This is a genomic window from Ruegeria sp. SATB027, assembly GCF_059613825.1.
The window spans coordinates 1-46,674 of the sequence record NZ_JBXWTH010000079.1; the positions used below are offsets into that span (position 1 = coordinate 1).

General features: G+C 55.0%; 45 protein-coding genes and 1 pseudogene. 22 read left to right on the forward strand and 24 right to left on the reverse strand.

The annotated features are described in order from the left end of the window. Positions 1-77 precede the first annotated feature (77 nt). The 11 genes and pseudogenes from AC2FPW_RS19940 to AC2FPW_RS19990 all read right to left on the reverse strand — a co-directional run. Positions 78-680 (reverse strand): annotated as a pseudogene (locus tag AC2FPW_RS19940) (DUF4158 domain-containing protein); the annotation flags it as partial. Positions 681-827: 147 nt separating this feature from the next. After that, positions 828-2,207: a sensor histidine kinase gene (locus AC2FPW_RS19945; protein ID WP_496815089.1), complete on the reverse strand. Its 1,380-nt coding sequence runs from the start codon at positions 2,205-2,207 to the stop codon at positions 828-830. Between the two features lie 170 nt (positions 2,208-2,377). Continuing rightward, positions 2,378-2,761, reverse strand: coding sequence for a response regulator (locus AC2FPW_RS19950; RefSeq protein ID WP_496815090.1), 384 nt, complete (start codon positions 2,759-2,761; stop codon positions 2,378-2,380). A 16-nt stretch (positions 2,762-2,777) separates the two neighbouring features. Then, on the reverse strand, positions 2,778-4,841 hold the full coding sequence (locus AC2FPW_RS19955; RefSeq protein WP_496815091.1) for an ATP-binding protein: 2,064 nt from the start codon (positions 4,839-4,841) through the stop codon (positions 2,778-2,780). Positions 4,842-4,933: 92 nt separating this feature from the next. Next, a complete protein-coding gene (locus AC2FPW_RS19960; protein WP_496815092.1) occupies positions 4,934-5,233 on the reverse strand; it encodes an Hpt domain-containing protein in 300 nt (99 codons plus the stop codon). 66 nt (positions 5,234-5,299) lie between these two features. Next, a complete protein-coding gene (locus AC2FPW_RS19965; protein WP_496815093.1) occupies positions 5,300-6,247 on the reverse strand; it encodes a response regulator in 948 nt (315 codons plus the stop codon). A 330-nt stretch (positions 6,248-6,577) separates the two neighbouring features. Next, the gene (locus AC2FPW_RS19970) at positions 6,578-6,922 is read right to left on the reverse strand and encodes a type II toxin-antitoxin system RelE/ParE family toxin (RefSeq protein ID WP_496815094.1); all 345 of its coding nucleotides are present in this window, start codon (positions 6,920-6,922) and stop codon (positions 6,578-6,580) included. Next, entirely contained in the window at positions 6,912-7,169 is a 258-nt protein-coding gene (locus AC2FPW_RS19975; protein ID WP_496815095.1) for a ribbon-helix-helix domain-containing protein, read from the reverse strand. Before AC2FPW_RS19975 ends, AC2FPW_RS19970 begins: the two co-directional genes overlap by 11 nt. A 149-nt stretch (positions 7,170-7,318) precedes the next feature. Next, positions 7,319-8,434 carry an autoinducer binding domain-containing protein gene (locus AC2FPW_RS19980; RefSeq protein ID WP_496815096.1) on the reverse strand — a complete coding sequence of 372 codons (1,116 nt, stop codon included), beginning with the start codon at positions 8,432-8,434 and terminating at the stop codon, positions 7,319-7,321. A 28-nt stretch (positions 8,435-8,462) separates the two neighbouring features. Continuing rightward, entirely contained in the window at positions 8,463-9,770 is a 1,308-nt protein-coding gene (locus AC2FPW_RS19985; RefSeq protein ID WP_496815097.1) for a helix-turn-helix domain-containing protein, read from the reverse strand. A gap of 335 nt (positions 9,771-10,105) precedes the next feature. After that, on the reverse strand, positions 10,106-10,828 hold the full coding sequence (locus AC2FPW_RS19990) for a hypothetical protein (RefSeq protein ID WP_496815098.1): 723 nt from the start codon (positions 10,826-10,828) through the stop codon (positions 10,106-10,108). 155 nt (positions 10,829-10,983) lie between these two features. Here AC2FPW_RS19990 and AC2FPW_RS19995 point away from each other — a divergent pair, with 155 nt between their 5' ends. The 17 genes from AC2FPW_RS19995 (at position 10,984) to AC2FPW_RS20075 (ending at position 24,984) form a co-directional block, all read left to right on the forward strand. Beyond that, on the forward strand, positions 10,984-11,340 hold the full coding sequence (locus AC2FPW_RS19995; RefSeq protein ID WP_496815099.1) for a hypothetical protein: 357 nt from the start codon (positions 10,984-10,986) through the stop codon (positions 11,338-11,340). Between the two features lie 168 nt (positions 11,341-11,508). Then, positions 11,509-11,922, forward strand: a complete 414-nt coding sequence (locus tag AC2FPW_RS20000; RefSeq protein ID WP_480547143.1) for a thermonuclease family protein — start codon at positions 11,509-11,511, stop codon at positions 11,920-11,922. A 523-nt stretch (positions 11,923-12,445) separates the two neighbouring features. Further along, the gene (locus AC2FPW_RS20005; protein ID WP_496815100.1) at positions 12,446-12,706 is read left to right on the forward strand and encodes a YadA-like family protein; all 261 of its coding nucleotides are present in this window, start codon (positions 12,446-12,448) and stop codon (positions 12,704-12,706) included. 113 nt (positions 12,707-12,819) lie between these two features. Beyond that, positions 12,820-13,503 (forward strand): lytic transglycosylase domain-containing protein, encoded by a 684-nt coding sequence (locus tag AC2FPW_RS20010; RefSeq protein WP_496815101.1) that lies wholly within the window; start codon positions 12,820-12,822, stop codon positions 13,501-13,503. Continuing rightward, positions 13,500-13,781 carry an HAD family hydrolase gene (locus AC2FPW_RS20015; RefSeq protein ID WP_152460685.1) on the forward strand — a complete coding sequence of 94 codons (282 nt, stop codon included), beginning with the start codon at positions 13,500-13,502 and terminating at the stop codon, positions 13,779-13,781. The genes AC2FPW_RS20010 and AC2FPW_RS20015 overlap by 4 nt, the downstream gene beginning before the upstream one ends. A gap of 3 nt (positions 13,782-13,784) precedes the next feature. After that, on the forward strand, positions 13,785-14,063 hold the full coding sequence (locus AC2FPW_RS20020) for a VirB3 family type IV secretion system protein (protein WP_152460684.1): 279 nt from the start codon (positions 13,785-13,787) through the stop codon (positions 14,061-14,063). Continuing rightward, positions 14,056-16,422, forward strand: coding sequence for a VirB4 family type IV secretion/conjugal transfer ATPase (locus AC2FPW_RS20025; protein ID WP_496815102.1), 2,367 nt, complete (start codon positions 14,056-14,058; stop codon positions 16,420-16,422). The genes AC2FPW_RS20020 and AC2FPW_RS20025 overlap by 8 nt, the downstream gene beginning before the upstream one ends. Beyond that, positions 16,419-16,556 (forward strand): hypothetical protein, encoded by a 138-nt coding sequence (locus AC2FPW_RS20030; RefSeq protein WP_496815103.1) that lies wholly within the window; start codon positions 16,419-16,421, stop codon positions 16,554-16,556. The genes AC2FPW_RS20025 and AC2FPW_RS20030 overlap by 4 nt, the downstream gene beginning before the upstream one ends. Continuing rightward, positions 16,556-17,302 (forward strand): type IV secretion system protein, encoded by a 747-nt coding sequence (locus AC2FPW_RS20035; protein ID WP_496815104.1) that lies wholly within the window; start codon positions 16,556-16,558, stop codon positions 17,300-17,302. The genes AC2FPW_RS20030 and AC2FPW_RS20035 overlap by 1 nt, the downstream gene beginning before the upstream one ends. After that, entirely contained in the window at positions 17,299-17,799 is a 501-nt protein-coding gene (locus tag AC2FPW_RS20040) for a hypothetical protein (RefSeq protein WP_496815105.1), read from the forward strand. The genes AC2FPW_RS20035 and AC2FPW_RS20040 overlap by 4 nt, the downstream gene beginning before the upstream one ends. Beyond that, positions 17,796-18,851, forward strand: coding sequence for a TrbL/VirB6 family protein (locus tag AC2FPW_RS20045; protein ID WP_496815106.1), 1,056 nt, complete (start codon positions 17,796-17,798; stop codon positions 18,849-18,851). Before AC2FPW_RS20040 ends, AC2FPW_RS20045 begins: the two co-directional genes overlap by 4 nt. Before the next feature lie 17 nt (positions 18,852-18,868). After that, the gene (locus AC2FPW_RS20050; RefSeq protein WP_496815107.1) at positions 18,869-19,513 is read left to right on the forward strand and encodes a VirB8 family type IV secretion system protein; all 645 of its coding nucleotides are present in this window, start codon (positions 18,869-18,871) and stop codon (positions 19,511-19,513) included. Further along, positions 19,513-20,328 (forward strand): TrbG/VirB9 family P-type conjugative transfer protein, encoded by an 816-nt coding sequence (locus AC2FPW_RS20055; RefSeq protein ID WP_352996655.1) that lies wholly within the window; start codon positions 19,513-19,515, stop codon positions 20,326-20,328. Before AC2FPW_RS20050 ends, AC2FPW_RS20055 begins: the two co-directional genes overlap by 1 nt. After that, a complete protein-coding gene (locus AC2FPW_RS20060; RefSeq protein WP_496815108.1) occupies positions 20,328-21,011 on the forward strand; it encodes a hypothetical protein in 684 nt (227 codons plus the stop codon). The genes AC2FPW_RS20055 and AC2FPW_RS20060 overlap by 1 nt, the downstream gene beginning before the upstream one ends. Before the next feature lie 11 nt (positions 21,012-21,022). Next, complete coding sequence (locus tag AC2FPW_RS20065; RefSeq protein ID WP_496815109.1) at positions 21,023-21,856, forward strand: TraB/TrbI/VirB10 family type IV secretion system protein; 834 nt, start codon at positions 21,023-21,025, stop codon at positions 21,854-21,856. A gap of 184 nt (positions 21,857-22,040) precedes the next feature. Then, on the forward strand, positions 22,041-23,054 hold the full coding sequence (locus AC2FPW_RS20070) for an ATPase, T2SS/T4P/T4SS family (RefSeq protein WP_496815110.1): 1,014 nt from the start codon (positions 22,041-22,043) through the stop codon (positions 23,052-23,054). Positions 23,055-23,118: 64 nt separating this feature from the next. Beyond that, positions 23,119-24,984 carry a type IV secretory system conjugative DNA transfer family protein gene (locus AC2FPW_RS20075; protein WP_496815111.1) on the forward strand — a complete coding sequence of 622 codons (1,866 nt, stop codon included), beginning with the start codon at positions 23,119-23,121 and terminating at the stop codon, positions 24,982-24,984. 356 nt (positions 24,985-25,340) lie between these two features. On the opposite strand, the gene AC2FPW_RS20080 is transcribed toward AC2FPW_RS20075, so the two are convergent. From AC2FPW_RS20080 to AC2FPW_RS20100, 5 genes are all read right to left on the reverse strand, one after another. After that, positions 25,341-27,677, reverse strand: a complete 2,337-nt coding sequence (locus AC2FPW_RS20080; RefSeq protein WP_496815112.1) for an aldehyde dehydrogenase family protein — start codon at positions 27,675-27,677, stop codon at positions 25,341-25,343. Positions 27,678-27,686: 9 nt separating this feature from the next. Next, positions 27,687-28,667 carry a deoxyribose-phosphate aldolase gene (deoC, locus tag AC2FPW_RS20085; RefSeq protein WP_496815113.1) on the reverse strand — a complete coding sequence of 327 codons (981 nt, stop codon included), beginning with the start codon at positions 28,665-28,667 and terminating at the stop codon, positions 27,687-27,689. Further along, positions 28,664-29,875 carry a phosphopentomutase gene (locus AC2FPW_RS20090; RefSeq protein WP_496815114.1) on the reverse strand — a complete coding sequence of 404 codons (1,212 nt, stop codon included), beginning with the start codon at positions 29,873-29,875 and terminating at the stop codon, positions 28,664-28,666. The genes deoC and AC2FPW_RS20090 overlap by 4 nt, the downstream gene beginning before the upstream one ends. Beyond that, positions 29,875-32,085 (reverse strand): arylsulfatase, encoded by a 2,211-nt coding sequence (locus AC2FPW_RS20095; RefSeq protein WP_496815115.1) that lies wholly within the window; start codon positions 32,083-32,085, stop codon positions 29,875-29,877. The genes AC2FPW_RS20090 and AC2FPW_RS20095 overlap by 1 nt, the downstream gene beginning before the upstream one ends. Before the next feature lie 79 nt (positions 32,086-32,164). After that, positions 32,165-33,112, reverse strand: a complete 948-nt coding sequence (locus AC2FPW_RS20100; RefSeq protein ID WP_496815116.1) for a LysR family transcriptional regulator — start codon at positions 33,110-33,112, stop codon at positions 32,165-32,167. Positions 33,113-33,355: 243 nt separating this feature from the next. Here AC2FPW_RS20100 and AC2FPW_RS20105 point away from each other — a divergent pair, with 243 nt between their 5' ends. Genes AC2FPW_RS20105 through AC2FPW_RS20125 form a run of 5 tightly spaced genes read left to right on the forward strand, consistent with a single transcriptional unit; the run spans position 33,356 to position 38,038 of the window. Next, on the forward strand, positions 33,356-34,441 hold the full coding sequence (locus tag AC2FPW_RS20105; protein ID WP_496815117.1) for an ABC transporter substrate-binding protein: 1,086 nt from the start codon (positions 33,356-33,358) through the stop codon (positions 34,439-34,441). A gap of 8 nt (positions 34,442-34,449) precedes the next feature. Further along, positions 34,450-35,214, forward strand: a complete 765-nt coding sequence (locus tag AC2FPW_RS20110) for an ABC transporter ATP-binding protein (protein ID WP_496815118.1) — start codon at positions 34,450-34,452, stop codon at positions 35,212-35,214. Next, positions 35,214-35,957 (forward strand): ABC transporter permease, encoded by a 744-nt coding sequence (locus tag AC2FPW_RS20115; protein WP_496815119.1) that lies wholly within the window; start codon positions 35,214-35,216, stop codon positions 35,955-35,957. The genes AC2FPW_RS20110 and AC2FPW_RS20115 overlap by 1 nt, the downstream gene beginning before the upstream one ends. Continuing rightward, the gene (locus AC2FPW_RS20120; RefSeq protein WP_496815120.1) at positions 35,957-36,805 is read left to right on the forward strand and encodes a purine-nucleoside phosphorylase; all 849 of its coding nucleotides are present in this window, start codon (positions 35,957-35,959) and stop codon (positions 36,803-36,805) included. The genes AC2FPW_RS20115 and AC2FPW_RS20120 overlap by 1 nt, the downstream gene beginning before the upstream one ends. Before the next feature lie 42 nt (positions 36,806-36,847). Then, positions 36,848-38,038 carry an anaerobic sulfatase maturase gene (locus AC2FPW_RS20125; RefSeq protein ID WP_496815121.1) on the forward strand — a complete coding sequence of 397 codons (1,191 nt, stop codon included), beginning with the start codon at positions 36,848-36,850 and terminating at the stop codon, positions 38,036-38,038. A 603-nt stretch (positions 38,039-38,641) separates the two neighbouring features. Here AC2FPW_RS20125 and AC2FPW_RS20130 read toward each other — a convergent pair. The 8 genes from AC2FPW_RS20130 to AC2FPW_RS20165 form a co-directional block, all read right to left on the reverse strand. After that, positions 38,642-39,679, reverse strand: coding sequence for a hypothetical protein (locus tag AC2FPW_RS20130; protein ID WP_496815122.1), 1,038 nt, complete (start codon positions 39,677-39,679; stop codon positions 38,642-38,644). Positions 39,680-39,765: 86 nt separating this feature from the next. Next, positions 39,766-41,601 carry a relaxase/mobilization nuclease domain-containing protein gene (locus tag AC2FPW_RS20135; RefSeq protein WP_496815123.1) on the reverse strand — a complete coding sequence of 612 codons (1,836 nt, stop codon included), beginning with the start codon at positions 41,599-41,601 and terminating at the stop codon, positions 39,766-39,768. Beyond that, positions 41,598-42,023 (reverse strand): ribbon-helix-helix protein, CopG family, encoded by a 426-nt coding sequence (locus AC2FPW_RS20140; protein WP_496815124.1) that lies wholly within the window; start codon positions 42,021-42,023, stop codon positions 41,598-41,600. Before AC2FPW_RS20140 ends, AC2FPW_RS20135 begins: the two co-directional genes overlap by 4 nt. A gap of 487 nt (positions 42,024-42,510) precedes the next feature. After that, complete coding sequence (locus AC2FPW_RS20145; protein ID WP_170694234.1) at positions 42,511-42,711, reverse strand: hypothetical protein; 201 nt, start codon at positions 42,709-42,711, stop codon at positions 42,511-42,513. A 686-nt stretch (positions 42,712-43,397) separates the two neighbouring features. Then, positions 43,398-43,940 carry a hypothetical protein gene (locus AC2FPW_RS20150; protein WP_496815125.1) on the reverse strand — a complete coding sequence of 181 codons (543 nt, stop codon included), beginning with the start codon at positions 43,938-43,940 and terminating at the stop codon, positions 43,398-43,400. Further along, the gene (locus AC2FPW_RS20155; protein WP_496815126.1) at positions 43,937-44,329 is read right to left on the reverse strand and encodes a type II toxin-antitoxin system VapC family toxin; all 393 of its coding nucleotides are present in this window, start codon (positions 44,327-44,329) and stop codon (positions 43,937-43,939) included. Before AC2FPW_RS20155 ends, AC2FPW_RS20150 begins: the two co-directional genes overlap by 4 nt. Further along, on the reverse strand, positions 44,326-44,649 hold the full coding sequence (locus AC2FPW_RS20160) for an antitoxin (RefSeq protein WP_496815127.1): 324 nt from the start codon (positions 44,647-44,649) through the stop codon (positions 44,326-44,328). Before AC2FPW_RS20160 ends, AC2FPW_RS20155 begins: the two co-directional genes overlap by 4 nt. 73 nt (positions 44,650-44,722) lie before the next feature. Then, positions 44,723-46,588, reverse strand: coding sequence for a ParB/RepB/Spo0J family partition protein (locus tag AC2FPW_RS20165; protein ID WP_496815128.1), 1,866 nt, complete (start codon positions 46,586-46,588; stop codon positions 44,723-44,725). Positions 46,589-46,674 lie beyond the last annotated feature (86 nt).

Below are 46,674 nucleotides of genomic sequence, written 5' to 3' on the forward strand. Positions count from 1 at the left end.
CGATGTTGTCCCATTCGGTGCCCCTTTCATGGACAGGGGTAAAGTACCCCAGTGTCCGGAAACAGGGACGAAGTCCATACATTGTCCAGCGTGGCTGCGCCAACATCGTCTTTTAGGCTTTGAAAGCCATGATCGCCGCGTGGGTTGGCTAAGCTGGCTTCCAGTGCTGCAATGGTTTGCAATGACAACCGGCTGGATGCATGCTCCAGAAGTTCTTCCTGAAAACTATACTGCGCGGAACGCACCAATCGTTCCATGATCTTCCGGGATGGAATGAACACTGATTGGCCCAAGGCCCATTGATAGCCGAATTGAACGAGATCTTCCGTGGAGGGCCCCAAAGTCGAAACCTGCGATGCAAGTGCTTCGCGCAGTTTGGCTCGATCCCGGTCATTGGCGCGGCGAATGCCGAGGAAGCGTAGAATCTCCAACCGGTGGCGGCGCGCCGTGTCACTACCGATGTCATAGTTCGACACATGCGCGACATCCTCACCAAGCTGTTCAGCGAGATAATCCAATGATTCCGATGGAAGGTCCTTCAGTCGCTTTGGGAAATACCCGAAGCGCCGAAAGTGCGCTAACTGGGCAGCCAACCCAATCCGCATTGCGTGCCGATAGCTGTTTATAAACTCAAGATCAGCGTAAGACAGACTCCAGACAGCCAGAAATTCTCGTTCCAATACAATACCCTCCAAACGAAAGGGCAAATTGGGTAAGGATCAAGATCTCGTCAAGCCGGACGGCGTTCCGCTATTGTTCTTCATAACGCCCAAATATGCACGCTCGGTCCAGTTGGGCCTGGTGGGCTCCATGATCGCAATAGGCGCCTAACGAAGTCCTGAGCTGTTGAAGGCACGCTCCAGCTCTACGAGGAAAGTGGTTCCTGGGCCATCATTCTTTTTGTAACTGATGCTTCCGTCATGCGCACTCATGATTTGCCTGGAAATGTTCATGCCCAAGCCGGTGCCTCCGATTTTCCGAGTATCTGATGAATCCACCTGTGTGAAACGGTCAAACACCTTTTCGTGGTCCTGTTCGGACAAGCCTATTCCCTCGTCTCGAAACAGTACTTTCACCCTGGTATCTTCAATCTCCACAGAGATCAGAACTTCGCTTTTGGCAGGCGAAAACTTAATGGCATTTGACAAGATATTCTCGAAAACCTGCTGAAGCCTGTGTTTGTCGCCGCGCACAACTATCGCTTGATCCGGCAGGGTCGACTTAATGGACACAGCACGTTCGACAGCAAAGGATTTTGTGTCTTCAACTGCGTCGGAAACAACCTGACGTATGTCGAGCAACTCGTGCGCGTACTTCATGAGACCGGACTCAACGCTTTGAAGATCCAAAATTTCGTCTACAAGCTTTAGAAGCTTGATGCAGTTGCGGCTGGCGACATCCAGAACATCGGCTACTTTTTCCGGCAACTCACCCAGCTTGCCTGACTGTGCGAGACCAACTGCCCCCCGGATTGATGTCAGCGGTGTCCTGAGTTCATGGCTCATTGTTGAGATGAATTCAGATTTCGCCTTGTATGCCATTTTTGATTTTTCATGTTCGTCCTGAAGCAGGTCGAACTGTGCAGCACGCTGTCGGTAAATCCTGAGGTAACCCAACGAACTGTCGACGATAAATGTAAGAACAAAGATGCTTGTGAATAGATGCGCCCAGAGCTCCGATTGAATGGGGGCATCCGTAATCACGATATCCCTGATCGGTATGAACAGAAAGGCAACTCCGAAGCATAAAAGGCGGGTTACCAGAACGTGCAGGACATAGTGGCTGTGCATCGCAGCAAAAAGGGCTGCCGCAAAAAGAAAGAATGAAGCCATGAAATGGCTTGTCGGTCCTTGAATAAATGCAATGCCAACCGAGTATGCGATGATCAATGATGTGCTGAGAAGTGTGCTCAGATAAAGCCAGGGTAAAAGACGTCTGGCTGCTTGATGATCTGTATTTTCTTGCGACGTTACCTTGTTGAAAAGCCAATAATCAAAGAGTTCTGATGCGATTACGAGCACCAGCAGGATTCCCGCAAATTTGTCATCATAGTAGTATGCCGCAAGTGCGAGAGCCGCTGCGAAAATGAGCAACCGCTGCCCTGTCAGATCTATTCCAACCTGACAATAGTCGATCATTTGTCGCATCAAAGGCGACACTTCAGAGTTGACCACGCCACCCGTTTCAGACTCAGGCGGACTGCTCAAGTCAAAACCCCCTTAATTTCTCAAAGTATACACTTTCTAGGCACTACAGTGCATTAGAATACTCTTTATGGTAGAGCACCGCAGTTTGAAAGCAACAAAAACTTACCTCCGTGACGCCACGACAATTTAGGAAGCGAGGACATTCTAAGCGTTTGGATAGCAATTGAAATTCAAAGCCCGTTCTTAAGCAAGGACTTCAATTGTTCTGGAAGTGCGAAAGGGTCGAACGGTTTCGTTATATACGCCAAAGCACTCTCACTGATGGGGGTGTTCTGAATGCTGGATTCAGCTTTTGCAGTCATAAACACGACAGGCGTATCTCGAAATTCCGGGCGCTTTCGCAGCTCGCAAAGAAGCTCGGGGCCATCCATGTCCGGCATCATCACATCCAAAAGGAAAAGGTCGGGTTGCAGGCTCTTCAGATTATTCAACGCATCTTTTGCAGAGCTGAATTGGGTGACTTCAAAGTCGCCGACGAGTTCCAACGACATACGAGTGATAGTCAGAATGTCTTCATCGTCGTCTACATGTACCACTTTTTTCAAGAGACTCATTGCAAATACCCTTTGTTCAAACAGGTTGGGCGCCAACTTCAACAACATCGGATTTCTCAGCAACGGTATTTTCTGCCTCACGGGAAGAAGGAGTATCCTTCTCGAACCTGACCTGAAACGTACTGCCTACACCGTAAGTGCTCGACACCGTAATCTGCCCACCATGCAACTGGACCAAGTCTTTTGTAATCGTAAGGCCAAGTCCAGTTCCTGTCTGGCCTTTCTGATTTGCGTTAACCTGGATGAAGCGATCAAATATCAAACTTAACTGATCGTCCGGTATGCCACGTCCACTATCTTTGACTGAGACCACAACCGAGGTACCATCCTGTACGACGGAAACGGCGACATACCCTTTGTCTGTGAACTTTATGCTGTTACTGAGCAAGTTGACGAATATCTGCCTCAGGCGCAATGGGTCTCCCTCAATCGAAACCGGTTCAACCCGAACCTCCAGCCGAAGCCCTTTCTTTTCGGCTGTAGGGCCCAGCTCTTCGCCCAATTCGGTCAAGAGTGTGCCGAGCTGTACGGTTTCCAAGTTTAGTTCAACGTTGCCGGAGCTTAACTTGGCCCAATCCAGAACAGAGTTTATTAAGCCAAGCAGGTGCTTTCCGGAAGCTTCGGACTTTGTAGCCTGATTGACGATTACGCCCGTGAAATCATCCAACAATCGCGACAGCTCGGCATCTGTACCAATCGCATTTTTCAGGGCTTGGTACTGTGGATACAATTCGACCTTCCTAAAAAATGAAATGTATCCCAAAATGACAGTCAAAGGCGCACGCAACTCGTGGTTCATATTGTTGATGAACTCGGTCTTGGTACCGATCGCTTCTTCTGCCGCTTGCAGCGCTTTTTTCAGTTCAGTGATGTCTGTGCGAATCCCGACGGTGCTCCCGTCTCTCATTTGAGATTCTGAAACTTTTAGCCAGCTTCCGTTGGCAAGTTCGACTTCAGTTTGGGCATTGGGGTTGGCATGAAGCTCAAGTCGTTCTGTTATCCATTCCTCTTCGCGCCCTTCCGCCTCTGGGTACTGGCCTTGCCTGACCTCGTCGCGAAGGATTGTTTCGAAAGGTGTCCCGGGTTCGATAAGGTGGCTGGAAACGTTGAAGAAATCGCGGTATTTCTGATTGCACAAAAGCAATCTGTCCTGTCTGTCGAAAATGACGAACCCGTCATTAATCGAGTTGATTGCATCGACAAGTCGCCGTCTGGCGTCCGACCGTTCCACGATCAGCCGTCGCGCATAGTTAACTCCAAACAAAGCAATCATAACCAGAACAGCTGTTGTGAGTATCAACACCGGACGATGCGCCGTATCTGGCATCCAACCGCCCGCCGGTGCTTTGGCCAACTCCAACCTGACATCCCCCAGCTCAACTTCGGCCAGTACTGGGGCAGCCGACCATACGGTTTCGGTACCAAAAACGATCTGAGTGCCCAAGTCCGCAATCTCGGTTCGCGCCGACGACGCGTATTCACGCGGCTCGGCTTCCATTCCGGCTTCAGCCAGAAGCCGGTTAAAATCGAGAACGATAGTTCCGACCACATTGTCGGGCCTAGGTTGGGCGTTTCGCAGCAAAAGACCCAACCCACCTTGAAGCAGGCTAATCGGGCCGAAGATCACCGTTTCCTGGCTGTCCAACGCGCGTTGCACCGTAGCCAGTTGCTGAGGATAATCGCGGTAATCGTATCCAAGAAGGGCTCGGTTTGGTTCGACAGGGTGGACATCCGTGATAATAAAATCTTGCGAACGCGCGATGTTGATAATGATTGGATTGTTATCGCGAAGCAACTGGGCCAAAGTCTGAAATTCCACTCCAGTCTCGGTCAACTGCACCACAGAAAGACTACGCGACATGTGGCTGTAGCTTTCAATAAGCCGCTCCAAGCGAAACTTGGTCAAATTGAGAGACCGTTGAACGGCGGACCGCTCTGCCTCAAGTTTCTGCGCGGTAATCGCCTTGTCCATAAGAATAATGCTCAAACAGCCAAGAAGGATAATCGCAGCGTAAATCAGCGACAACCTCCGCTTTTGTTTTCGCTTTAGTTGTCTCAGCGTTTCTTGTTGCGTGCCCAATGCGACTTCCCAACGTATAGCAGTGTTCTTAAGTTTTTCCTCGAGCGATACTCTGCATAGTGCGTTCAAAACGTGTTTCGAAGAAGCGTTGCCTAGTCCTCGATATTTGCCAAGCGCGCCATCAACTCTTGGGCCCTTGGCTCGATCTGTGCCCAAACAAGTAGGTTTTTTTTGAACTCAATGTCTATTTCCTCAGCTAGATCGCCGATGGTGGCAAACCCGAGCGACCCGGCCAAACCTGCGATCTTGTGACATTCTCGCCGAACCCGAGCGAGGGCATCAGAGTTTTCAGCATCAACTTTCAGGTCCTCTGCGGCAGTTGAGAGAGTTTCCAACCGCTCTTGGCACGACATGACGAATTTGGCACGTAGTTGCCTGAGAACCTCGTCCATTTGTCTTGTACCAGTTGTAGTTCCAGACCTAACTGTCATCGTATGCCACCAAGCTCATCTGCGCCTTCAATATACTTTTGAACTTTCAGCAAAAACTCCGCCTACTACGGCTGTGGATTCCTTTGTTTTTTGCATAGCTGTGTCGAGTAGCTCAGTCGCCGAAGACAGGTTGACAATTCCCCTGGAACAGGGCGTTCCAACTCTCATAAGAACCGGCATCTGATCCAGGTTGGCGTACCATTCGTTCATGTCTTGTAGCTTCAGTTCGATCTTAGCGGCGACTTCCTCGACCGAAATTTCTGGAATACGGCTGACCAATGCCAAAAAGAAACCTGAACCAACGTAGGACACAATCGCATCATTGAACGCCAAAGCTTCGGCGATCACCTCGGCAACGTCCGACATTGTGTCTTGAAAATCCGAGCTGTCGAGAGCCTGGTAAAGCTGCCTCGCGTTGATGACCTGAAACGCAATTGCGACAAGACTAAACAACCTCATAGTTCCGAGTTTCAGAACGTAGTTCTGCATGGCCAGGTAATCCATGCTGGAATGATCTATCTGGAGCCGAAACGACTCTTCGAAAGATAACTTATTTGTTGACGTGCTCCGAGCCAGTGCGGCCCGGCGAGCGGCACGCTCGCGGGTCATACCCGAGGCCATTGTCATGCGCCCTTGCAACTCACGCCGATCAATTGGCTTGGTAAGGTAATCGGTGGCACCAGCGGCAAACGCCCTGTCCACACTTTCGATTTCGGACCGTGCTGTAACCATTACGATCGGAAGCTCAGTTGTATTGGGCTCAACTCTCAGAAGGCGGCAGACCTCAATGCCATCCATGCCGGGCATATCAATATCCAGAAGTATGCAGTCGAATGGGTCGGAAATTTCTCTCACCAGCGAAATCGCTGCAGCTCCGGAGTTCACAGCGTGAACGTCTTCAAACCCGCATGCAGCAAGTTCTGCCGAAATCAATTCGCAAAACAATGGTTCGTCATCAACAACCAAAATCTTCATATTGCTCACATGCTATGCGATTATCAAGGAAACAGCTTCCCGCATAGATAGAAAACTATACGATCGCTTGGTCAAGCAGATTGTAGACGAAAGTCTTACAATTCCTTTTGAAGGCACCCAAAAAGTTAAGAAGCGTATCTCCGTGGAGAAGGGCGACATGCAGCGTGACAGAAACTTGCCGTAGGTTAATCCGGGCCCGGAAAGACCAATCTGAAACTATGCGAAAATGTTCTATATCCCTGCCTTTCAACCCTCTTCAAGGATAAACAACTCGTGTCGACTTTCCGTTCAACGTACGATCCCGTTGGGCGTGCAATAGGCTTTTTGGTTTTAGGACAATAGTCGCAGCAGAATGTGCGCATCGTGGTTTTGACCACTATAGAAGACGGCGAGCACCCGTACGACCTGTTCATAATCGTCGACTTCAAAATAGATGATCGCTTTGTTCTTGGTAACGTTCCGAATGCTATTGCCGAGATGTGGTCTTAAGGTGCCTTGATGTGGAACTTTGGCCAGGCCTTCGAGGCTCTCCTGAATCTCGACGACGCGATTTTCAGCGCGCAAAAAAGCGGTCTCTGAGTTTTCACCAAAGTGCTCAGCTGCTTCAACAAGATAGTCAAATATGAGATCGAGATCTGCGGTGACTTCTTCGGCGCGAACGACTTTATAGACCACGCTCTGCCCGCTTGCGTGCGATCATGTCTTGCGTGCGCTTTTCGCCCTCTTCGAGAGTAACGAAGGTTCCGTTTCGGCGCCGATCCAGCAGCTCTCGCAGTGCATCCGTGTTTTGCGATTGCTCGCGCATCAGTTCAAGCCCATGCTGAAGCACGGCGGACAGGCTAGCATAATGACCCTGGGCGACAAGATTCCGCGCATAGGCCTCTTGTGACTCCGTCAGGGATATTGATGCTTTGACACTCATATCAAACCTCATTTATACTACTGAGTAGTATAATCTGCCGCATACAACTGTCAATATTGGGCCCGCACGGGCGTAATTTATTGGCACATCTATGTAGAAAGAAACTTCCCTGCATATCCTGCTCTATCGTAGTCGCACGCGAACGCCATTCAAAGGTATCTTATCCACACGCTTTGATTCCGGTTGAGCCCAAGTTTTTCAAAGATTCTTTCAGCATCCAGATTGAAGTCCTTGGCAAGGTTTTGGACCTGAACCGCCTGAAGGCTCTCCAAGCCTCGCACTGTTCGGCCTTCTTCGAAGGTGATCAACTCGTGTGATCTGCCGGACCAACGGACGATCCCGCCACAAAGGGTCTGTCGTTCGACGTCAACCAGTTCGGCGACGGGATCCGCAAAGAAATCGGTCCATTTGAGAAGACCCGCACTCACTGCCCGAGCGACTGCTTGTTCGATAGTGCGGCTTTTGAGCTTGGTTTCAATCGAAACAATCAGTGCATCCACCGTTCCGGACGAGAAGCCCATCTGGCTGGCGATGACGGGTGGAATCAAGCCGGATGCAAGCATCTTCAGCACACCCATCTCCTGATCGGAAAGCGCATCCGAGCGAAAGGTAAAACCCGTGCCAATGACATCGAGTGCAAGCAGATGCAGGACCTGTGCTTCATGACGCAGGGCAGGGAATATTCTCGCGACCAAAGCGTCCCACTCAGAGCGGGACAGATTGGACGTAACCGTAAAAACGCCACGCTCACCAAACGGGTTGATCACCGGAATGGACAGACCGTTCTGACCCACACCAAACTTTCTGGCAGCATCGAATAGTGGCGCATGTTCGCTCTGCCTGTCGAACACATTCCAGTCGATCGGAGCGATCATGGTGGCGCCGAACCGAATGACCGGATCGACCGTTACCAGGTTGTTATCAATGTAATGTCTGACCCACTCACCTGGGAACGTGGTACAACCGTGGACAATGTTGTGATGTTTGTCGATATGGGCATAGGAGGCATTTTCCAATCCGAACCTGGAGCAAATTTCCTGAAGACGCGCCTCTCCGGTTTGCTTGAAATCCAACTCAGACCCGCCAATATCCGCGATTTTCATTGATCGTCTTTCTATTCCGTCTTGTCGTCCGAGCGGAATAAACCTTCTGGTACAAGAGCAACATTGGGGAAATCCCTTAGCTAACGACAACGTGAGTATGTCTTTGTAAAAAAACACGAAATCTACCCGTTCAGAGGCAATGCGGTAGTCATTCTCGAGCACGGTATTCCAACGAGTTCCCGCGCCACTACTATGCACGCGTCAAGACATTTACTGGCGGCGCTCCGTCCGATCTGGCGGCTTGCTCCTCTTCCCGCGCCCGCCTCGCCAAGAGCCCCATGAAACTGGCAATCAGGTTCAGGTCACCACGTTCCTCTGCCTGAACCATGCCTCGTAGATATCCTCCCGGATTAACCACCGGCGGCAGTTTCGGATCACTCAGCCTCGCATCCGTGATCACTCCAGCCAGGATCGCCCCCATGACGGTCATTCGGTCGACTGCCGCATGCCAGGCCGAGATATTGGTGCCCATCTCTGAAAGCCGGGACCAAACGCCGGTTTCGATTGCATAGAGGCTTGGATTGGATTTCTGATCACCACCTCCAGCGATATCGATATGCATACGCAGCTCGGGTGAGGCCAGCTCATATAGGATGCGGTTATTCACCCGCGGTAGTTTATGGGCCTTGCGTGAAGCCGTATCTGTCGGATGATTGCTTTCAAAGCAATGCGCAGGGCCATCAGGCCCGGAGCTAGAACAATCTGGTCCCGAGGCTTTTGCCGAGGGCATTGTCACTTCGCCATCGGCGTTACAGGACAGAATTTCTTCTTCAATTTGGTCTTGTATATGGCACCCGAAACAGGCTTCGGGTTCACCGGAAATGTCACCGGGTTTTGCGACGTGCACTTCGATCCGGCTCCAAAGGTCGTAAGCCGCCTGAACATGTGATCTGAGAGCATCCAGCGACATGTTTTTCAGCTTGTCAGCGCGTGGCCAGGACCGAAACGCGCCCATCATTTCGTCGATGCCTTCAGGAGGGCAGGGGAGTAAGAGAAGCACGGCCAGGCTATGCTTCACATATCGGTAAAGCCGTGATCGATCCCCGCGCAGCTCGTCCTGTTCTTTCTTCACAGCCTTGCTGCGCACGTCCGCGGCGCGCATCTCGGGAATGAGGTTCAGGGCTGGGGTCAGGAAGAGGCCAAGCGCCTTACGTTTACACCGGGCACCATTTGCCCCAAGCCTGCGTTCAATTAGGCCAATCTTTTCCAGCTCGCGTTCATGGTTGTGAATTGTTCGATCTGTCACGCCACGCCCGGCAATCAATGTTTCCTGGCGCGCGTAGCAAAAGGGTTCCTGGGATGGGTCGCGAAACGCGCAGGGCGAGATCATGTCAATGATGATCTCTAAGGTACGAATACACTGGGCCGATGCGCCCCTGATCTGGGCATAGCACACGCAAAGCTGCCGAAACCTGTCTCGGTTCCAGCCGTCGGGAAGCCCGTTGTGGAAGCGTAAATTTTCGTGGTGATGGGCGGTTGCGATCTGCCGCAAGCTCATGGTTTTGGCCTCGCTTTGAAAAGGCCAGAATAGTCATCGCAGCTTTGCGTTGCGGGGTTTTCAGAATGGTTCAACGGTCTCATGGTCTGCTTCTCATTGGGGAAGCAAGGCGGGTCGAACCTCAGCGAAAAGACACAGAAAAACCGTTCGCACAGATGCGTTTATCCTTGTCAGAAATTTGGGAGTTTCCTATAAATCAGGTGATCAAACGTGACTTAGGAAGATCCCCGCTGAGGCCCCGCCTTGCGGGGGTTTTTGTTTCTGGGATTAGGGTGTTCCTCTGGGCCAAACGGCCTGGTTACCGGGCAACTTTTTCACCTAGCCGGCAAACAATGTCAGTATCGGATGAGTTCGTAATCGCTGAATCCAAATGTGTCGGTCCACTCGACACCAACACCTCGGAAGGTGCTGGGAGGCTCGCAGCGATTGCCCAGTGGCAGCCAAGAAGGGATGGGCGCAGGAATGCGATCAGACCATTGAAAGCTCGCGTTGTCATCATAGCTGCCAACAATCAGATCAAGGGAGCGCTCGCAGTCGCCTTCTCGCGAACGACGGCGATAGCTGTAGTGGCGCACATCCCAAACCCTGATGGAGCGGACGACATCGAAATCGGAAGAGGAAAGATCGACGCTGATCGGCGTGGCTTGCAGACCGTCACCGGTTTGGTCGTGAAGTGACTGGATCGCTTCTATCGAGATCGCTGCATCTACCAGTAATGGCTTAGCGGTGTCATCCGATGGAAGCTCTGGAACAGGGCTGGCACTGGTGCGCTTGATGGCTTCCAACCGTTCCATAGGACCCAAGTCCGAGGGGCTGTGTGACGTATTCATCGGACAGCGCCAGAGTTGAAGCGGTGGTTCGACCGGATAGGGTGTGATGCGCCGAATGAACTCCGCCTTGGCTGCGACGCAGTCGGGCGAACCGGGCCAACCCCCAGCAAGGCAAAGAAATATCGCGCAGTCGATTGGATAGGCACTGGACTGCGATGCCGGCAGTACGGCGAGCGCAACTGCAAGGGCCTTTGCGCGGTTTTGAGTTCTGGGTCTTAGGCGTTTCAAGATGATCTCTCCTACTTGCGAATCGCCTAAGCAATATCCGGCCAATATGCCCCTGACAATCTGATTTAGTATATTGGCGTGCTTTCTTATATTGACGTAGAATGTGTTTTAGTCCACAACTTTTGGATGTAGAAGACGGCTCATAGGGGGTCGTCATGGCGGACAAAAAGAGACAATACACTGTGGTAACCATTGAGATGGTTCGGGGCCTGAAAGAGGATCAGGTTCCCTTTACATGCCGCTACGAATTTATCGGACTCGCTTCCCTTGGACGACCTAAATACCACTGCATTTACAGCTCTCCGAACTATGTCGGGGCCTTGTGCAAGTCGAAGATCTCTCGCGCGGGCGCAGAGCCCAGGGAGTTCGATCTCTGGCCGGGGCTTTTCAAGCATCACCAGGAATTTGGCGACGGGCGCATTCTCTGCGTCAAATCTGACTACACGATCGAGTCGATCACCCCTGAGGGGCTCGAAGTCGCAAAGGCTGTTGACGAAAAATCAAAAATCTAAGGTGGCACCGGCCGGATTCTATCCTGGCCGCCTGCTCGGACCGAAGAAGTACCAGCCTTTCACAACGACAGGTTACCTGGTATCGAAATTGACGCTTCGAGCAATCAATTGCGTGCGTCTTGCCTTCCGGCATGCTGCTTTCGCTTCGCGGCCAGTGGGGCAGGGAGCATGAGAAAGATCTTGCTCGTCTCGGTCGCTTTGGCGGGCGTGTTGGTCTACCTGCAACGCCTGGACCCGCTTTACACGACCAAGTCCCTGAACGCCTCGGAAGTATTTGTTGTTGACGGCGATACGCTTGGTCACGGTGACGATCGGTATCGCCTGATTGGTTTCGACACGCCGGAGACGTTCCGCGCGCACTGCGCGGCTGAGAGGGCCTTGGGGCTGAAAGCAAAGATGCGCCTGACAGAAATCATACGATCTGCCGGAGAAGTGGAGCTGGAGATTGAACCGAACCTGGATCGTTACGGCCGCTTTCTGGCTGTGGGCCGCGTCAACGGCCATGAGGTGGGGTCTGTCCTGATTTCGGAAGGTCTCGCACGGCCATACCGGGGCGGCAAACGCCAGTCTTGGTGCAGCTGAGCTGACGAACTGGAACCAGAATTGCAGCAAGAAGAAGGAAACTAGTCGAGCAAAGAGCGGTCCTGTCGGTTGCGCCAACAACCGGCAGGACCTGAAACGCCCCTAATCCATCCAGGGCATTCCTCACACATCGAGAAAGTAACTGTACTATGGTAAAAACAGCATCACTCAATGCTGCTCCCAAGAATCACGTCTGCAAGGGGGGAGTCAACAGACACGGCGCACTCGTCGGGTATGTTCTTAAGCTATTCGGAATTGCGAAACCTCTGACCCTTGGCGTAGCTGTCAGCCTGACAATACTTGTCAGCCACGCTCATACCGTATCTGCGCAAAGTACCACTGGCGTCATAGTGGGCGACGGAGCCGGAAGCGGAGCAATCCGGACTTGTGATGTCGGGCAAGACAGCGAGACAGATAATCGACCCTGCATTTCAAACAGCTCGATCAACCGGGCCATTGATGACCGTATTCAAGCAGCCGGTGCTGCACACCCCGGCGCTGATACTGTCGGTGCGTCAATGAGTTGCAGCAGCAGATCGACCGCAACGCGGACATCGCAAATGACGGGATCGCCATGGCGCTGGCCGCACAAGTGCCAACGCTCTCCGAGGGGACCGTTCAGGCCGTGACCATGGGGTACGGCTACTACTCAGGTTCCTCGGCGTTTTCCATAGGTGGGACGGCCCGGATCGAGGACACCAATTGGCAAGTCTTTGGAACAGTGGGGTACGGGTTCAGAGCCGAGAAAATCGGCCTGAGCATGGGTCTCTTGTGGAGCCGGTAGCAGCGTCATGCCGGTGACCGGGCGTCTGATTTCCTCCCTCTCAGGCGCCCGGCCCGAAGCACCCGTAATAGTAATTATGTAAAAACTACTGACCTAATTTAGAGGGCAAATTAGTGACCAGCTCCATCAAAAGCTTCACCGAAAACAGATGTCGGATCAACGCCGTCTGGTCTTTGTTGGCGTTCTTGAAGGCGATTTTCGCAACGGATGTCTGTGCCCAGGTCATTGAGTACGAACCCGATGGCAGCGTGTTCCTGAACGGTGCGCGGGCAGAAATCGTCAAAGGCGTCGTTCGCCCAATCCGGATGCGTGAGTACTCGCTTGACGAGCAACCGCAATCGCCGAAGGCCAAGCCACAGGAAAAGATCGAGATTGCGGGCAAGGCACCGCGGCCTCGTAAAGCTTCTGGCGGCTGGTCACAGGAGCGAATCGTCAAAGAAATCCACGCAGCGGCGGAACGGCATGACATTCCGGCCGAGTTGTTCATGGCGCTGGTCTGGCAGGAAAGCCGGTATCGGGCTGACGCTCTGTCACCCAAAGGTGCCTATGGCTTTGCACAGCTCATGCCCGGAACGGCGAAAGACCTGGGCGTGAACCCAAAGAACCCTGCAGAAAATCTCGACGGTGGTGCCCGCTATTTGGCGGCGCAGTACCGCGCGTTCGGAACCTGGAAGCTGGCGCTTGCCGCCTACAACGCCGGGCCTCACCGCGTCGTCGAATACGGCGGCGTCCCCCCCTTCACCGAAACCCGCAACTACGTGCGGATCATCCTAAGCAAAGTGAGTAAAGACCTATGAAAAGAACCCACTTCTACCAGCAGATGGCGTTTTTCGCGATCACTGCGTTCATCATCACAGCAGCGCCCGCCTCCGCTGGCTGGCTGCAAGATGCCATTGGCGATTTCATCAACGAAACGCTGGCCGACTCGAAGGTCGTTGGCGTCAGCCTTGCCGCTGTCGGCTTCATCTGGGGCTGTCTCGCCTACGTATTCGGCTGGGGTTCGCTGAAAGGCCCGGTAATCGCTATCGTCGTCGGCGCTGTTATCGGCCTCGCTGATACATTCATCGGAGGCTGATTGATGCCGCGCCGCAATACGGTCTTTCGCGGCCTGAGCCGCCCCGCAGAATGGGGCGGCTTACCCGTGATCTATCTGCTGGTGATCCTCGGGATGACCATGCTTTCGTTCTTCATGTTCGGGATAGCGCCAGCAATCATTGCGGGTTTTGTTTTCTACACCGGGCTTCGCCTTTTTTACGAATGGGAACCGGCTTTCTTCCGCGTCCTTTCCGTAACCCTTTCCAAAACTCCGCGCACCAAAAACCGCCAGCATCATGGGGGAGATTACTATAGTGCCTAAGCCTGCTGCCCGAAGCATGTGGACCCTTGCCCGCTCGTTGATCGAGCCGAGCTGGCGCAAGGATGAAATGAGCCTCTTTCAGATGTTGCCGTATGGCTATGTCGTGGACGATGAGGTCATTTCCACACGCAACGGTGGCCTCATCGCCGCTGCAGAAATCACCGGAATCAACGCAAACACGCTAGACGAAAACGAGTTCGAGTTCCTGGCCGAACGGTTTGAGCGTGTGTTGCGCACAACACCTAATGAGGTGGCTTTTTATATCCATCGACTGACCGTCCCGGCTGAGACTGGTCATGTCATCACAGATCCAACCGGCTTTGCCGGTGCAGTGGCACAGGCCATGCGCTCAGCTTCCGTCGATGCAGAGCTGAAAGAACGCAAGATCATCATCAGCGCCATTCTGCAAAAGCGGCAGGATGAGCGGGCAAAACAGATGTTCGGCATGTCGTCTGGAACGATAGACGAAGAACGCCGCGAAATGATCGAACAGCTCGACGGTGTGTTCACAACACTGGCGGGCACGCTGGGCGAGGCCCGTGTGCGCCGGCTGAAGCTCAGCGAGGGGCGTTGGCTCGGCTATTATGGAATGCTGTTGAACGGTCGGTATCAGCCGATCATTCACACGAACATTGCAGAACCCATCGCCTTCAACATGCCGCAAGAGGATGTGCTGTTTCAGGGCAAGACCGGCAAACTGGTCACAGGCGACGATCAGGAACGCTCCATACGGGTCTATTCCCTGAAGAATTACCCGATGGCGTCGTTCCCCGGCATTTTCGACGGGCTGGACCTGCCGGTTGATGTCGTCATTTCGCAATCCTTCCTGCCCATCAGCCGCACCCAGGCGCAGGAAATGGAACGCCGCAAGTCGGGACAAATGCGCTCGGCAGGTGACAAGGCAAAGTCGCTTGAAGAAGATTTGTCCATTCTGGCGGACGGCATTGCCTCTGGCACCATGTCACTCGGCAAGCACCACCTGTCGATCTGCGTGTTTGGGAACGAGGAAGATCTGAAAACCGCCGAAAAGCACATCGTCGGTGAAATCCAGATTTCGGGTGGCACAGTGAAGCGTGAAGCAATGTCCGCGCGGGCGGTGTATTTCGCGCAGCATCCCGGCAATTTCGCGTTCCGCGCCCGTGAAGAACTGATCACGGACCAGAACTTTGCGGATATGGTTGCGTTCCACATGCGTCCCAAAGGGTTGGATGCGGAAAAGCTACCTTGGCCGGGGCCATTGGCGACGTTCCCGACAACGCACGGGGACAGCTACAATGTTTCGCTTCACCTTCCCAAGACCAGCAAAGACGCTGAAAACCTGCCTTCCGGCCATACCATCGTTCTGGGACCAAATGGCTCAGGTAAGACCGTGATTGCGATGTTGCTGGCGACAATGGCGGTGGCACAGGGCGCGCGGATCGTTGCTTTTGACAAAGACCGGGCAATGGAAGCTCCGATGCGGGCGCTCGGCGCACAGTACACCCGCGTCCGGGTGGGCGAACCCACTGGCATGAACCCGTTTCAAACGGAAACGGATGAGGCCGGTCAAAGCTGGTTGGCGAATTGGGCCACAGCTCTGATGAGTTACGACGATAAACTGACTGCCGCACAGAAAGACGAGATTAAACAGGCGTGTCAGGCAAACGCGACGTTGCCGCCACAACTGCAGAGCTTCGATTCACTGGTGGAACGGTTCAGAGCCTTTGACGATGACAAGAACCTGTACAAGCGTGCAAGTGAATGGGCGGACGAAGGCCGCTTGTCCTGGATGTTTGGCGAGGGTGGCTCAGATCCGTTTGCTGCTGGCGACCGTCATCTTGTTTTCGATATTTCCGAGGTTCTGGCTGACGAATTGGTGCGGCTGGCATGGATCAGCTACGTCATGCGCCAGATCGAACGCCGCTGCGCCACCAAGATACCCACTGTTTTTGTGATTGATGAAGCCTGGGTGATCGCAGGCAACCCCTACGGCGCAGAAATCCTCAAGAACGCTTACACCACCTATCGGAAGCTGAACGTCATGATGATGATGATGACGCAGATCCCCGATCACCTCCTGTCGTCGTCGGCAAGTAAGTCGATCCTGGAAAACACCAGCACACAGCTCTTGTTCCCCTCTCGATCCGGCAATGAAGCGGACTACCGGGCAATCGGATTGAACGATTCAGAGCTTGGCGCACTGAGGGCGCATTTTGGCGACCGCGTCATGCTCATGAAAAAGGGTGATGAGAGTGTCTGGCTCGATGTCGATGTCGGCGCTCTCGGCCCGCTTCTTCGTGTTCTGAGCGGGTCAGACGGAAAATCGTTCCCTGATCCTGACTGGCGACAAAACCCCAACTTCTGGAAGGAAATCACATGAAAACCCGCCTTGTCATCGCCCTTGTATTTCTGGCCGCCGTCTCGGCCTGCACCAGCACCTATTCGGGCTATCGCAGCAAATGCGCCTGCGACTTTGAGCGCATGACCCCCCCTGAAAACTTGGAGCTTGTCTGATGAATATTTCAAAGAAATTCCGCACAACCATTACTGTTTCAGTTCTGGCCGCCCTGCCCGTCATGGCGTCTGCCCAAGGTGTTCCGACCATCGACGCCACAGCCATTGCACAGGACGCCGCCAATTCGGCCCGCGAAGTCGCAGAAATGGTCCGCCAATACGAACAGCTGATGCAACAATACGAGAAGCTCGAGCAGCAGCGCGCAATGCTGGAAAACCAGTTTAACGCCATTTCAGGTCTGACGGATCTGGACGAGTTCAACAGCCGCAGCTTTTTGAAGCTGGCGACCGCTGCTGACACGCTCGGCTACGCCCTTGACGCGACCGAAGATACGATTGGCGATCTTCCAGGCGTTGCTGGGCTCGCGATGGAACGCCGATCAATCAGCCTGGGGCTGAATAATGGAATCCTTAAAGAATTCAGTACGTCAGACGTGCCAGCCCGGCGCATTCTTTCGGAGCGAGGTGGCGCTGGCTTGATGGCGTCAGCTCTTGGCGAACAGGGCTATGACATGGCCGGCAAACTCTCTGAAGACGCCGAAAAACTACGCGGTGAAATCGGTCAGCAAGAAGATCTGAAGGATGCCATCGACTACAACACGGTGGTTCTCCTGAAACTCCTGCAAGTTGAAATTGAAATCTTACGAACAACTTCAGCTAACGCTCTGGCGTCGGGCACGGATCTGGCTGCTAACGCTGCCGATCTTTCGACGCTCAGCAACTATGTACGAGGAACCTCACAATGAAACTCCGCTCAACTCTTATTCTGACCATTGCAGCAGCCGCCGTTTTCGCGGGGGCTGCATCGGCCCAGGTGAAGCTGCGACCAAAACCAAATGTCGAATGGCCTTTTGGCGAGTATCGGGTGTGTTTTGGAAATACGGGCGTCAACAACGTCGCCAAACAGTTTGTTGAAGAAGATCAGGCGCGTATGGCCGATGCTGGTCAACCAGTAGACAAGCAATACCTGGTGAACAATTGGTCAGTCGTAATCCTCAATGAACAGATCATTTCTGCTCACGAGTATACAGCAAAACAATGCGAATTGCGAAAGGCCGGTGAAGAGTTCGATACGGATTGTCCACTCGGAAACATGAGCCGTAGTGCTGCGGCGAAAGCTGTTGGTGCGGACAAACCTGAATTTTGGAACCAACCTTCATCTCAACATGCTGAACTCAAGAAGGAGCAAAAAGATCGTCTGAATAGTCTCGGCCCAGTGATAGCGGAGGCATGTGGGCCGTGATTCAAGATTTCGTCAGCTCGATTGAAACAGCAATCAACAACTTCTCACAGAACGCCTTCAACAGTCTGGCTGCGGATCTCGCAGCCGGTCTCTGGGCCATCGCCGCTCTGATCTTCGTGGCAATGTTGACCAACGGTGTTTTGCAGATTCGAGAACTTGGGTTCGGTGGTTATGTCGGCTGGATCATTCGGGCGACGATCATCATCGGCATGGCATCAAGCTGGAGCTTTTTTCAGCCGATCTATCAAGGCATCCAAACACTACCAGACAGCATTGCCGGGGCTCTTACCGGCACAACAAACGTATGGCAGGCGCTCGATGATATTGCGGACCAGTGCTTTACTATGGGGCAAACCGCTATTGAGAACGCCACATGGGGCCTAAGCATCACCGGGGCTGTTCTCTGGGTAGTCGGGGCAATTATTGTCGCATTCGGGACAGGGATCGCGTTGATCGCCAAAGGCGGAGTGGCGGTGCTACTCGGCTTAGCGCCGGTATTCATTGCCACACTGCTCAGCTCAGCAACGGCCAATATCTTCGCGGCTTGGGCAAAAACGACTGTGGGCCTTGTCATGGTCATCGTCGTGCTGACAGGGATCGTTTCGCTCATTCAAACACTGTTTGCCGCTGAGCTGGACACCGTTGAAGATGTGAACAACATGACGGCGAGTGGCCGTTTTTTAGCCGTGTGCATTATCTCAATTGTAATGCTTACGCAGATCCCTTCCCTCGCTGGGGGGATGTCAGGTGCAATTGTATCCGCATCATCGGGCCTAGCGGTTGCGACCGGTGCTGCAGCAGCCGCCAGAAGCGCACTGGGCACGGCAGTTGATGGCGGGCGTGGCGCAGTGGCCGGTGGAAAAACTGCCGCCGCCATGGCCTCCGCAGCACGTGACGGGACTGGCGTTCGTGACAGCGCGTCTCGCGCAATGCAAGCGCGTCGGGATATTGCACACAGAGCCCGCAATCAGGATGGGGCGGCTCGACAGAGCTACGCCGCTGACCGTTACCGGCAGAGCATTCGACAAGCTCGCGCCAATAAATCTTCATAAATCGAGGTACAGAGCAAATGTCACACGTGACAGATCACGAAAAAGAACTCTTTCTGGGCGCACGCCGCGATGCCTTCAAATGGCAGGTATTCGGCATGGTCGGTATGGCAATGGGCGTGGCCTCTATTATTGGCTGGGCGATGCTCCTTCCGTTGAAGGAAATCCGCGCGGTGCCATTCTCCATTGATCCAGACACGAAACTGCCGGTCCTGCTGACTGAAAAGGTCGAAGAATTGGAACCCTCTGAGGCAATGGCCTTCCGTGAAGTCGCAAATTATGTGCGCGACCGGGAAACCTATGATGTCCAGGACAACAACGAGCGCCTGAAATCGGTACTGCGTCGTTCTGATGAGCTGGCCGAAACGTCCTACCGCGAACTGTGGGATGGGTCGAACGACAACCATCCTGACGAAATCTATACGCCCAAGACAAAGGTGCAGACCGAAATTCTGGGCGTCTCGCCTGTCAACGATGAGACGGTGCAGGTCGAGATCCGCAAGTCCTTGATCGTGCCAAACCAAGCAACAGCCTCAGCCCGCTACGTGGTCACAGTGACTTACGGGTTTGAGGAAAAAATCGTGACGTCGATGGATGAACTTCTCGAAAATCCATTCGGCTTCGTCGTCACCAACTATCGCGTAGACGCAATGGGAGACATCTGATGCAGCGTTCTTTCAAAACACTCACCGCCACCGCCGCAGCAGTTTTGGCATTCTCTACGCCTCTGCTCGCTGAAATCACACCGACACCGGACGGAAAGAACGCGGATCACCGCATCACGCATTTCCATTACGTCGAGAACCAAGTGTACCGCATCCCTGTAGGTGAACGCCTGATTACCTATGTTCACTTTCCGCAGGGCGAAACCGTCCGCAGCATTGGTGCGGGCGACACTGAAAGTTTTCAGATCACCCGCCTGCAAGAAGGGCGCGTTATTGCGTTCAAACCGGAAATCCTGAACTCGGATTCAAACCTGACCGTCCTGACCAATCGCGGGACATACAACTTCTATCTGGTTCCGGCCGAGAGCGCCGCCGAACGCAAACGTGTTCCATTCCGGGTCACGTTCTACAACAAAAACAACAGCGGCGGGACCACAACGCGCCGTGGCACAGTTGCTCGGAGCGAGCCGAAGCCAACTGGCCGGTTTGTGAACCAAAACTACTCGCGCTCGGGCAAAGCGGACTTCGCGCCCACCGCCGTTTGGGATGATGGCGTTCACACCTATATGCAGATCCCGCAGGATGCGGAGCTGCCGGGTATCTTCCGTGTCCTGCCTGATGGACGTGAGCTGATGGTGAACACCACAGTCAAAGAGCGCGGCATTATCCAGGTGCAGGGCCTTTCCGACCTTTGGACACTGCGCATCGAGGACACTTCGATCTGTGTTCGAAACGATGGCGACGAGTTTCAGCAGGCAAGTGTGAGCGGTCGGCCCGTCACTTCACAGACAGTTAAACCGGGGGGCAGCAAGTAATGGATCGCAACCAGACAATTGCGGCACGGGCGGCGGCTGAACAGCCGTCGCAACGTGTCCGGAAGAAGTTCGACCCTAAGAAGCTGATAACCGTTGCAATCGCAGGAGCGGTGTTCTTGGGCTTTGTATGGTTTGTCATGGGCGACGAAAGCAAAAGCGGGAACACGGGTGTCCGCGTTGACGCTTTGCAACAAGGTGGCGGCGAGCGATACGGGCTTTTGACCGCACGGGGACCAGAGGTCGATGAGCCAGAACCAGAGGCTTTGCCCGAGGAAATTGCGGTGGCAACGCCCGACTCAACTCCACAGCCGGTTGAATTCATTGGATTTGATAAAGCCTTGAAAACCATCGAGCAACAGAATGGCCGGATTTCCGACCTGCAAGATGAACTGACGGATGCCAAAGTGTCGCTGTCCGAAAAAGACGGTGAAATCGCAACGCTGAACCTGACCAATGAACGCCTTCAGGTCAGATATGATGAGCGAGAGAAGAAGTTCCAGACGGAACTTGCCCAGGCGGTTGCAGATGCGGAGGCCCGGGCACTTGCCAGCGTAAGCCACCTTCAGGCGCAAGGTCTGACCGATGACGAGCGGCGCAGACTTGAAGAACTGAAGAAGATGCGCCAGCGGCAGAACCAGTCGGACGGCATTGTGTTCGATGAAAATCCATACGGCAGAAACTAATGGAGCTGACGATGAACAGAACAGCACTCACCCTCGCCCTGGTCACGTTGGCGTCAAGCGCGATGGCACAGGAAACACCCGGTCAAAACTACCAGCCGATTAACAGCGGATCGCAGCCGGTCATTTTCCAACCCTACCCCCCTGCCCCTCAACCGGTTCAAGTCCAGCCGGACGATACCCGCCTGCCTGAAGAACAGCGCGGCTATCAGGAAAACCAAAACACGACATGGCAAAACAATCTGGTCGAAGAATATCCCCCCATCGTGGGGGCCTCGATCATTGACGACCCGTCGCGCACCTTAACGCAAGGCACGGTTTTGTCAGCTGTGTTCGGTGGCGCGGTCAGCTCGGAATTGCCCGGTAGCGTCGTGGCGACGATCACACGCGGCGTCTACTCGATGGACGGCACGCGTTTGCTTCTGCCGCGCGGATCGAAGCTCTATGGCGAGTATCGAGCGGATACGACATTGGCGCAAACGCGCATCATGATCGTTTGGAGCCGTGTCATCACGCCTGACGGCCTGTCCGCTCAGATCGGATCGGCTGGTACGGACGGTCAAGGCCGGACTGGTGCGACCGGCAGGGTGAACACACACTTTGGGAAGCGGTTCGGAACTGCTGCGCTGTTGTCCATCATCGGTATTGCGCCGGTGGCGTTGGTGTCTGACAGCGATAGCAACAACTCGGTTCGCACGGATTTGGCAACCCAAGTGGGGTCTAACCTGCAGAACGCCACGGCGGCGGCGCTTGATGAATACCTGCGCATTACTCCGACAATCTTTGTCGATCAGGGCAGTCGTATCAACGCGATCCTGCAGCGCGACGTTGTGTTCGATAGCTTCTGAGCGCGAACCAATGAGCCGACCGCTGCCAGCATGATCGAGTGCGGTAGCGGCCTTTTTTGAGGCAAGTTCAGCACTTTTTGGAATTAGTAAATCTTGTGTGGGTGCGTTCGCGTTCGAGGCGAAGCCGAGAGGCAGCGAAGGCAACCTCCACTGCTCCCAAAAGTGCTCTACCAAGGACAAGAACATGAGCGGGCGGAACGGGAATAGCCTTCTGGAATACTATACAGGCAAGATCGAGCATCTGTTGCACGATGAAAGCCTGAGCGAAATTTCTGTGAACCCTGACGGATCGGTCTGGGTCGAAGAAATGGGCACAACGCACATGACCAGGACAGACATCACTCTGAACAGAGACGATGTAGAAAACATCGGGCGCTGCGTGGCCGGTTTCAGCGATGTGACATTCGGAGAAAAGAAGCCGATTGCGACGGCCAACTTGCCGACACAGCAGGGCAAAGCGCGGGTGCAGGTCGTGATTCCGCCAGCAACAACCGGCGTGGGGTCCGTGGCGATCCGCCTGCTCCGCGTGAAAACTGTTGACCTAGGCGCGTTCAGTTTCGCCAGCAAAGAGGCCGCATTGGCGGAAAGCAACGATCACAGTGCGCTCGAAAATGCTCGGGCAGCCCTCGCAGCGGGCACGATGAGCTTTGACGAGCTGGCCGACCTTGCGATGCTAAGCAAATGGAACGTGATCATTGCCGGGGGCACATCGTCTGGGAAAACCACTGTTCTCAATGCACTGCTGAAGCGCGTCGATCCGGGCGAACGGATCGTGACGATTGAAGAAGTGGCCGAGCTGGACATCGAGCAACCCAACTCTGTCGATCTGCTTGCTGACCGTTCAGAAGAAGATGGCCCTCGATCACCAACAAAGCTGCTTGAATCGGCGCTGCGTTTGCGGCCTGACCGCCTCGTCTGCGGTGAAATCCGGGGCGACGACGCGAATATGTTCCTGGAACTGGTGAACACCGGCCACGATGGTTCTGTCTGTACCATGCACGCCAACTCGCCCGTTGATGCCATTGGACGTATGAGCAAGATGGTGCGTCGCGGATCTCCGACCGTTCAAAAGTCAGAAGTGGTCGATGACATCCGGGCCACCATTCACATGATCGTTCACATGAAGAAAATCGGGGACGAACGGAAGGTCAACGGCGTGATTTTCCCACCCCTGATGACCGCTGAGCAACTTATCTGAAGGCGCAGAACCATGAAGAAATTTAAGTATGGAGACAGGTATTTCTTCAGGCGTGAGCTGACGGATGGCTGAGTTTCAGGATCTCCCCAAAGGCAAGAAAGTAGCGATAGCCGGTACAATGGGCTTTATCGCTACCTCGGCTTGCGCAGTGTTGGTGATCGGGCTGGTCATCGAATACCTCAACACGAGGGGCTTTCGCGGGCTGGACGTCTGGGCGATCCCAGAGAAGTTCATGGCACAGCCCGCAGAAACGCAGCAGATCATGGGTCTGGTGGCGGTGGTCGCGGCGGGGGTTTTGACCTTTGCATTCGTGGCGGCTGCGCTGCGTGGTCCCTCAACGAAATACGGTGATGCGAGTTTTGCAAAGGCCCCTCAGCTCGTCCGGGAGGGCTATGCTTCGGTGCTGAAGCTCAAGGACCCCTTGGATAGTGAAATCGTGTTTGCCAAATTTGGTGAGCCAAAGGACAAAACCGCAATCTACTATAAGCCCGGTCCCGGCGTTCAAAAGCCACACGCGATGTTCATTGCCCCGTCTGGTTCGGGTAAAACCAGCGGTTTTGTGATCCCGAATGTTCTGCGTTTCAATGGTTCTTGCGTCGTCCTGGACATCAAGGGCGAGATATTCCAAGCGACCGGCGCGCGGCGGGCAGCAATGGGTGATGAGGTTTTTGTGTTCGACCCCGAGAACCCCGACAAAAGCCACAGCTACAACCCTCTGCGCCGCGCAGCACGTGCCGACAATCTGGACCGGCGATGGGAAGAAGTGATTCAGGTTGCAACCCAGATGTTCGACACGCCCAGCTCGTCCGCACAGGGGTTTATGGGGGGTGTCGAGGGCATGTTCTGCGCAATGGCGATGTTGGCGATCAAGCGAGGTCGGCCATACGTTTCCGAAGTCCTGCGCCTGGTCAAAACGACGAAGCAAAAGGACTATGAGAAAATGGCTGCAGAAGTAGGCTATGCGCGAGCTGCAGATGAGTTTCTGAATCTTGCAGCCGAAGAATCCAAAATCTTGCGGTCAACGATTTCGGTTATGCTGAACTCCGGCCTGCAGCTCTGGCGCAACCCCTCTGTGGCAAGAGCCACGCAGGGCAATGACGTCAACTTCGAAGATCTGCGTCGGCGCCCCACCTCGATCTACTTTTCTGTGCCAGGGAAGAAGGTCAAAGAGTTCCGGACACTCATTCGCCTGTTCTTCCTTGATCTGGTGAACACCATCGAAACCGTTGAGCCGGGCGAAGATGAGCCGTTCAAGGTTTTGATGCTGCTCGATGAGTTTCAGCGTCTCGGCCACCTTGAGCGCGTCGTTGAAGCCTATGACACTATGCGATCGTTCGGCGGTCGGATCATCGTGATTTCGCAAACGCTGTCGCGCCTGCAGGACATTTATGGGCATGAAGGTGTGCGGGCGATGCTGGCAAACGCCGGGACGCAAATGTTTGCGGCCTCTGAGGATTCAGAGGTCCGCGAACACGTGTCCAGATCCATCGGTGATAAAACAGTCATGAGCAAATCGAAGTCGCGGGCGCTCGGCAAAATGGAAATGGGCAGCATATCGGAACGCGAGGAAGGCATTCGCCTGCTCCGACCTGAACACGTTGGCCGACTGCCTGAGAATGAGGTTGTGCTGATCCGCGAAGGCAAGATGCCGGTGATCGCAAACAAGATCCGATATTTCGAAGATCCTTATTTCATGCAGTTCTTGGGTGGCGATAGTCCGAAGATCAAGGGGACACACCTTGATCTGGCTGCAGAGCAAGCCACGGACACGGCAAAGGCGCTGGCTGATGCGAAACCGGCCCCTGCCCCGGCGAGAGAGGTTTCGGAAAAAGATCAAGCGGTGAAAGCAGCGTTTGATGAGCAAAGGGTTGAAACCAGAAGCAAGGCGAGATCAGCGAAACAACTGGCGATGGGGAAGCTGGCACAATAAACCGATTATTACCTTATGTTTCGGAAATAGAGAAAACGGGGAATGTCAGCTTGACACTTTGACCAGCCGCTCGTTCGCGATGCCGCGAAAAAGCGTTCCGAGCCCAACGCAGAAGTCTCAAAATCTCGCTGCGAGCGCTCTAGCTTCCGCTCTGCGGGGCGGCGTGAAGCCAGCCATTCAAACACGCCGCAGCGAGTTTTGTTGCGCGAATTCGCAGGCCGCGGCTTCTCAAAAAACGATGGTCACGAGCGGTTGTTGGCACAAAAAAAGGGGTTGAAAACCGGTAACGCTACGCCTCTGTGGTCGCCCTCATATCCCTCGCGCTAAGGTCCGTGATTTCTCCAACCCTTCTTTAGTTACTCTCCAAACGGAATCCAGATGCTTTTCGATTGGGTTGCATGCGCCAAGACGTCGCGCACACTGATTTTCGCATCCGGTACAGTCCAAGTACGTTTGAGGTTGCCGATAGACATTTGTTCGATTGCCTCTGACGTTTCAGGGTTCGTGGTCCAGATCGCGTCCACATCGTTGTGTTTAGCCAAGACCTTCGCCAGCTCCGCGCTATCACCGGTGACGATGTTCACTGCCCCGGCGGGCAGGTCCGATGTCTCCAGCACCTGATAGAAATCGGTCACACAAAGCGGAGCAGTAGCGCTTGGGACGGCGACAACGCGGTTTCCTACTGCCAGCGCGGGGGCGATCAGCTCAATGAAACCGGCAAGCGGCCGCTCTGCCGAGCAGAGAATGCCAATCACGCCAATTGGCTCATTCGTCTGCAAGACCACGCCTGGCGCAGACACCGACCGAACCGCTCCATCATATTTGTCGGCCCACCCGGCAGAGCGGAACAGAAGGTCAATTGCTTCATCCACCTCGGCCAAAGCGTTCGGTGCACCGGTCATCGCAGCAATACGGGAACTGAACTCGCCTCTACGGACCGAAAGGTTCTCCGCCAGGTAGTAGAGAATCTGAGCGCGACCATTGGCAGACATACTTGTCCAGGCTTGCATATTGCGCGCAGCCTCGACGGCATTACGGATATCCTTGCGGTTACTCTGTCCTACATGCCCCAGAAGGGAACCGTCTTTCCCGGTCACAGCAAAAGAATAGCCGCCATCGGGTCGCATCTGTTTGCCTCCCAGGAAGTTCTTGGCTGTTCGGTCGAGCGCCGGAGATTCGACGACCTTGACTTTGGAACGCTTTGTCCCCTGTGCCGCTTTGCGATGCGGCACAATTGGCTTGAGGTAGGCCTGTAGACCTTCTCGTCCGCCTTCGCGGCCATATCCGGATTCTTTGACACCACCAAAGCCCGCAGCGGCGTCAAACTGATTGGCTGAGTTCACCCAGACAACGCCGGTTTTCAGCTTTGGCGCCACATCTAGTGCGAGGTTTATGTTCTCGCTCCAAACACTGGCGGCCAGCCCGTACCGGGAATTGTTGGCAAGCAACACTGCCTCATCAGGCGTGCGGAACGTCATGGCCACCAGAACCGGACCAAACACTTCTTCCTGTGCAATTTCAAAGGAAGGCTCGACGTCGGTCAGCAGCGTGGGTGGAAAAAAGAACCCAATTTCCGGCAGTTTTGCCGGTGTTTGGATTAGCTGAGCGCCATCTTCGCAGGCGCGTGTAACCAACCCCGATATGCGGTCAAGCTGCTCGCGCGAGACAATCGCACCCATATCGACATTTTTCTCAAGCGGGTTTCCGATGCGAAGCGTTTCCAGCCGCGCCCTCAGTTTGTTGGTGAAGGCTCTCGCAATCCCTTCCTGCATGAGCAGCCGGGATCCGGCGCAGCAGACCTGGCCCTGATTGAACCAGATGGAATCCACAACACCCTCAACTGCGCTGTCCAGGTCAGCGTCATCAAACACAATGAACGGCGATTTGCCACCCAATTCCAGCGTCAGGCTCTTGCCGGTTCCGGCGGTCTTCTTTCGGATGGTTTTTCCCACGTCGGTCGATCCGGTGAAAGCAATCTTGTTGATTCCGGGGTGATCGACGATTGCCGCACCAGCTCTCCCATCACCAGTCACAATGTTCACAACCCCATCCGGAAGACCGATGTCCCGGCAAACCGTCGCAAAGGCAAGCGCTGTTAAGGGCGTCTGCTCTGCCGGTTTGAGGACAACTGTATTTCCCAAGGCGATTGCTGGCGCTATTTTCCATGCCAACATGAGCAGCGGGAAATTCCATGGGATGATCTGGCCAGCGACGCCAAGAGGTTCGTATCCTGAAAGCTCATCCTCCTGAAGCGATGCCCAGCCGGCATGATAATAGAAATGGCGTATTGCCAATGGCACATCTATATCGCGTGTCTCACGAATGGTCTTACCGTTGTCGAGGCTTTCCAGAACCGCGAACAATCGGTGGTGTTTCTGAAGATGCCGCGCGATAGCATATAAGTATCTGGCACGTTCGGTTCCCTTGAGTGCCGCCCAACCCGGCTGAGCCTTGCGCGCGGCTTTGACCGCAGCATCGACATCATCGGGGCTGCCGGCGGCAATTCGCGCCAGTTCTTCCTGGGATGCGGGATTGACTGTAGCGAAATACTCTCCCGTGGCGGGTTTGCGGAATTTGCCACCGATGAACTGACCGAAGCATTTGTTGAGGCTTTCCAGCCAAGCAACTGCCTCCTGCGTGCTTTCGGGTGCCGGTCCGTAGGCCATGGTTTCCATGATTTCCTGAATGTTCATTGTATACCCTCAAGCGATTGGGTGACGGTGCGAAGCCGAATAGGCCCCTGAGGTGAAGTGTTCCAACTGGCGTTCGATGTCACCCAAAAGGCTGGACGCGCCGAACCGAAACAGGTCGGGTTCCAACCATCGTGTTCCCAGCTCTTCCTTCATCAAAACCAAGTAGGCCAGTGCATCCTTGGCCTTGCCGACACCGCCTGCAGGCTTGTAACCAACTTTGAAACCTGTCCGTTCGTGATAGTCCCGGATCGCTCTCACCATCGTCAGCGACACCGGTAGCGTAGCGTTAGTCTCTTCCTTGCCGGTCGAAGTCTTGATGAAATCTGACCCAGCCATCATCGCCACGTGGGACGCTTTACATACATTCCGCAGAGTTCGCAGTTCCCCAGTCGCAAGGATCGTCTTCATGTGGGCTTCTCCGCAGGCTTCACGAAACGCCCTGACTTCGTCATACATGGCTTTCCAGTTCTGGGTCAGAACGTGACGACGCGAGATAACTATGTCGATCTCATCGGCCCCCTCCGCGACCGAAGCCTCAACTTCCCTTATCCTGAGATCCAGAGGCGAAAGTCCGGCGGGGAAGCCTGTGGATACGACTGCAACAGGGATACTGGTGCCCGTGAGGCGCTCTTTGGCAGTGGCGATCATGTCGTGATAAACACATACCGCACCGGTCGTAACATTCATGTCCCCGACACCGAGCTGCTCGAGGATATCCTGTCGGACGGGACGCTTTGCCTTTTCGCAGAGGCGGCGGACCCGCCCCGCGGTGTCATCGCCAGAGAGTGTCGTCAGATCGATGCATTGTATCGCCTTCATGAGCCATGCCGCCTGGTAGACCTTCTTAACAGTCCGCCGTCCTCCAAGGGTGTCAACGCGGCGGCTGATCGCGGGCGTATTAGCACGGGCAGCTTCAACCCAATCCAGGTTCAGCTCAACCCCGGGATTGCGGGGAAAATTGGACAATTGCGGCGGTGCGGGAAGCGTCATTCGGTGCCTTCCTGATTGAGAATGGAAAGAAAGCTTTCGCCAGGACCGGTGGCCGGGATACCGAGATGATCGGCAATGGTTGCGCCGATATCCGAAAAACCACGCAATCCAATGGTGCCGGGATCTGTATCCGACAGGCTGATCAGGATCGGCACTTGCTCGCGGGTGTGATCGGTCCCGGTCCAGGTCGGATCGTTGCCATGGTCCGCCGTGAGAATAAGCATGTCGTTGCTATGGAGCCTGGCAAGAAGCTCGGGAAGCAGAGCGTCAAACTGTTCCAATGCTCTGGCGTAGCCCTCGGGGTCGCGCCTGTGACCGTAGTCACTATCAAATTCCACGATGTTGCTGAAGACGAGCCCGCGATCCTGAAGTTCGTCCAAGGCACTTAGCGTTGCCTTGAACGTGCCTTTGATGCCACTGGCTTTTCGGCTTTCGGTGACGCCCCTTCCAGCGAAGATATCCGAGACCTTCCCAACGCTGATGACCTGCCGGCCCTTTTTGTTGAGATCGTCCAATATCGTTGGCGAGAACGGCGGCATCGCGAAATCGCGACGATTGGCTGTGCGAGCGAATTCGCCGGATTCACCGTCAAAAGGGCGGGCAATAACGCGACCCACCATCAGGGGATTGGCCAATTCACGCGTGAGCCGACACAGATCGTACAGCCTTTCGAGGCCAAAGGCAGTTTCATGCGCAGCGATCTGGATGACGCTGTCGGCAGAAGTGTAAACAATCGGTTTGCCGCTGGTGACATGCCTTTCGCCGAGGCGATCGATGATTTCGGTTCCCGAAGCGTGGCACTCAGCCAAAACACCCGGCAGATCTCCCTGAAGGATCATGGCGTGGGTCAACGCCGCGGGAAAGCAGGGCGTCACTTCTGGGAAGATGTGGAAATCCTGTTCCGGTGGGGCGCAGGCGATTTCCCAATGACCGGTTGTTGTATCCTTTCCCCTGGCCGTTTCCCGCCCAACACCCCAGATCGCCTTTGGCGAAGGCGCGGGTGCCGGTCCGATAGCGGAATCCGAAGCAGCCAGAGCCTGCCACAGCCCCATGCCTCCGAGGTTCGGAAGATGAAGATCACTCCCGCGCGCTCGTCGAAACTCCCTGATGTGACCGGCAGTGTTTGCACCGACATCGCCAAAATTGACTGCGTCAGGTGCACCACCGATACCCAAGGAATCCAGAACGATCAATACCGCGCGCGCCACTATTCGGTTGCCTCCATCTGCGCTGCGATGTCCTCGGCTGAAGCACCCTCGAAAAACCGCAGGTCGATACTGGAAATCGCGTCCTGTGGAAATGGAAAACGGCCGGAATAGGCCTCTGAAACCCTGGCGCCCCCGTCATGGGCGACATCGATACCCCAAAACGAAAGGTGGTTGGCAACTTCGGCAATACTGCCGCGGCCTACACGCCGCCGGTTCGCAAAAAGCTGAACCGTAGCACTGTCGTCATCAGCGACATGGACAATCACGCTCACAGTTTTGGACTGGTCTATCAGATCGGCAACCGTGACATTGCGGCGCCCCAGGTACACATGCTCAAAGCACAACTGTTTGTCCTTGATATAGAATGTATAGCCCCCATTCGCCTCGCCCGAGGCCAGGATCACACCCTCAACCCCGCCACTTAAAGGCGCCTCGAAATGGGCGGTGATCCCCATAGACCGTTCCGTCGAAGTGATCATTGAGTATTGTGGAATATGCCCCTGCCCCGGGAACAGCGTCACACTGGATTTCGCCATCAATCCGTTTGGCTGACGGAAGTTGATGATATCGACCAGGGTGCGGTCATCAAGCGGCAGCACCGAGTTGGCCTCGGCTTCGTGCCACCATAAGTCCTTCAACTCTTCCAGCCGGTCCGGGTGTGTACGCGAAACGTCCGTGGATTCGGAGAAATCCGAATTGGTGTCGTAGAGCGCCCATTGGTCTTGCTCGTAATCGTCGCCCTTTTCATGGGTGCTGATCGCTTTCCAACCGTCAGCAAAGATTGCACGTCGACCAAACATTTCCCAATACTGAACACTGCGCGGTGCCGGAGCCTCTGCGCGATCGAATGTGTGCTGAAAACTTTGCCCATCAAACTCTGCACCATGACGGTCACCGGTAAGCTCCATCAAAGTCGGAGCCACATCGATGACATGCAAAAACTGATCTCTGATCGCTCCTTCGTCCGAAATGCCGCCGGGCCAACTGACCACCAACGGTGAACGAACCCCGCCAAGTTCGACAAATTGCTTGTAGCGACGGAAAGGCGTGTTGCCAGCCATCGCCCAACCCTGAGGGTAGTGCGCCGGGCCTTCGGCCCCTCCGATCTTGTCCAACCGTTTCAGTTGCTCTTCGACCGATTGCGGTTTGCCTGAATATGGGGCGTTCACATCAACGGCACCATTCTCGCCACCTTCGCGGCTGGCACCGTTATCGGACATGACCAGAATAATTGTGTTTTCAAAAATCCCCAACCGCTTCAACTCGGCCACGACCCGACCAAGATGTTCATCCGTGTGCTCCAAAAAACCTGCATACGCAGCCTGAAGGTGGGTGAAGAGCAGTTTCTGGTCTTCGTCGAGACTGTCCCAGGCAGGCACTTCAGGATTGCGCTCGGCGAGGGTGGTGTCCTTCCGGACGAGTCGCATCCGTTTTTGTTGTTCAAGACGGTCCTCGCGGGTTTTGTCCCACCCTTTTTCAAACACCGACACATACGGCTCGATGTATCGCTTGGGAACCTGCAAGGGTGCATGCGTCGCCCCGAAGGCCAGGTTCAAATAGAAGGGATCCTCACTCCGCAAGGACATGTGGTCACGCAGATAGGTAATAGCCCGATCACAAAGGTCCTCGGTCAGGTGATAGTCTTCATCCAGTTCGGGTTCGAATTGGTGATTGTCCTGGCACAATTCAGGCGCATATTGATCGGTACATCCACCAAGCAACCCATAGAACCGATCAAACCCGCGCGCCAGCGGCCAGTTGTTGTATGGGCCGGCGGCAGTCACCTCGTGTGCCGGGGTCAAATGCCACTTTCCAACAAGAAACGTCCCATAGCCCCGATCCCGCAGGAGAGCCGGAAACATTGGAATGTCGGCAGGCACTGAACCGCGCCCGTTGGGAAAGCCGGTATCGGTATCTGCCAAGCAACGCATTCCAACCGCGTGGTGATTTCGACCTGTGAACATCGCAGCACGGGTTGGAGAGCAAAGTGGTGTAACATGAAAGTTCGTGTAGCGAACCCCGCCGGAAGCCAGCACATCAATGTTGGGTGTGCGTATTTCTGATCCAAAACAGCCGAAATCGGCCCAACCGGTGTCGTCAAGCAAAACGGTAATGACGTTGGGGCGTTGCGAGCGACTTTGCGTACGTTCTGGCCAGTATGGCGTCGATTCGTCTACTGTCCGTCTAATTTTGCCAGGAAAGTCTTCCATGATGCTTCCACTCTTGTCAGGATTCCTTTCAAATTATGACAAGCCGAAAGCTCAGAGCTAATTCCAAAAAGTCCAAAAGTTAGTCATTTTGGCTATATCTATTCTCTACGTCGCGTATAACCTCCTGCCGAACGATATTCATGAAACCGCGATATACAGGCAGATCCTCCTGGCCTTTGCGTAGGATGAAGCCCATTTTGTAGTCGCCAAGATCCACCCCGACCTGCAGATTTACCAATCCGGTTCCTATGGGATAATCCGTCAGCAAAGAGGATCCGAACATCAGGTGTGATCCGCTGCGAACCTGCTCGATGGCTCCGAATATCGAGTTCGTTTCGACCCGGTATCGCGGCGGCGGAGCGCCGTTATCGCTTAAAATATGCGCCAGTTTACGGATCAGTTCATGATCGGGTTCAAACGAAACAAACGGGTACCTGACCACCTCTTCCAGGGCAACCGGCGCCGGGATGGAGGTCAGGGGGTGGTCTGCAGCACATAATATCGACAAACCGGCAAGCCGAACGGGACGTTGAACCTGATCAGTGCGGTCACGTTTCAGAATGACACTGGCGATCATATCGACTCGACCCAGCTCGAGTTCTTCCTGAAGCTGTTCGGCAGGCATGGTTTTCACGGAGATACGGTATTTTGGATAGTGCCTCTGAAACCTGGGAATGGCGGCCGGGATGATTGTCGAGGCAAAAACCGGCCCGGCGCCAATCCGCAAGATGCCTTCATCCCTGGTTAGGGCATTTTGCACCTCCTGCAAGGCATGCTCATATTCCAGGATGATTTTCAAAGCCCGCTGATAGAGCGCCTGACCTGCTGTTGTCAGGGCCGTACCCTTGGTATGGCGTTCAAACAGAGTCGCCCCGACCGTCTCTTCAAGCCGCTTGAGATTCTTGGACAGTGCAGGCTGGGTCATGCTAAGACTGCGCGCCGCCCGTGCAATCCCACGTTCATTTGCGACTTCTACGAACTGCCGCAACAGGGCCATGTTCGGAAATCTCGGTTTTTCTGGGAACATTTCTATATAGCCACTGTATATGCCTTTTGCCCAACTTAGTATCTACGCGATGGGAATGCTGTCAATTAGGCTCGCTCCTACCGGGAGGAATGTCATGAAATTCGTGACCACTCTTTTTGATCCACGCGAGCCATTCTCGGTGCCCGTGCGATTCCGTGAGGACCATCCGCCCGAATTCAACTCATCCAATGCCCGGTCCCTTTGACCAGCCATTGATACCAAAAACCTGACTGGGAGGAATACATGCGATTTCTGAAACAAACTGCCGCGGCAGCCCTTTTGGCGGCTGTGCCTTTGGCAGGCCAGGCCGACAGTGTCGCCAAGATGTCATACGAAGATGCTTTGGCCTGTGTGCAAAAGGTCGTGCCCGCGTCCAGCTATGTCACCAGCGAAGTGATGCCGGATCCGAACAACCTGGTTCCCAATGCGCCGCTGGCTGAGACCGTCAAGCTGCGGGTGGGGATGCCTTGGGTCCTGAACGACGAGCAGGCACCCTTCTACAACGCCATTGTCAACGGCTACTTTGCCGATGAAGGTCTGGAGATCGAATTGGTCGCTGGTGGTCCAGGCAAGAACCACATTCAGACCCTGGCTGGCGGCGCTGTCGACATCGCCGTGCATGCTTCAGGCATTTATGTGCCTCAGGCGCTGACCTCGCCAACACCGATCACCGGGATCAAGGTAGTCGGCAACATCCTCCAGGGTGCTCCTGGCGTTCTGCTCACCATCAACCCGGAACTTCAGGGCCGTGACCTGACCCCGCAGGACCTGCAAGGACGGATCGTCGGCGGCGCGCCTTTCCTGCAGTTCCTTCCGATCATGCTGGATAAGGCCGGAGTCCCAATCGACAGCGTCGAAGTGATCAAGGCCGGCTTCGCACCGGACGTTCTCTATACGGAAACGGCCGACTTCTATCTCGGCTGGGTGTTCAACCAGACACGCGACATCGAGGCGAAAGGATATGATTGGAACGGGATCATGTGGCGTGACTTTGCCTTTGACAACAAGACCGGCATCATCGTCATGACAGATGAGATGCTGGACGATCCTGCCGGACGCGATGTAGCAGAACGGTTCATGCGTGCGACCTATCGAGGCCTGAAGTTTCTGCTGGATGAGCCGGAAAAGTCCGCAGAGATTGCACTTGAATACGCAATCGACGCTCCTCACCTGACCAAGGAATCTATCATGTTCAGGTTCGAGCGTCAGGAATTTCTGATCCGTGGCGAAGATGGTGACGAATTGATGGGCTCGAAGCCGGAGTTCTGGGACGAAAACACCGCGACACTCGTACAATACGGGTTCATGGACACCATCTCCTGCGACTGAGGACAACGATGAAGAAGGGTATTTCATTCCAAAACCTGTCCAAGAGCTTTGGCAAAGTCGAAGCCCTTCGAGACATCAACCTCGACATAGATGAGGGCGAGTTCATTGCCCTCATTGGACCCTCGGGTTGCGGCAAGACAACCATGCTCCGCCATACCCTGGGGCTGGAGGAGCCGACCAGCGGGAAAGTGCTTCTGGGTGGCCAGAAACCAGAGGAAGCACGCATTGCCCGAGACTTGGGCTTTGTATTCCAGAAAGCGGCACTTGTGCCATCAATCACCGCGCTGGAAAACGTGAAGATGACACTCGACATTACCACGGTTTCGCATGGTCTTGATCCCGAGAAACTACTGGAGGACTTTGGGCTGGGGCAGTTCAAGCATCACCACCCCCACAAACTGTCGGGAGGGATGCAGCAACGGGTCAATATCGCGGCCGCCTTGGTGCACAATCCGCACTATCTGTTAATGGATGAACCATTTGGCGCGCTTGATGAAATGACCAAGGAGGCAATGGCCGAATGGTTGGGCGAAGTTCTGTTAAAGAACCCGAAAACAGTAATTCTGGTAACCCATTCAATCGAAGAGGCCGTAATGCTGGCCGACCGTATTGTCATCTTGAGTGCCCGGCCGGGTGAGATCGACACCGTTGTCACGGTGGATCTGCCGCGCCCGCGCAAGCGAGACCTAAAAACTACCGAAGAGTTTGGTGATCTCGTGCTTGAAGTTCGCCGAAAACTCTACGCTGTTGAAGACATGGAAGGAGCAGTCTGATGTCGGTCCGCAAGTCCTATATCCTTATGCTGGTTTCCATTCCGATCATTTGGCAATTGCTGGTGATTATCTCGGGGCTCCAGCCTTTCATTCTGCCGCCTCCGATGGTTGTGATGAAGACTATTGCCACCGAGTGGAAAAGCCTGCTCTACCACACTGGCGTCACCATGTGGGGAGCGCTTGTCGGATACGCCATCGCGAACATCTTTGCCGTCGCCCTTGCGATCCTGTTCGTTTATCGCCCATCGTCCGAGCATTTCCTGATGCCCTGGATGGTTGTGATCAAGAATATCCCTTTCGTAACAATTGCACCAATCCTGATCATCACGCTGGGACGGACCTCATTACCCAAGATTATCATCGTCTTCCTGGTCACCTTTTTCCCGCTGCTGGCAAATGTCGCTGCCGGATTGCGGGCAGCCGATAAAGGACTACTGGACCGGTTGCACGTCCTCAACGCGAGCCGCTGGCAGGTATTCTGGAAAGTCCGCTGGCCCTCGGCTGTGCCGTACTATATGGCCGCGCACGAAGTCGCTTTCACCGCCTCGATCATTGCTGCGATCGTCGCCGAGTTCTTTTTCTCGCGCACCGGGCTTGGGTCACTTATCGTCACTGCGATGGACAGTTTCCGTGCAGATCAGCTCTACGCAATTACCCTGATTTCCGGGCTTCTGGGTGTCGGCAACTTTGTCCTCGTCGTGCGGTTGCGCAAATGGGTGCTGCGCTGGCAGGAGGCCGACTGATGGCACAGGAAAAACAGGACAACCAGGCAGTTGTTTCCACTTGCCTGGACGCTATTCGCGACCGTGCGGGGGATTTCTGCCCAGCGATGGGGATTGTGCTGGGCTCCGGTCTTGGCGGGCTGGCCGATCAGATGTCAGATGCAACTGCCATTTCGTACGAAGAACTTCCCGGCTTTCCCGTTTCGACAGTTCCGGGTCATTCCGGACACCTGATCATCGGTAAGCTCGCCGGGGTGCCGGTCATGATGTTCGCGGGTCGGTCACACTATTACGAACACGGCGATCCAAACGCTATGCGGCTCCCTTTGTCGGTTCTGTCCGCCATGGGTGCTTCGAAATTGGTCCTGTCCAATGCCGCTGGCTCAACCCGCACAGAACTACGGCCCGGGACATTGATGCTGATTACCGATCATATCAACTGGTCTGGACGGAACCCACTAATCGGCAATACCGGAGATGCCGGTTTTGTTGACATGACGGAGGCCTATGATCAGGAGCATTGCAACGCAATGCGACTGACCGCTCTGGATCAGGGCATTACGCTCGCCGAAGGCGTTTATGGCTGGTTCTCAGGCCCGAGTTACGAGACACCCGCCGAGGTACGCTTGGCAGCCCTGCTAGGGATCGACGCCGTTGGAATGTCAACTGTACCCGAGACAATACTGGCCCGGTCGATGGGTTTGCGGGTTGTGGCACTGTCCCTAATTACCAACCTTGGTGCTGGATTGGGTGAAGGCAAACTTGATCACGAGGAAGTCAAAGCCGAAGGCGCGAAAGCTGCCCGTCGCTTTGAAGCATTGGTATCCGGCTTTGTGGGGCGCTCAGCGTCCCCCATCGGCGCGGAATAATATTGGAGTCACAATTTGCAGCGCCCTCGACATTTTCACATCATGACCAAGCCCATCGGGCCGCGCTGCAATATCAACTGCGAATACTGCTATTACCTGGAGAAGGAGAAACTCTACCCCACGGAAAAAAAGTTCCGAATGACCGACGACGTGCTGGAGAGCTACACCCGGCAGTTGATTGAAGCCTCGCTTGAGGCCGGAATGCCCGAAGTGACTTTCGCCTGGCAAGGTGGGGAGCCAACGATGCTGGGGATAGATTTTTTTCAGCGTGCCGTCGAACTGCAAAAGCAATATGCGCCGGCAGGCGTGAAGATCAGCAATGCCTTTCAGACCAACGGAATTCTACTGAACGACGAATGGGGCTCATTTCTCCACGACAACGACTTCCTCGTCGGGATCAGCATCGACGGCCCGAAGAAGATCCACGACCGGTATCGGATCGACCGCGCCGGGCGGCCGACCTTTGACTCGGTCATGCGGGGGCTTGAGATACTTCAGCGGTACGAGGTCGCGCACAACGCGCTGACCACCGTGCATCGGGCCAATGGTGGCAAGGGCAAGGAAGTCTATCAATTTCTGAAGCGGCTGGGGATTGAGTTCATGCAGTTCATCCCCATCGCCGAACGCAGTTCCGGAGGTGCGCTTGCGTCCGCGCCCCAGGTGGACATGGATCCGGGGAACACCGTCACGCCCTGGAGCGTCAGTCCTCGCGCCTATGGCAAGTTCCTGTGCGATGTGTTCGACGCCTGGTTCAAGGGCGACATCGGTAAGCATTTTGTCCAGTTCTTCGATGTACAGCTTGGCCTTTGGATGGGACGAGGCTCGTCGCTCTGCATTTTTGCCGAGACATGCGGCAACGGGCTGGCACTGGAGCACGACGGAAGCCTTTATTCCTGTGACCATTACGTCTATCCCGAGTACCGGCTGGGAAATATATCTGAAACGCCGATGCGGGAAATGGTCTGGGCGGGCCGCCAACAAGAGTTTGGCCACGACAAGGCCGACAAACTGACCGCACAGTGCCGCGCCTGTAGTTTCCGTTTCGCCTGCAATGGTGGATGCCCGAAACACCGCTTTTCTGACGCACGCGACGGCGAGCCGGGGCACAATTACTTTTGTGAAAGCTACACGATGTTTTTCCACCATGCCGGTAACCGCTTGAGAAAGATGGCCAGCATTGTAGCAGCCGGCCACCCGGCTGCCGACATAGTGAAAACGCATTCTACGATTTGAACGGGAATTACCGTGAGTGGCTATTGGCGCAGGCACAACCCGGGATAAAACGAAAAACACCGATTAGCCGATCAGGCCTGGATCTGAACAACCTCATGAGATTCCACAGCTAGATCTGAAGAATGCGGTAATTCCGAAATGCCGACCCATGGCAGGTGGTGACCCAGTCACATCAATTGCGTCAGGCAAAACCGAGCTTGCAGTCGCCGCTCTGACAACGAAGCGACGCACGGCAATAGGAGCGCCGCACGGAATCCCCGTTTCGTCCGCTCTTTGATAGTCGATCCTGACTGCAGCGAAAAAGCGGTTTGAATTTCGCACCTCAGACTGGTTCGGATGACCGCTCTGGCAACTTCGGCTGCAAAGCAACTACTAGCATGCCGCACTTGCGATCGGATGCTGCGTCAGCAAACGCCGGGAAGGGCAATGGCGGCAAAGTCCGCATCTTACCTGCTCAAACGTGGTGCAGCGAAAGCCCGAAATGCCCAAGGACAAGAGTCCGTCCCAATCGGAACAGACCCCACATTACTCCAACCCGGTGGTCTCGCTGTTCCCGGCAACACATTCACCAGCGCGAACAATAATCAATAATGTCCTCCGTGGTTAAAGGCTGTGTCCATCATCTTCATGGACGTGGGTGGCCTGTTCGCGGGTATGGACAATCTCTTGCACCACTGCGGCAATCTTGCTGGATGAAACTTGGTGCAGCTCACCGACAACGGCCTCGGCGCGCTCGTAGCTGTCCTGAACGCCTTGGCTGTCAAAGTGGGCGGCGGCGGTGGAAATGTCCGCGTCTCGCCAAGTCGCCGTGGTGCCGACTGAAACGCTGCCATGATCGTTGTAGCGGGCCAGGAACTTGTTTCCGTCGAGACCGAAGCTGTTGACGGTAGCAACAATGTCGTCACGCACTGCTAGCCATTTTTCGGCCTCGGACGGGTCCAGGTTGTCCAACTCGGTCGCATTCATGGATGTGGTGTAACTGTCGTCAGCAACAGTGTACGCCTGCAGGTTGGTGTCGTATGGGCGTAGCTCGGCAACATCGCCCTTCAGCTCTCCGATCTGCACGTCCATTGCAGCACGCAGATGCGGGTCTTCGACCTCTCGTGCAAGAGCCTCCATGTTCTCGATGGAGTTCACAATGTCCTTGGTCTGCTGTTCGTAGTTCTCGAAACCGGCCTGACCCAGAGCGGATTGCATATACTGAACATAGCGATCACCGGGCGACTGGTAGTCGTCGGAATCCTGAAACCCTTTGTCGCCGGACAGATCCGCAAGGGACGAATAGTAGGGATGATACAGGTCGTATTCCTGAGCATCGTTCATGTGCAGATAAACCAAAGCCTGCATATCATTCAGATCTACCGGCTCCCCCGACCGCTCCGCAGCCTCCAATTCGATTTTCAGTTCTTCGACCAGATCTTGTTGCGCCGTATGTTCGTCAACTCGTCGGTTGGCCTGGTCCTCGATGTCGAAGCTCTTTGAAGCGATGGCTGCACGATCAAAGCCCATCGCCTGCTGTTCTTTCTTGATGATGTCGATCTGCTCAGAAACGCGATCCTCGCGCGGGGCGGATTGATCAAATTGGGAATAGGGTGCGAAGTGTTCGACTTCGTTCAAAAGATAGTCTGTACGCGAAACCATAGTTTTCCTTTGCGAGTTGATGGAAAACTCTTTGATGGATCTACCTACGGCGTTGGCGCGCTCATCAGGCAGACCGGGTGAACTCCTTATAGGCTGTGTCCGTCATCGTCGCCCCGCCCTTGCAAGAGCGGGTGCGTTGCGTGGGCGTGAACGTCTGAAAGTTCTTCTGAGATTGCGATGATCCTGGAAGAAGCAAGCTGGTGCAGCTCGTCAACAACGGCCTCTGCCCGGTTGTGGCTGTCCGACAATCCTTGAGCCTGGAAGTGGGCTGCGGCGGTCGAAATGTCGTCGCTGCGCCATCCCATTGTAGTGCCCAAAGTGACGTTGTGATGGTCGCCAAAGCGGGCAACGAACGCCTCGCCATCAAGGCCGTAGCTGCTGGCCCTGTCGGTGACTTCCTTGCGGATCGCCGCCCACTTGTCGGCCTCTGGATAGTCCAAGACATCCATTTCAGCGGTGCCCACTCCCATCATCGTTGAGTAGCGCCGGTCCTCGATGATGAAGGCTTGAAGGTCTGGATCGTTAGTGCGCAGATCCGCAACATCGCCCTTCAGCTCGCCGATCTGAAGGTCCATAGCGACACGCAGATTTGGGTCGTCAACCTCACGAGCAAGACCTTCCATCTTGTCGATTGATTGCAGCAATTCTTTGGTCTGAGACTGGAAGTCCTCATAGGCCCCCTCGCCCAAGGTGTCCTTCATATAGACCTCGTAGCGGCGTGCTGCCGGGGCATAATCAGCGGACGCCTGGAACTCCTTGTCATCGACAATATCAGCAAGGGCAGACAGATACGGATGGCTCTGTTCGTTGTCCCGAACGTCGCTGATATGGGCATCAACCTGAGCCTTCAACTCGGGCGTGATTGTTTCTTCAGAACCACCTAATTCGATGTGCCGCCGCAAGTTACTCATGACTTCGGGCGACACATAAGACGGGTCTCCCGGCTCACCGTAATCATCAAAATGATGGGCCTGATCCAGTAAGTGTTCCAATCTTGAAGTCACTGGGCTTTCTCCTTCTACGAGTTGGATGGCAAACTCTTCGATCCGGTCTTTGATGGCGTTGGCGCGCTCATCAAACAGATCGGACATTCTTGCGATGGATAGAGTCATCACATCGGCGGCCATGTCGCGGGCCGTAACTTCGACTTCCGGGGTACTTTCAACAACCGCCATTCCGGCCTGAACTTTCCACGTATCGGTCTCGACTTCCTGCCGCAATCCGCGCTCAAGGCGGGTCGTTGCGGTTAGCTCAATTCCGTATTCCTCAGCAACCTCGACCTGGATAGAGCGCTGAACGTCGATGTTCATTTCGCTGCTCATACCCATAGCCAACCACTGCCCATGTTCGACGCCACGGTTGTTCACAACGATGTGGACATGGGGGTTGTCAGTGTCGTTGTGGAACACAGTCAGGTAGTCCCAGGTATCGCCAAAGTTACCGCTGCCAAATAGCCGATCTGCGAACTCTAAACCGGCCTCATGCGCGGCGTCCGGATAGGTGCCTTCGGGAAAAGAAACGATCATGTGACGGGTGTAACCGTAGTTGGTTTTCCCGTTGAAATCCTCGGCCCAGGTCTCGATCAAATCACTGACCTGATCCGCATCGAGCGGGGTCACGCCATTGTCTCGGATGTCCAACACGCCCTCTGCCCGGACGGTCAGATAGTTGATCTGGCGGCGCAGCTCATGCGCGTTTTTTACCCCACCTTTGCGGACGTGTTTCACAACTGCCTCGGGCTTTCCAACCACGGCACCAAGCCGCGCCTTGATGGATGAGGCCCGCGAAACCATGAACTTCATGCGCTTTGCGGTCTGCAGCTGCTGATTGATTTGCTTGGAACGATCGACACCCTTCTGAGCCTCACGGAAGGCAAGTTCCAGGAAGTCTCCGGCTGTCAGATCGCGGGCAACGGCGTTCATTTTTCGGGTGTCCAATCGTCGTCGCGCAAGATCCGGCGAATGGCGGATTCTGGTTCTCGGTTTCGGCGGGCGGCAGTGATCATCGCCTTCAAATCTTGCCGGTGCTGGATGATCGCGCGATGGAGATGTTCGACGTCGCGGTGGTCATCATCCGTCCAGATCACCGTGCCGCGCTTGGCCGACTTCGCAAGCTGGTTGAGGTTGGTGTATCCACCCTGAACCTGACGCAAGTGCTTCTGCCAGAGCTCCACCAGGGCCGGGTCCGGATCGAGATACCCGATCAGTCGATAGATCAGTCGCTGGATAATCTGATTGCGGCTCTTGGCACCGAGCGCGTCCACGGCCGCTTCCAGACGCTCCAGCGCATCCACTGGCAAACGCACGGAAAAGACGGTGGTGTCAGAAGGTCTGCTCTCGCTCAATACGCACCCAGTTGAGTATCAATCTTTAGTTGTATTTTGATTTGTAACACAACTACATTATCCTGTCATACACTCCAAGAGGAAACCGGGGGTGATTTTAGAAATCCGTATTTTCTCAAATTGCCCTCGGAACAGTTTTGCTCTTGGAGGCAATCTCCACCCCGGGAAATGGGTTCCGCCCCTTTTCCAACCAGCAGGCGTGGGTGCCGGTGGACCGGCGCAGGGCAATCACGCGAAGCGGGAGCTGCCCGAACAGCGCCCGTCACATTCCGGCACGTTCAAGTTCAGTATGGCATTTTCCGCGCGCCTCAGCGCGCTCAGTTTCCCGCCGCCTGCGCGGCGGGTGTGGCAGGGGTGCGAACTGCCGCGTTGCGGTAGGGCGATGTCCCTGCCCGGCCGTTCGGCCGCGCGCCACCTGTGGCGCATATGTGGTCCGGCCTGCGGCCGGAGCAAAAGAAAGGGCGGCTTGCGCCGCCCTGCCCTTTCGTCATTCGGTGACGGGCTCGTCATCGTTCCGCTTTGGGAAGGCCACCATCTCGACGCCGGGGAACATGTTGTGCTTGACCTGGATCGAGGTGATATTGCCGGTTTCATCCGTGTTGACGAAGAGAACCCCGCAGCGATCCCAGAAAGTCTTGCCTTCTTTCTCACCGGTCTTGACGTTCAGTTTCAGAGTTTGAGTTGCCATTGTTTGATCCTTGCTATGACGTGTTTCGATGAACATGGGAAAAGCGGGCATCAAGGGGATGTCAGCAGGGAATTTGGTTCGCGCGGAATGCGCCGCAGGCGCAGGGGAAATTCCTTGTTGAAGCGCAGTGCCCGGGCCGGGCACTGCGCGTCTTCCCCGACTGCCCGTTTATGTTCATCACTTCAGAAACACGGGCCAGCGAGGATCTTTTCTGGCAACGGGTTTGAAACTGTCAGACCAGATAACGGGCAAGAATTTCTGGGACCGCTGCCGACGGAACATACGAACAAAGCGATGTGGTTTGCGGCGGCAACATCACCTCGGCCCGACACAGGCGCAGCGCTCAGTTCATGGCGCGGGTGGCCTTTCTGGATCGGTATGACCCTCGTAGCAAAGGATTAAGGATTACGAGCGGTGCAAGTTGCCCGTTCCAATTGGCGGAGGCCAAAGACCGGGCGGTCCGGCCCTGAGCCGCGCCTGCGCGGATCAGGTGATCAGCCGGACTCAATTTGGCGGGGTGGATTTCGCCGCGATATCACGGCGACCCACGTGACCTATCGCACGTGTGCGCCTGGCCGCACAACCAGAGCATGGGCAGAGGCCGCGGAATGCCGCTCCAAGAAAGAGGCCCACCGAAGCGGGCCACAGTTTAACCTTGGGGAAATTCTGGAGGTATTGAGTTCAGGCTAACGCTTGCGCGCGCGATCAACAACACCGTCGGCCGTGATGGTGGCGATGCGATCCTCGGTGCGGCGGGTCATTTCCACCCCGTCCCCCGTCATATGCGCCTCGGCAAACTCGGTGAACTTGAAGATGCTGCCATCCGCTTCAACATGGGTTTCATCCTGGAGCGAGCGGCGTTTCACCGATCCGTCATGGCGGATTTCGATGATCGTGTTGTCGGCCATTCGGACCGTCACGGAATGCTCATCCACCGCCACACCCTGCCACCACATATCCGCATCGCGGCGCACAACAATGCGGTTTGGGTGCAGCTTGATCTGCACATCTTGTGCCGCCTCCAGATCAGCGGCTTTGACAACAACGATGGCCTCTTGCGCGTTGGGGTCACCATGGATCGACGCGCTGCCGTTCTTGGGCGGCCAGAGCTTTGGCTGTTCGCGCGGTTTGCCCTTCTGATCCGTATGGAACCCGACAAACATTTGCCCGGATTTCCAGACGCGGCGCATAGTGCTCTCTGTGGCGGTCGGTGCGGTGACGTTGGTCATGTCTGCCAGTCCTCATATTTCAGGTTCTCAACCCGGCAAAACTCTTTGACGTTGTTGGTGACCAGGATAAGTGAACGGGCAACGGCCTGACCTGCAATCAATAAATCATAAGCCCCAATCGGCGTACCTTTCACCTTCAGATTGGCACGGATCAGCCCAGCAGCTTTTCCATCCGCAGCAGTCAAGTCCAAGACTTCGAACCTGAGCGCGTCTACGCGCGCCACGTTCTCAGCAACTTTTCCACTTTTGTATGCTCCCCAATAGAGTTCATACATAACAACAGAGGGTACAGCAAAGTCACTTGGGACATGTTCCGACAGGCGAGAAATCAAACCGTTATTTCCCGCTATTACCGCAATGACTGCATTGGTATCGAGCAAGAATTTCACTTGAAAATATCCAGTTCAGGGCGGTCTTGTGGGGGCAAGTCTTCTTCTGCTGCCTGCACAGCATCATCATCCAACGGACCCAACTTGTGTAGGTCGCGCAACCATTCCCAATCGTTTTCGATAGGCTCAAGGATCACCCGTGAACCTTCGGCTCTGATCCGCACTTCATCCGTGCTGAACCTGAACTCTTTCGGCAACCGAACCGCCTGAGACCGACCCGTCATGAATACTTTTGCAACCGTTGTTTGTGGCATTGGCGCCTCCATTTGGTATGTATCAAAAATATATACCTTGAATATGGCAGCTTCAAGTACGATCACGGCAAAATCCAAGATTTTTTATGATCAAGGTTGCTGGCCGAGACAGGGCGCATTGCGCCCTGCCCTGCCAGTTTCAGAAGCAATCGGGCACCCACGTGTCAATCCGGGCTTTCTGTGCCTCGGTCACACCCAGTGCAGCCTGATGCTCTGGATCATTGAAGAGCTTGTGCAGCGCCTCGTTCTTCGCGCCTTTCTTGGATTTCGTGAAGGCTTTGAACATGTCGGTGTCGACGTGCAGGTCCAGCAGGTCTTTGTAGAGATCATCCAGCTGCCAGCCTTTCAGGCGCTTGAAGCAGTTCTCAGCCGACGGGGTCCAGATCGCGCGCATGTCAGCGCCAATCTCAGCCGCGATCTCTGCCATGAACTCCGGGCGCTGGGTCAGGAACCGCCTCGCAAGAAAAGCTGTGATCTCTCCATTGCGGGTCTTTTTGCCCAGATCGTGAAACGCTTTGAACGCCTCCACGCTGCCTTGTGCGGCCATCTCCTGGAACTGGTCATAGGCTGCCTCCGCCGCTTCATCCCGCTCCCCTCCAAGACGCGGATCGAGGATGAACTGGTCGTCAATCTCAGGTTTGTTCCGCTCGGCACCACCATAGCCAAACCCAAACAGGTTGCTGGTCAGACCGGAGGCCGGGGTTGCGTAGAAAGCAAACAGGCTCAGCACATAATCCGGCTTGTCCAGCAGAGCCGTTTGAACTGCTGCCAGCCGGATCGCCCCCATGTCGTCTATGAATTTCTGCGAATAGGCCGGTTTTGATGCTTCTTTGATCTCCGGCTCTTTGACCGGAGCCAGAACACCAGCCTCAATGGCGGCTTGCACATGTTCCGCCGCGACATAGGCCGATGATGTTTTAATCTCGCCATTGTTACCGACATAGACAATCACACCGGACAGCTTGCGCTGCGCGTCGGAATAGAACGGCGCGGCATAGTCCTCGAGCGCGGCTAGTTCCTTTTCACACTCCGCGTCCAGAGCCTCCCCTTCATAGAGTTCAGCAAGTTCGTCATACCGTTCCGCCTGTTCTTCGGTGAACTCCCGGCTCACCATCTCCAGACGGTGCATGCCTTCGATGCCCGAGAACCCATAGGTGATGTAGCTCTCATCACATTTGTCCACCCAGTCCCAGCCTTCCGCTTCGCGCAGCTTTTCCGCTTCAGCCGCCAGTTTCTCGGCAAACAGCCGATCCAGTAGTTCGCCGTCATTGAACAGGGTTTCATCGGCAAAGAGATCAGCAGTAATCGTGCCGCCCGCGTCAACGTAGGCCTCCTGCCGCACAAACACGGCCTTGCGGTTGGTGCTGCTGACGGCCTCAGACGTCAGGGCCTGTTTGACATCATACTCACTGAACCATCGGCATTCCTGGGCCTGTTCCAGCACCTCCAGAATTTTCTCTTCTTCGGTGCTGACGGTCATGGCCTTGGCCAGCCCCATGCTGATCTCACCCGCCTTGAGCGCATCCAGAACGGCGGCGGGCAGACCCGCCAGCGCAAGACGGCGGCGCACATGGGCTTCGGTCACGCCAAACGCATTGCTGATCTTGGCAACAGACAGGGATTTCCCGGCCATCTTGCCATAGGCACGGACCTCGTCTACCGGGTCCAGTTCCTCACGGGCGGTGTTTTCCGCATTGGCCCATTGTTCGGCCACGAAGGGATTGTCGGTCACCTTCACTGGAACCTGTGCCAGATCAGCACGCTCGGTCACGGCGATCTTCAAGGCCCGCAGGCGGCGGCCACCGGCAACGATGGCAACTTTGCCGTCCGCATCACGCAGACCGCTGAGGTTCTGGATCAGGCCGCACATAACCAGACTGTCGGCCAAGAGTGTAATGCCTTCCTCACCAACCTCCTGTCGTGGGTTCAGATCAGACAGGTAGAGATCGGAGAGCGAGATGGTTTCGATGGTTTCCGGTGCGATGAATGTTTCAACTTTGCTCATGGGGCAAATCTGGACTTCGTCCCTGTTTCCGGACAGTTTCACTATTGACCCTATGCGGCCATTTTCCAAGTCATATTGTTAAAGGC

Coding starts and splice junctions, on each gene's coding strand:
- AC2FPW_RS20150 (WP_496815125.1), bottom strand. CDS start 43,940: ATGACCAACGTCACCGCACCGACCGCCACAGAGAGCACTATGCGCCGC.
- AC2FPW_RS20080 (WP_496815112.1), bottom strand. CDS start 27,677: ATGAACATTCAGGAAATCATGGAAACCATGGCCTACGGACCGGCACCC.
- AC2FPW_RS20125 (WP_496815121.1), top strand. CDS start 36,848: ATGACCAAGCCCATCGGGCCGCGCTGCAATATCAACTGCGAATACTGC.
- deoC (WP_496815113.1), bottom strand. CDS start 28,667: ATGACGCTTCCCGCACCGCCGCAATTGTCCAATTTTCCCCGCAATCCC.
- AC2FPW_RS20095 (WP_496815115.1), bottom strand. CDS start 32,085: ATGGAAGACTTTCCTGGCAAAATTAGACGGACAGTAGACGAATCGACG.
- AC2FPW_RS20015 (WP_152460685.1), top strand. CDS start 13,500: ATGAAAAGAACCCACTTCTACCAGCAGATGGCGTTTTTCGCGATCACT.
- AC2FPW_RS19985 (WP_496815097.1), bottom strand. CDS start 9,770: ATGAGCTTGCGGCAGATCGCAACCGCCCATCACCACGAAAATTTACGC.
- AC2FPW_RS20050 (WP_496815107.1), top strand. CDS start 18,869: ATGTCACACGTGACAGATCACGAAAAAGAACTCTTTCTGGGCGCACGC.
- AC2FPW_RS20165 (WP_496815128.1), bottom strand. CDS start 46,588: ATGAGCAAAGTTGAAACATTCATCGCACCGGAAACCATCGAAACCATC.
- AC2FPW_RS20070 (WP_496815110.1), top strand. CDS start 22,041: ATGAGCGGGCGGAACGGGAATAGCCTTCTGGAATACTATACAGGCAAG.
- AC2FPW_RS20065 (WP_496815109.1), top strand. CDS start 21,023: ATGAACAGAACAGCACTCACCCTCGCCCTGGTCACGTTGGCGTCAAGC.
- AC2FPW_RS20075 (WP_496815111.1), top strand. CDS start 23,119: ATGGCTGAGTTTCAGGATCTCCCCAAAGGCAAGAAAGTAGCGATAGCC.
- AC2FPW_RS20000 (WP_480547143.1), top strand. CDS start 11,509: ATGAGAAAGATCTTGCTCGTCTCGGTCGCTTTGGCGGGCGTGTTGGTC.
- AC2FPW_RS20120 (WP_496815120.1), top strand. CDS start 35,957: ATGGCACAGGAAAAACAGGACAACCAGGCAGTTGTTTCCACTTGCCTG.
- AC2FPW_RS20100 (WP_496815116.1), bottom strand. CDS start 33,112: ATGTTCCCAGAAAAACCGAGATTTCCGAACATGGCCCTGTTGCGGCAG.
- AC2FPW_RS20060 (WP_496815108.1), top strand. CDS start 20,328: ATGGATCGCAACCAGACAATTGCGGCACGGGCGGCGGCTGAACAGCCG.
- AC2FPW_RS19950 (WP_496815090.1), bottom strand. CDS start 2,761: ATGAGTCTCTTGAAAAAAGTGGTACATGTAGACGACGATGAAGACATT.
- AC2FPW_RS20110 (WP_496815118.1), top strand. CDS start 34,450: ATGAAGAAGGGTATTTCATTCCAAAACCTGTCCAAGAGCTTTGGCAAA.
- AC2FPW_RS20130 (WP_496815122.1), bottom strand. CDS start 39,679: ATGGTTTCGCGTACAGACTATCTTTTGAACGAAGTCGAACACTTCGCA.
- AC2FPW_RS20135 (WP_496815123.1), bottom strand. CDS start 41,601: ATGAACGCCGTTGCCCGCGATCTGACAGCCGGAGACTTCCTGGAACTT.
- AC2FPW_RS20040 (WP_496815105.1), top strand. CDS start 17,299: ATGAAACTCCGCTCAACTCTTATTCTGACCATTGCAGCAGCCGCCGTT.
- AC2FPW_RS19965 (WP_496815093.1), bottom strand. CDS start 6,247: ATGAAGATTTTGGTTGTTGATGACGAACCATTGTTTTGCGAATTGATT.
- AC2FPW_RS20020 (WP_152460684.1), top strand. CDS start 13,785: ATGCCGCGCCGCAATACGGTCTTTCGCGGCCTGAGCCGCCCCGCAGAA.
- AC2FPW_RS20055 (WP_352996655.1), top strand. CDS start 19,513: ATGCAGCGTTCTTTCAAAACACTCACCGCCACCGCCGCAGCAGTTTTG.
- AC2FPW_RS20105 (WP_496815117.1), top strand. CDS start 33,356: ATGCGATTTCTGAAACAAACTGCCGCGGCAGCCCTTTTGGCGGCTGTG.
- AC2FPW_RS20115 (WP_496815119.1), top strand. CDS start 35,214: ATGTCGGTCCGCAAGTCCTATATCCTTATGCTGGTTTCCATTCCGATC.
- AC2FPW_RS19975 (WP_496815095.1), bottom strand. CDS start 7,169: ATGAGTGTCAAAGCATCAATATCCCTGACGGAGTCACAAGAGGCCTAT.
- AC2FPW_RS19995 (WP_496815099.1), top strand. CDS start 10,984: ATGGCGGACAAAAAGAGACAATACACTGTGGTAACCATTGAGATGGTT.
- AC2FPW_RS20035 (WP_496815104.1), top strand. CDS start 16,556: ATGAATATTTCAAAGAAATTCCGCACAACCATTACTGTTTCAGTTCTG.
- AC2FPW_RS20030 (WP_496815103.1), top strand. CDS start 16,419: ATGAAAACCCGCCTTGTCATCGCCCTTGTATTTCTGGCCGCCGTCTCG.
- AC2FPW_RS19960 (WP_496815092.1), bottom strand. CDS start 5,233: ATGGACGAGGTTCTCAGGCAACTACGTGCCAAATTCGTCATGTCGTGC.
- AC2FPW_RS20145 (WP_170694234.1), bottom strand. CDS start 42,711: ATGGCAACTCAAACTCTGAAACTGAACGTCAAGACCGGTGAGAAAGAA.